General features: G+C 39.8%; 52 protein-coding genes and 1 tRNA gene (2 of these 53 cut by a window edge). 37 read left to right on the top strand and 16 right to left on the bottom strand.

Translation table 11 applies throughout. The features are described from left to right. From FZF08_RS12140 to proC, 9 genes are all read right to left on the bottom strand, one after another. On the bottom strand, window positions 1–2,372 hold the 5' portion of the coding sequence (locus tag FZF08_RS12140) for an adenosylcobalamin-dependent ribonucleoside-diphosphate reductase (protein ID WP_159469118.1). It extends 181 nt beyond the left edge of the window; 2,372 of the gene's 2,553 nt are visible here — the first part of the coding sequence; it begins with the start codon at window positions 2,370–2,372; its stop codon lies off the left edge, out of view. Window positions 2,373–2,720: 348 nt separating this feature from the next. Continuing rightward, window positions 2,721–2,873 (bottom strand): hypothetical protein, encoded by a 153-nt coding sequence (locus FZF08_RS31565; protein ID WP_200837072.1) that lies wholly within the window; start codon window positions 2,871–2,873, stop codon window positions 2,721–2,723. 73 nt (window positions 2,874–2,946) lie between these two features. After that, a complete protein-coding gene (locus tag FZF08_RS12145) occupies window positions 2,947–3,867 on the bottom strand; it encodes a YhcG family protein (protein WP_159469120.1) in 921 nt (306 codons plus the stop codon). Between the two features lie 25 nt (window positions 3,868–3,892). Next, window positions 3,893–4,579, bottom strand: coding sequence for a hypothetical protein (locus tag FZF08_RS12150; RefSeq protein ID WP_159469122.1), 687 nt, complete (start codon window positions 4,577–4,579; stop codon window positions 3,893–3,895). A gap of 2 nt (window positions 4,580–4,581) precedes the next feature. Then, window positions 4,582–5,247, bottom strand: coding sequence for a hypothetical protein (locus tag FZF08_RS12155; RefSeq protein WP_159469124.1), 666 nt, complete (start codon window positions 5,245–5,247; stop codon window positions 4,582–4,584). Next, window positions 5,247–6,749 (bottom strand): Eco57I restriction-modification methylase domain-containing protein, encoded by a 1,503-nt coding sequence (locus tag FZF08_RS12160; protein ID WP_159469126.1) that lies wholly within the window; start codon window positions 6,747–6,749, stop codon window positions 5,247–5,249. The genes FZF08_RS12155 and FZF08_RS12160 overlap by 1 nt, the downstream gene beginning before the upstream one ends. A gap of 418 nt (window positions 6,750–7,167) precedes the next feature. Continuing rightward, on the bottom strand, window positions 7,168–7,569 hold the full coding sequence (locus FZF08_RS12165) for a type II toxin-antitoxin system VapC family toxin (RefSeq protein WP_159469128.1): 402 nt from the start codon (window positions 7,567–7,569) through the stop codon (window positions 7,168–7,170). Continuing rightward, window positions 7,566–7,805, bottom strand: a complete 240-nt coding sequence (locus tag FZF08_RS12170; protein WP_159469130.1) for a hypothetical protein — start codon at window positions 7,803–7,805, stop codon at window positions 7,566–7,568. Before FZF08_RS12170 ends, FZF08_RS12165 begins: the two co-directional genes overlap by 4 nt. Before the next feature lie 56 nt (window positions 7,806–7,861). Then, window positions 7,862–8,665, bottom strand: a complete 804-nt coding sequence (gene proC, locus FZF08_RS12175) for a pyrroline-5-carboxylate reductase (RefSeq protein WP_159469132.1) — start codon at window positions 8,663–8,665, stop codon at window positions 7,862–7,864. A gap of 397 nt (window positions 8,666–9,062) precedes the next feature. On the opposite strand from proC, the gene FZF08_RS12180 reads away from it, so the two are divergent. From FZF08_RS12180 to FZF08_RS12200, 5 genes are all read left to right on the top strand, one after another. Further along, complete coding sequence (locus FZF08_RS12180) at window positions 9,063–12,494, top strand: DUF2126 domain-containing protein (protein ID WP_159469134.1); 3,432 nt, start codon at window positions 9,063–9,065, stop codon at window positions 12,492–12,494. 31 nt (window positions 12,495–12,525) lie between these two features. Further along, complete coding sequence (locus FZF08_RS12185; RefSeq protein ID WP_159469136.1) at window positions 12,526–15,081, top strand: circularly permuted type 2 ATP-grasp protein; 2,556 nt, start codon at window positions 12,526–12,528, stop codon at window positions 15,079–15,081. After that, complete coding sequence (locus FZF08_RS12190; protein ID WP_159469138.1) at window positions 15,071–15,946, top strand: transglutaminase family protein; 876 nt, start codon at window positions 15,071–15,073, stop codon at window positions 15,944–15,946. The genes FZF08_RS12185 and FZF08_RS12190 overlap by 11 nt, the downstream gene beginning before the upstream one ends. 223 nt (window positions 15,947–16,169) lie before the next feature. Further along, complete coding sequence (locus tag FZF08_RS12195) at window positions 16,170–17,150, top strand: pyruvate dehydrogenase complex E1 component subunit beta (RefSeq protein ID WP_159469140.1); 981 nt, start codon at window positions 16,170–16,172, stop codon at window positions 17,148–17,150. A 209-nt stretch (window positions 17,151–17,359) separates the two neighbouring features. Beyond that, a complete protein-coding gene (locus FZF08_RS12200) occupies window positions 17,360–17,743 on the top strand; it encodes a TraR/DksA C4-type zinc finger protein (protein WP_159469142.1) in 384 nt (127 codons plus the stop codon). Window positions 17,744–17,840: 97 nt separating this feature from the next. On the opposite strand, the gene FZF08_RS12205 is transcribed toward FZF08_RS12200, so the two are convergent. Next, window positions 17,841–19,061 carry an exonuclease subunit SbcD gene (locus FZF08_RS12205; RefSeq protein WP_159469144.1) on the bottom strand — a complete coding sequence of 407 codons (1,221 nt, stop codon included), beginning with the start codon at window positions 19,059–19,061 and terminating at the stop codon, window positions 17,841–17,843. Between the two features lie 278 nt (window positions 19,062–19,339). Here FZF08_RS12205 and FZF08_RS12210 point away from each other — a divergent pair, with 278 nt between their 5' ends. Beyond that, window positions 19,340–20,200, top strand: a complete 861-nt coding sequence (locus FZF08_RS12210) for a polysaccharide deacetylase family protein (RefSeq protein ID WP_229216508.1) — start codon at window positions 19,340–19,342, stop codon at window positions 20,198–20,200. Window positions 20,201–20,252: 52 nt separating this feature from the next. Here FZF08_RS12210 and FZF08_RS12215 read toward each other — a convergent pair whose 3' ends face one another. The 4 genes from FZF08_RS12215 to FZF08_RS12230 form a co-directional block, all read right to left on the bottom strand. Then, window positions 20,253–21,377 carry an acyltransferase gene (locus tag FZF08_RS12215; protein WP_159469146.1) on the bottom strand — a complete coding sequence of 375 codons (1,125 nt, stop codon included), beginning with the start codon at window positions 21,375–21,377 and terminating at the stop codon, window positions 20,253–20,255. Window positions 21,378–21,389: 12 nt separating this feature from the next. Further along, a complete protein-coding gene (locus FZF08_RS12220) occupies window positions 21,390–21,917 on the bottom strand; it encodes an HAD family hydrolase (protein ID WP_159469148.1) in 528 nt (175 codons plus the stop codon). 62 nt (window positions 21,918–21,979) lie between these two features. Then, entirely contained in the window at window positions 21,980–22,786 is an 807-nt protein-coding gene (locus FZF08_RS12225; protein ID WP_159469151.1) for a Rossmann-like and DUF2520 domain-containing protein, read from the bottom strand. A gap of 59 nt (window positions 22,787–22,845) precedes the next feature. Then, on the bottom strand, window positions 22,846–23,589 hold the full coding sequence (locus FZF08_RS12230; protein ID WP_159469153.1) for a DUF1080 domain-containing protein: 744 nt from the start codon (window positions 23,587–23,589) through the stop codon (window positions 22,846–22,848). A gap of 310 nt (window positions 23,590–23,899) precedes the next feature. Between FZF08_RS12230 and rplM the strand changes: the two genes are divergently transcribed. The 16 genes from rplM (at window position 23,900) to ftsZ (ending at window position 38,874) form a co-directional block, all read left to right on the top strand. Further along, on the top strand, window positions 23,900–24,343 hold the full coding sequence (gene rplM, locus FZF08_RS12235; protein WP_159469155.1) for a 50S ribosomal protein L13: 444 nt from the start codon (window positions 23,900–23,902) through the stop codon (window positions 24,341–24,343). A 38-nt stretch (window positions 24,344–24,381) separates the two neighbouring features. Continuing rightward, window positions 24,382–24,768 (top strand): 30S ribosomal protein S9, encoded by a 387-nt coding sequence (gene rpsI / locus FZF08_RS12240; protein ID WP_159469157.1) that lies wholly within the window; start codon window positions 24,382–24,384, stop codon window positions 24,766–24,768. 222 nt (window positions 24,769–24,990) lie between these two features. Continuing rightward, window positions 24,991–25,809, top strand: a complete 819-nt coding sequence (gene rpsB, locus FZF08_RS12245) for a 30S ribosomal protein S2 (RefSeq protein ID WP_137340973.1) — start codon at window positions 24,991–24,993, stop codon at window positions 25,807–25,809. Window positions 25,810–26,013: 204 nt separating this feature from the next. Beyond that, window positions 26,014–26,850, top strand: a complete 837-nt coding sequence (gene tsf / locus FZF08_RS12250; protein ID WP_159469159.1) for a translation elongation factor Ts — start codon at window positions 26,014–26,016, stop codon at window positions 26,848–26,850. A 133-nt stretch (window positions 26,851–26,983) separates the two neighbouring features. Then, on the top strand, window positions 26,984–27,622 hold the full coding sequence (locus FZF08_RS12255) for an RNA polymerase sigma factor (RefSeq protein ID WP_159469160.1): 639 nt from the start codon (window positions 26,984–26,986) through the stop codon (window positions 27,620–27,622). 6 nt (window positions 27,623–27,628) lie between these two features. After that, complete coding sequence (locus tag FZF08_RS12260; protein WP_159469161.1) at window positions 27,629–27,817, top strand: hypothetical protein; 189 nt, start codon at window positions 27,629–27,631, stop codon at window positions 27,815–27,817. Between the two features lie 49 nt (window positions 27,818–27,866). Continuing rightward, window positions 27,867–28,694 (top strand): mechanosensitive ion channel family protein, encoded by an 828-nt coding sequence (locus tag FZF08_RS12265; protein WP_159469162.1) that lies wholly within the window; start codon window positions 27,867–27,869, stop codon window positions 28,692–28,694. A 21-nt stretch (window positions 28,695–28,715) separates the two neighbouring features. Beyond that, window positions 28,716–29,678, top strand: coding sequence for a DUF3078 domain-containing protein (locus FZF08_RS12270; protein WP_159469163.1), 963 nt, complete (start codon window positions 28,716–28,718; stop codon window positions 29,676–29,678). Between the two features lie 36 nt (window positions 29,679–29,714). Further along, window positions 29,715–30,041: a large-conductance mechanosensitive channel protein MscL gene (gene mscL / locus FZF08_RS12275; protein WP_159469164.1), complete on the top strand. Its 327-nt coding sequence runs from the start codon at window positions 29,715–29,717 to the stop codon at window positions 30,039–30,041. A gap of 147 nt (window positions 30,042–30,188) precedes the next feature. Continuing rightward, a complete protein-coding gene (gene murD, locus FZF08_RS12280) occupies window positions 30,189–31,535 on the top strand; it encodes a UDP-N-acetylmuramoyl-L-alanine--D-glutamate ligase (RefSeq protein ID WP_159469165.1) in 1,347 nt (448 codons plus the stop codon). A 10-nt stretch (window positions 31,536–31,545) separates the two neighbouring features. Continuing rightward, window positions 31,546–32,700: an FtsW/RodA/SpoVE family cell cycle protein gene (locus FZF08_RS12285; protein WP_159469166.1), complete on the top strand. Its 1,155-nt coding sequence runs from the start codon at window positions 31,546–31,548 to the stop codon at window positions 32,698–32,700. 8 nt (window positions 32,701–32,708) lie between these two features. Continuing rightward, a complete protein-coding gene (gene murG / locus FZF08_RS12290; protein WP_159469167.1) occupies window positions 32,709–33,806 on the top strand; it encodes an undecaprenyldiphospho-muramoylpentapeptide beta-N-acetylglucosaminyltransferase in 1,098 nt (365 codons plus the stop codon). Between the two features lie 39 nt (window positions 33,807–33,845). After that, window positions 33,846–35,237, top strand: a complete 1,392-nt coding sequence (murC, locus tag FZF08_RS12295; protein WP_159469168.1) for a UDP-N-acetylmuramate--L-alanine ligase — start codon at window positions 33,846–33,848, stop codon at window positions 35,235–35,237. Between the two features lie 25 nt (window positions 35,238–35,262). Beyond that, window positions 35,263–36,039 carry a cell division protein FtsQ/DivIB gene (locus FZF08_RS12300; protein WP_159469169.1) on the top strand — a complete coding sequence of 259 codons (777 nt, stop codon included), beginning with the start codon at window positions 35,263–35,265 and terminating at the stop codon, window positions 36,037–36,039. Between the two features lie 15 nt (window positions 36,040–36,054). After that, the gene (gene ftsA, locus FZF08_RS12305) at window positions 36,055–37,404 is read left to right on the top strand and encodes a cell division protein FtsA (protein WP_159469170.1); all 1,350 of its coding nucleotides are present in this window, start codon (window positions 36,055–36,057) and stop codon (window positions 37,402–37,404) included. Window positions 37,405–37,449: 45 nt separating this feature from the next. Next, window positions 37,450–38,874, top strand: a complete 1,425-nt coding sequence (gene ftsZ / locus FZF08_RS12310; RefSeq protein ID WP_159469172.1) for a cell division protein FtsZ — start codon at window positions 37,450–37,452, stop codon at window positions 38,872–38,874. Between the two features lie 34 nt (window positions 38,875–38,908). Here the strand turns inward: ftsZ and FZF08_RS12315 are convergent, their stop codons facing one another. Further along, window positions 38,909–39,448 (bottom strand): NADPH-dependent FMN reductase, encoded by a 540-nt coding sequence (locus FZF08_RS12315; RefSeq protein ID WP_159469174.1) that lies wholly within the window; start codon window positions 39,446–39,448, stop codon window positions 38,909–38,911. 262 nt (window positions 39,449–39,710) lie between these two features. Here FZF08_RS12315 and accD point away from each other — a divergent pair, with 262 nt between their 5' ends. Continuing rightward, the gene (gene accD / locus FZF08_RS12320) at window positions 39,711–40,553 is read left to right on the top strand and encodes an acetyl-CoA carboxylase, carboxyltransferase subunit beta (RefSeq protein WP_159469176.1); all 843 of its coding nucleotides are present in this window, start codon (window positions 39,711–39,713) and stop codon (window positions 40,551–40,553) included. A 1-nt stretch (window position 40,554) separates the two neighbouring features. Continuing rightward, window positions 40,555–41,532 (top strand): radical SAM protein, encoded by a 978-nt coding sequence (locus FZF08_RS12325; protein WP_159469177.1) that lies wholly within the window; start codon window positions 40,555–40,557, stop codon window positions 41,530–41,532. Here FZF08_RS12325 and FZF08_RS12330 read toward each other — a convergent pair whose 3' ends face one another. Continuing rightward, a complete protein-coding gene (locus tag FZF08_RS12330; protein WP_159469179.1) occupies window positions 41,533–42,012 on the bottom strand; it encodes a nuclear transport factor 2 family protein in 480 nt (159 codons plus the stop codon). It lies immediately after the preceding gene. Window positions 42,013–42,073: 61 nt separating this feature from the next. On the opposite strand from FZF08_RS12330, the gene smpB reads away from it, so the two are divergent. The 13 genes from smpB to FZF08_RS12395 form a co-directional block, all read left to right on the top strand. Next, window positions 42,074–42,532, top strand: coding sequence for an SsrA-binding protein SmpB (gene smpB, locus FZF08_RS12335; RefSeq protein WP_159469181.1), 459 nt, complete (start codon window positions 42,074–42,076; stop codon window positions 42,530–42,532). A 168-nt stretch (window positions 42,533–42,700) separates the two neighbouring features. Beyond that, window positions 42,701–43,213: an HNH endonuclease gene (locus FZF08_RS12340; RefSeq protein WP_159469183.1), complete on the top strand. Its 513-nt coding sequence runs from the start codon at window positions 42,701–42,703 to the stop codon at window positions 43,211–43,213. A 184-nt stretch (window positions 43,214–43,397) separates the two neighbouring features. Further along, entirely contained in the window at window positions 43,398–45,260 is a 1,863-nt protein-coding gene (rpsA, locus tag FZF08_RS12345) for a 30S ribosomal protein S1 (RefSeq protein WP_159469185.1), read from the top strand. 67 nt (window positions 45,261–45,327) lie between these two features. Next, window positions 45,328–45,398: transfer RNA gene (locus FZF08_RS12350), tRNA-Cys, on the top strand. A gap of 242 nt (window positions 45,399–45,640) precedes the next feature. Further along, on the top strand, window positions 45,641–46,942 hold the full coding sequence (locus FZF08_RS12355; protein ID WP_159469187.1) for a c-type cytochrome: 1,302 nt from the start codon (window positions 45,641–45,643) through the stop codon (window positions 46,940–46,942). Between the two features lie 47 nt (window positions 46,943–46,989). Then, window positions 46,990–50,082, top strand: a complete 3,093-nt coding sequence (locus tag FZF08_RS12360) for a TAT-variant-translocated molybdopterin oxidoreductase (RefSeq protein ID WP_159469189.1) — start codon at window positions 46,990–46,992, stop codon at window positions 50,080–50,082. A gap of 57 nt (window positions 50,083–50,139) precedes the next feature. Then, the gene (gene nrfD / locus FZF08_RS12365) at window positions 50,140–51,573 is read left to right on the top strand and encodes an NrfD/PsrC family molybdoenzyme membrane anchor subunit (RefSeq protein ID WP_159469191.1); all 1,434 of its coding nucleotides are present in this window, start codon (window positions 50,140–50,142) and stop codon (window positions 51,571–51,573) included. A 46-nt stretch (window positions 51,574–51,619) separates the two neighbouring features. Beyond that, window positions 51,620–52,150 (top strand): DUF3341 domain-containing protein, encoded by a 531-nt coding sequence (locus tag FZF08_RS12370; protein WP_159469193.1) that lies wholly within the window; start codon window positions 51,620–51,622, stop codon window positions 52,148–52,150. A 13-nt stretch (window positions 52,151–52,163) separates the two neighbouring features. Next, a complete protein-coding gene (locus FZF08_RS12375) occupies window positions 52,164–52,772 on the top strand; it encodes a cytochrome c (protein WP_159469195.1) in 609 nt (202 codons plus the stop codon). A 35-nt stretch (window positions 52,773–52,807) separates the two neighbouring features. After that, on the top strand, window positions 52,808–54,154 hold the full coding sequence (locus tag FZF08_RS12380; RefSeq protein ID WP_159469197.1) for a quinol:cytochrome C oxidoreductase: 1,347 nt from the start codon (window positions 52,808–52,810) through the stop codon (window positions 54,152–54,154). A 21-nt stretch (window positions 54,155–54,175) separates the two neighbouring features. Continuing rightward, a complete protein-coding gene (locus tag FZF08_RS12385) occupies window positions 54,176–55,288 on the top strand; it encodes a cytochrome c oxidase subunit II (protein ID WP_159469199.1) in 1,113 nt (370 codons plus the stop codon). 29 nt (window positions 55,289–55,317) lie between these two features. Continuing rightward, window positions 55,318–57,198, top strand: coding sequence for a cbb3-type cytochrome c oxidase subunit I (locus FZF08_RS12390; RefSeq protein WP_159469201.1), 1,881 nt, complete (start codon window positions 55,318–55,320; stop codon window positions 57,196–57,198). Then, window positions 57,173–57,671, top strand: the 5' portion of a protein-coding gene (locus FZF08_RS12395; RefSeq protein ID WP_159469203.1) for a heme A synthase. The gene runs 530 nt beyond the window's last position; only the first 499 of its 1,029 coding nucleotides appear in the window; the start codon lies at window positions 57,173–57,175; its stop codon lies off the right edge, out of view. The genes FZF08_RS12390 and FZF08_RS12395 overlap by 26 nt, the downstream gene beginning before the upstream one ends.

The raw sequence follows: 57,671 nt of genomic DNA on the forward strand, positions 1-57,671 counted from the left end.
CTGCTGATCAGGTCAACTACTTTTTCAATCGGCATTCCGTGGCGTAGGGTGCTGGAAAGTAATTTTGCATAGTTCCAGTATTCCGGATTGAATTTGTGGGATAAGCCTTCAATCGTGGTTTTGTAGCCACGCATATTCTTATATTGAAAATCGTAACGTGAACTTCCGTCCGCTTCCCTGTTTTTGATGATCAAACCGTCATTCACCCATCTTGGGATCAGGATTCCGTCTTCATCATCAGCGAAACCAGTAAAAATTTCGTACGGTCGATCGTCGATCAAACCGATAAAGGCAATCCATTTATCTTTTTTATTTTGGAAACGAACAATTTCAGCTTGCAAAGTTTGTGGCCGTATTGTTGGGAAAGGCGTGTTGCTGTTCGTTTCAGTTTCTTCTTTCTTTTCTTCATTTGAAATCAAAACACCCGAACGTGATCCGTCTCTGTAAACAGTCACACCTTTACAACCGGCTTTCCACGCTTCCAGGTAACATTCTCCCACCAATTCTTCGGTCACATCATTCGGCATGTTAATGGTAACACTGATCGAGTGATCTACCCATTTCTGGATCGCTCCCTGCATTTTCACCTTTTTCAGGTAATCCACATCGTTGGAAGTCGCTTTGTAATACGGCGATTGTTTTACCAGATCATCCAGTTCTTTCTGGCCGTAATTTTTTGTCAGATCATGACCATTTACTTCCATCCATTGTTTGAAACGGTGGTGGAAAACAACATATTCTTCCCATGAATCGCCCACTTCATCCACAAAATCGACACGTGCATCCTGATCATTCGGATTCACTTTTCTTCTTCTTTTATAAACCGGCATGAATACCGGCTCGATACCCGAACTTGTCTGAGACATCAAGCTGGTTGTTCCGGTCGGTGCGATCGTTAACAGGGCAATGTTTCTGCGACCATGTTCCAGCATTTCGTAATAAAGCTGTCCGTCAGCTTCTTTTAAACGAAGCATGAACGGATTATTTTTTTCTCTGTCCGCGTCGAAAATCGTGAAAGCGCCACGTTCTTTGGCCGTGTTAACTGATGCACGATACGCTTCCAGTGCGATCGTTTTATGTATTTCAACAGAAAATTCAGAGCCTTCATCGCTTCCGTAACGTAAACCAAGCGCAGCAAGCATATCACCTTCGGCTGTGATACCGATTCCGGTTCTTCTGCCTTCTCTTGCTTTGGTCTGGATGTTCAGCCAAAGATTTCTCTCGGTGCGTTTGATTTCCTCATCTTCCGGATCTTCATCAATTTTTTGCAGAATTGCATCAATTTTTTCAAGTTCCAGATCGATGATATCATCCATCATGCGCTGGGCAGCATTGATGTGTTTTTTGAAAAGCTCCCAGTTAAAAGCCGCTTTTTTAGTAAAAGGATTTTCAACATAAGAGAACAAATTGATCGCCAGCAAACGACACGAATCATACGGGCACAAAGGAATTTCGCCGCATGGATTTGTCGAAACCGTTTGATATCCTAAATCAGCATAACAATCCGGCAAAGATTCTCTGATAATGGTATCCCAGAATAAAATCCCCGGCTCGGCCGATTGCCATGCGTTATGAACGATTTTTTTCCAAAGGGCTGTTGGATCGATTTCTTTCGTATAAACCGGATTTTTGCTGTCGATTGGATATTGCTGGGTATAAGGTTGCTGTGCTTCAACAGCGCGCATGAAAGCGTCATCGATACGGACAGAAACATTGGCACCTGTAACTTTTCCCTGTTCCAGTTTAGCATTTATAAAATCTCCTGAATCCGGATGTTTGATCGCCACCGAGAGCATCAAAGCGCCTCTTCTTCCATCCTGGGCAACTTCCCGGGTTGAATTTGAAAAACGCTCCATAAACGGAACAATGCCTGTTGAAGTTAGCGCAGAATTTTTAACCGGCGAACCTTTCGGGCGGATATGAGACAAATCATGACCAACTCCTCCACGCCTTTTCATCAATTGAACCTGCTCCTGGTCAATTTTCATGATCCCGCCATAAGAATCGGAATCACCGTTGTTGCCAATCACAAAACAATTGGAAAGCGACGCAATCTGGTATGGATTGCCAATCCCGGTCATCGGACTTCCTTGCGGGATAATATATTTGAAATCTTTGATCAGATCAAAAACCTCGTCTTCTGTCATTGGATTTGGATAGCGAACCTCAATGCGCGCAATTTCGCTTGCGATACGGCGGTGCATATCATTTGGTGTGGCTTCAAAAATAGCTCCGTAAGAATCTTTCAGTGCATATTTATTAACCCAAACGCGGGCAGCAAGATCGTCGCCTTTGAAATATTCGAGCGATTGCTGATACGCTTCATCTGACGTGTAAGTAGTCTTATTTTCAGATGGTTTTGCTATTTCCATGTTATATGTTTTTAGTCTTTTTGATGCTTAGTCTATTTATCAAAGTTAATTAATTGTTAAGTTCTCTAAACATTAAAATTTAAAAAGTTTTCAGAAAATAATTGTAAGATATTGTTTGTCAGTATAGTATGTTTTTAAGTGTGGTAAAATGTTTGCAAATATTTATTAAGTGTAATTATTTTCTAAAAAAGTTTGTTTGCGAATTCTTTTTCTATTGTATCTGTCTGGCAGAGCCTAGTTTAGAGAATTGAAAGGCAGAAATGAGATTGGTTTTGCTGAAAATAAAAAATCCCACACTGGTGGGTATGGGATTGAATTCTGTGTAGGAAATGAAATAAGTTTTTTGATTTATTCCGGTTTTATTCTGACAATTTTATTGTCACGCATTATAACGAGTTCGCTATTCTTCATTTTTTTAAACTCAATTAATTTCTCGTAAACTTTTTCAAGCCCCTTTAAAATTTTATTCTTTTCGTCAATTTGTATTTCTCTTGGCGTCATAATAGTTCTTTTAAATGGGTGAATTTTTTCTGGTTACAAGTCCGTCTAGCAATGCCTAATTAAGAGTATTTACCTATTTCTCGTCCGCTTCATTATTGAAGAGCTCGTGCAACTTTTGTTGTAATAGCTTCTTGTCAGGCAACTGTGTTTTATACTGTGAAACCATTGTTGGAGAGAGGCTTCTGCTAAGTGCATATTCGACGACCTCACTATCTTTGTCCTTGCACAACAAAACGCCGATACTGGGATTTTCCTTCGGTTTTTTCACGTCCCGGTCTAATGCTTCCAAGCGGTCCGCCGCGCGGTAGAAATTCAGTTGTCCTAAATGGTCGGGTTTAAATTTGTCGGTTTTGAGTTCAAAGGCAACCAGACATTGCAATCCACGATGATAGAAAAGCAAGTCAATGTAAAAATCGCTGTTGCCAACTTGTAATTTGTATTCTTCGCCCACAAACAAAAAGTCTTTTCCAAGTTCAAGTATGAAATTCTTCATTTGTCTTACAAGTCCACTTTGCAAATCATTTTCGCTATGTGGCTCAGGTAAATTTAAAAACTCAAATACATAGCTGTCTTTGAAAGTGTTTTTTAGATTATGACTACTTTTTTTCAGCACTGCTGAGAGTTTTGAGTTTCCTATTACTGTCCGCTCGAAAAGACTGGCGGAAATTTGTCGGTCAAGTTCTCGGAAACTAAAATTTTCTTGTTTAGCTATTTTTAAATAGAATTCTCGCTCTTCAAATGTGTTGCATCTAGAGAAGATAGCCAAATTATGTGACCAACTTATTTCTCTCAACAGTGTTGAGAGTTTTGGAAAGTCTCTGTATGTTTCAAAAAACTGCTTCATTCTCCAAATATTTTTATCAGAGAATCCTTTTATTTCGGGTTCATTTTGTTGAATATGTTTTGCTAATTCTGTTACCACCGAATCGCCCCATTCAGCCTGTTCAATTTTTTTACTTAGATATTCACCAATATTCCAATAAAGGTTAATCATTTCAGCATTTACGGCTCTGATTGCATTATTTTGTAGAATCCAAAACTTCTATATAATTTTTGTAATTTTCTATCTCTTTGAAAAAGTTTTCTGGCGAAAGTTTTTGTTCAATTAGATTTGCAAAGTCTTCTCCAAATGCATTATTAATGTTTGTTTTTTTTACAATGTTTGTTTTTTCGTCAATATCAACCAAAAATATGCACAAATCACTTGGTCTGTGTGCTTGAGGTGTGTCATAAATCAGATTTAAGTATTTTTGAATATCTTTTCTGCTTATGATTTCGATTTTACTAGATATGCTGGAGTCGTTTTTCTTATAATATGGCGTTTCATAACGCATAACAATTATATGGGCATAAGGAATCTTGTTCGCTTGTATATTGGCCGTTTCACCCATCATACTTTCAAAATAATTATTTGCGTTTTGCTTGTAATTACTCGTTATGAATTTTATACCTAAACAAAAAATAGTTTTACCGTCTTTGAATACTGCAATATCAACATCTTTGGGGTAATATTTTCCATCTATTTTAGCTTCTTTAGAGCCTTCACCTAAAAAAAAATATTCGTACTTATCATCCCATATTTTCTTTAAAATGTCAGTAATATATTTATGAATTGGATATAATTTTTGAGTACTTCGTGCACCATATTCTTTATATTTTAAGAAAGAACTGCTTATAGATTCTAGAAAATCATTTTCATGATACATAATTATTTATTAAATGGAGGTTGAATTGTTTTAATTAAGAATCCGTCAAGCTTCCTTATTGAATCATTTAAAATTGGAGTTGAAATATCTTTAAAATCAATTTCATATGTATCTCTTTGAAATGTAAAGTAACCTCCATCATCTTTTATTCTTTTAGTACCAGCTTCATATAAAATTCCAATTTTGCCATTTTGTATTTCACTTTTTGAAACATATCCAATAAAAGAAGCGATATATTTATTTTTAAAGTCTTTATGTAAACTTATACAGAAGTAATAATCGGTAACAACTGAGTCTTTATCCATTTGATATTTAGGTAAATTTAAAACATAATTTTCCCTGAAATTGTTATTTTTGCGACCCATTGATTTCACATCACAAGACATCTGCTTACCATTAATATTTAACAAAAAATCTTGTCCATTGTCTTGCCCATCAATAGCTCCAAAAGATCTCTTAGGTCTTTCTAAGTTATAAGAATCAGCAAATACAACTTCTCCTAGAGTGCCTGTAAATCTAAATTCCCTTTGTCTTTCTTTACCATTTGGATCACTACTAAAAATATCAGCAACCGGGTGATTTAAGATAGAGTATTCTACAAGTTGTGAAGCATATTCTTTTTGCTCCTCACTTACATAAAATTGAAAAAAAAATTCATTTATCATCATTAAAACAGTGTTTCGGGATTATGTGCTTTTATTTTAAATTCCTTTATTTGTTTTGAAGTTATAGATTTATATCCTCCTGAAAAATCCTTTCCTGTTAGTCTAATATATTTATAAAACTCATCAGATTTTAAGGTGTTTTCTATTAAAGCCCAGTCTGAAAATTCTTTATTTTTAATTATAAATAAACCGGAATAGATCATTATATCCTTGGGAACTTTATAAAAATCTATTCGTCCATTTACTAAGGTACTTAAAACGATCTTCTCTTTATGGATACTCTGTATACCTTGACTTCTCCCAAATTCATACCATAAAGCTCCCTTATCAAGATCCCTTTTTTCAAGTTCTTCCTTGTTTTTAAGTAAATAATTATAAGCATTTGGGTAGTTTTCTTTCAACTTTCCTTCGGGTATTGCCCTATATCGATTATTTTCTAATTCGTAAGGGAATAAAATTTGATCATTGTTGTTAATTTCTCCTTTAAATCTAGAACCCTTTACAACGGTTTTTAATATATTTTTTTCGACTAAATAGTCATTGAAGTATACTGCATCTTCATTGTAATACTTAGTTCTTGAAATAAAAATTTTGTCTCTTAGCGTCGCAAATCCATATTGAACGTCAAAAAAATCTTTAATTGAACAGTTTCTACCTTTCACTAAATCAGATAAAAAGTCTTGATCTTTCGTATTTGAAAAGGACCAATCGCCATTTTTTAAATTTTCAAAATATACACGATTTACACACTCAATTTTATCATTTATGAGTTCTTTATACTCAAAATAATTTTCATCGTAGTTTTTATCTATAATGGTGATGGCAGTATAGGTTGAAAAGGATTTAAAAACTTTATTAGCTTTGAAATCTATTAAAGTTTTTACTATTTTTTTATTCTTTAAATACTCCCTAAACAACTTATATGAAGAATTGTGTAGGTAACTATTTGGTGTAATGTATCCTAATAATCCAGTTCTCTTAAGCATTTTAAAGCCCATCTCAAAGAAGGATAAATAAATGTCTACTGTCCCTTCTGAAAACAAAAAATCTCTTTTTAAAATATCTCTCGTCTTGGTATCAAGATTGTGAATTCTTATGTATGGAGGGTTTCCCGCAATAAAATCAAAGAAGTTTAGATGTTCTTTAAAAAAATCTAATGTGTTTTGGTTATAAATTTTCCAATTAATTTTTTTGCTTATAGATAGTTTTTTTTCTACGAATCTATCTAAATTTTCTATCGATTTGTCAAATTCCAATTTGTCTAATTCTACTCCATAGATATATTTTTCTAATCGATCAATAATTTGGTTAGTTTCAAGTTTGTTGTTTAAACAAACGTTGATATATCTTTCAACGATTTCGATTAAAAAAACACCATCACCACTTGAAGGTTCCAAAATATATTTGTCTAAAATGCTGTCATCGTTGTAGCCGATCAAGTTTAATATTTCTTTCACTATCCAAGTTGGAGTAAAAACTTGTCCGAGTGTCTTATGTTTTACCATTTTTAAATACTAATTGTTTAGCGCAAGTATACGGTTTTATTTCATAGTCGGTTTAAATGTTTGAGTCATTTAAAATGCTCGCAAGCTTCTAAATGTGCGAATCATATACAATTTGTACTAGATTTATTTATTTTTTATCATTATTTAAGTGTTTTTAAGTGATGTCTCTGATGATGTGGTATTCTGTTTCCGCCTTGTGTCATGTTCCATAATTTTATGATTACTTTAATTGTAATCATAACATACAGTCAATTTTCTCACCCCCTCGACAACTCCCCAGACCTCTTCTCCGCCGCCAAAATCCCTCCAATCAACGCCCCATCCAAATTCCTCGCCTCAAATTTTTTCAAAGCCGCTTCAGCAGTTCCACCTTTGATGCAACCGCTTTAATCAGTATTTCCCCTTTTGCTCTGAGGTGTCAAACCACCGTCCAATCTTCTATAACAACTTCATCCAGGCGCTCAAAGTCGCTTACGTTTTTTGTAACCAGGGTAAGGTTATTGAAAATGGCTGTTGCTCCGATAAGCAGATCAAAATCATCTAAAATTTTGCCCTTGGTTTTAAGCCTGGATTTTTCTTTGGCGTAGATGTCAAGTGCGGGGAAAATGGGAAGAATGTCGAATTTTGCGATAAAGGCTTCTGTGTTCTTTCGGTTCTTTTCTTTCTGTAAGCTGTTTTCAACACCATATTTTAGTTCAGCAATCGTTACCTCAGATAGTAGGCAGTTTTCTTCGCCTACTGTTTTTATTTTTCGATGTAGGTCAAACTGTCCTTTGATGAAATAGATGCAAATATTGGTGTCGAGTAAGTACTTTTTCACAACTCTTCTCTTTTACGGGAGAAGTTTCTGGCTTCTTTCAGTTCCGCAACCATTTCATCTGCTGTCTGGTCAGATATCCAAGAGCCGTACAAGGCATCAAGTGTAATTTCTTTCTCTTTCTTTTTAGTCGTTTTCATAGACTTTGAAAGTCGGGCGATAAGCTCCAATTTATTATCAGGGCTTAGGTTTTTCAGCAACGTGTAGTAGCTGTCAATAATGTTTGTATTTGCATCCATAGTCCTCATCTTTAAATGCTTTATGATTACGAAGATAATAAGAAATTCTTTGACGTTCACCCCTTCGACAACTCCCCAGACCTCTTCTCAGCCGCCAAAATCCCCCCAATCAAAGCCCCATCCAAATTCCCCGCCTCAAATTCTTTCAAAGCCGCTTCCGTCGTTCCACCTTTCGACGCAACCGCTTTAATCAATTCGTCCAGCGATTTGTCGGCCGTGTTAATCAAATGGAAAGAACCCAGCATCGTTTGTTTTACCAAAAGCGCGGCCACAGATTCTTCAAAGCCCATTTTCTTTCCGGCTTCGATCATTGCTTTTACCACGTAAAAGAAATAAGCTGGCCCGCTGCCACTTAATGCGGTCACGGCGTTCAGCTGTTCTTCTTCTTCCAAAAACACAGAACGGCCTGTTGCGTTGATCAAATTTTCAATTTTGCGAAGTTGGGTAATATCTACTTCCGGGGAAGCAGTATACGCGGTAATACCCATACCCAGCATGGCAGGCGTATTCGGCATCGCACGGATTACGGCTTTGTGATCCAGTACGGTTTGAATATTAGCAATGGTCACACCGGCCATGATGGAAAGAACAACCTGTTTTGGCGTGATCACGGCGCGTAAAGATTCCTGAACCGAGGCGAAATCCTGTGGTTTTACAGATAAAATAATCAGATCATACGTTCCGATCTGAGGTCCGATTACGCCGGTAATAACGCCAGGCTGAAAGCTGCTGAGCTTTTCCATGCGGTCGTCACTTTTTTCAACCAGTAAAAAATCTTCTTTTTTTACCAGATCAAATTTCAGGAATGCGCGGGCGAAGGCAAGTCCCATGTTTCCGCAGCCAATGATTGCAATTTTCATTTTAAATAAATCTATTTGATACTAAATTCAGGGTAAAAGTTAATTTGGGAAATACCAGCCGAAAATCTATTCCCGGTTTAAGGATTGCCCACGGCGAATTACGAAACTTTTAGTTGAATATCATAAGGCTGTCGTCAGTCAGCTTTCGGCTGTGAAGCATTGAAAGAGCGACTTTTTGGCCGACTGCCGATTGCCGACAGCCGATTTCGTAGTTTATCTTCTTACCTTCGGGTTCGGATTGACAGAACAGTTACTTTTTTAAGATTGTTTCACAAGAAATTCTGTTGAAATAAATTCTTGTAGAAATATATTTTGAAAAATACGTATAATACATTTTTTTAGAGCGAGGAAGATTCATTGCCGCCAAATTATCATTGATTATTGTAATTCTCCAATTATGGCTATAAAAGTTGCTATTTCACATAAGACCAAGTACAAGTTTGATAGGAGTGTTTCATTGTCACCGCACATTTTCAGATTACGTCCTGCGCCGCATTCCCGTACGGCCATCGAAGGATATTCTTTTAAGGTCACGCCCGAAAATCATTTTATAAACTGGCAGCAGGATCCTTTTGGTAATTACCAGGCGAGGGTTGTGTTTCCTGGAAAAGCAACCGAATTAAGTATTGAAGTGGAAGTTATTGCCAAGCTTCAGGTAATTAATCCATTCGATTTCTTTGTGGAAGATTATGCTGAGACTTTTCCATTTCAGTACGAGCAGGGTTTGGGAAAAGAACTTGGGCCCTATCTGGAACCAAGAGAATCAGGTCCTAAACTGATGCAATGGATTGAGGAAAACAAGCCGGAAAAGGGTATTAAAATCGTTGACTTTCTTGTGCACGTAAACCAGCGTGTTTTTAATTCCATTGGTTATAATATTCGTATGGAAGCGGGTGTGCAGACTTGCGAAGATACGCTGACGACCAGAAGCGGCTCATGCCGGGATTCGGCCTGGATGCTTGTTCAGTTTTTAAGACATTTAGGGATTGCAGCAAGGTTTGTATCGGGTTATCTGGTTCAGCTTACTTCCGATATTAAATCATTGGACGGCCCATCCGGCCCGGAACAGGATTTTACAGATTTACATGCATGGGCTGAGGCTTATGTTCCCGGTGCCGGCTGGATTGGATTGGATGCTACTTCGGGTCTTTTGGCTGGTGAAGGACATATCCCACTTTGCTGTACGCCCGATTATGCCAGTGCCGCTCCCGTTTCAGGAGCAACGGATGTTTGCGAGGTAACTTTTGAATTTGACAACAGCGTTCACCGCATCCACGAGGATCCGCGGGTGACCAAACCATATACCGAAGAGCAATGGAATAAAATCATGCAGGTCGGCCACGACGTGGAGAAAGATTTGCAGGATGGTGATGTGCGGATGACGATGGGTGGCGAACCAACGTTTATTTCGATTGACGATTTTGAAGGTGCCGAATGGAATACCGCTGCAGACGGTCCGTTGAAAAGACAATTGGCTTATGATCTTGCGCTGCGATTGAAAAACCGGTTTGCGCATGGCGGTTTGCTTCACTTCGGACAAGGGAAATGGTATCCGGGCGAATTATTCCCGCGCTGGCAATATGCGCTTTATTGGAGAAATGACGGGTTACCGATGTGGAAAAATGATGCATTGGTAGCGAAAGAAGGTGAAACAAAATACACTTTCCGCGATGCCGAGATTTTCACCACAGAGCTGACAAAATATTTGGGAATCGATACCAATAATATTACACCGGCTTACGAAGATCCGGTTTATTGGGCGATGGAAGAAGGGAAATTGCCTGTCAATATTGATCCGTTGCAGGTAAATCTTAAAGATTCGATTGAAAGAAGAACACTTGCCCAATTATTACAAAAAGGCCTGAACAATCCGACCGGGTATGTTTTGCCTTTGAAATATAATGTAAAAGACGAAAACTGGTCGAGTTGTGCCTGGGAATTCCGTAGAAAAAACTGTTTTCTGATTCCCGGAAATTCGGCGATCGGATTCAGGCTGCCGCTTGATTCATTGCCGGAAATTGCAAAAGACAAAAGGGAGCAGCCGATTGAACGAAGTCCGTTTGAGGATTTGCCGCCATTGGGAGATTACAGACATGTTGTGGAAGCGAGATATGGTTCGGTTTCTCCAGCTTATGTTGCACCCGACAATAAAGTAATTGAGGATGACGACGAGGAAAAAGATAAAAAGGTAAAGAAAGAAAAGCCGTCGGAGCAAGCGTTACTTTTTGAAGTTCCGATGATTAAAACGGCTCTTTGTGTGGAGGAACGTGACGGGATTATTTACGTCTATCTTCCGCCAACGGATTATCTGGAACATTATCTGGATCTGATGGCATCCATCGAGGCAACTGCTGAAAAACTGCAAATGCCGATCCGGATTGAAGGATATCCTTCGCCTTCTGATCACCGTGTGCAGAAATTGATCGTTACACCGGATCCTGGTGTAATTGAAGTAAATATCCATCCGGCGAAAAACTGGACGGAGTTGGTGGATAATATCAGTGCGTTGTATGAGGAAGCATTTTTCTCCCGCTTAGGTACCGACAAATTCATGGTCGACGGCCGTCATACCGGAACGGGTGGAGGAAATCACGTGACGATTGGTGGTGCAAAACCTGCTGATAGCCCGATTCTTCGCCGTCCGGATTTGCTGAGAAGTTTGATTACTTACTGGCAGCACCATCCTGCGCTCAGTTATTTATTTGCTGGTCCGTTTATTGGCCCGACAAGTCAGGCGCCGCGTATTGATGAAGGTCGTGATGAAAAATTATATGAGGTAGAAATTGCCTTTGAACAAATTCCGGACGGAGAGGAAATTCCTTTCTGGATGGTCGACAGGATTTTCAGGAATTTGCTGGTAGATATTACCGGAAATACCCACCGCTCGGAGTTCTGTATGGATAAATTATATTCACCGGATTCTTCTACGGGCCGACTGGGTATTCTTGAATTCCGTGCTTTTGATATGCCGCCGCACAAACACATGAACCTGGTTCAGACCTTGCTTGTGCGCGCTTTAATTGCCAAATTCTGGAAAGAGCCTTACAAACATAAATTAATCCGTTGGGGTACCGAATTACACGACCGTTTCCTGCTGCCACATTTTGCTTACATGGATATGGTTGATGTCGTAAATGACCTGAAAGACGCTGGTTATGACTTTGATATTTCCTGGTTCGACCCATTCTTCGAATTCCGTTTTCCTTTTTACGGTGGAATTACGGTGGATAATATTCAGCTTGAAATCCGCCTCGGTATCGAACCATGGCATGTTTTGGGTGAAGAATTATCCAACACTGGAACTTCCCGTTTCGTGGATTCTTCGCTGGAAAGAGTTCAGGTAAAAGTAAGCGGATTTATTGAAGGACGTCATATTCTGGTTTGTAATAGTTGCCGTGTACCGCTTAGGAGTTCCGGGATTAAGGGAGAATTTGTGGCTGGTATTCGTTACAAAGCATGGAATCCGCCGTCTGCACTACACCCGACAATCGGAGCAGATGCGCCTTTGGTTTTTGATATTGTCGATACCTGGAATAACCGTATCCTGGGTGGCTGTACGTATTTCGTTTCGCATCCGGGCGGTCGCAGTTTTGACACGCATCCGGTGAATAGTTTTGAAGCAGAATCAAGGAAAATCAGTTTGTTCCAGGGTTTCGGACATACACCTTCTTTTGGTCAGGAAGTTCCTATTTTGGACAAATCATCACCAGCGGTTTCCCGTTTTGTTGCCGAAACGAAGAAAGATTTAAGAAGTGATACACCGATTGAATTAATCGACCCGGAATATCCAAATACACTGGATTTAAGAAAATACTGGAAAGCGAAGTAGTCGTTCCCTGTGATAAATTATTTGAATTATTATGCTTACTGAAGCTTCCGTGAATCTTTTACAAACCTATCGCAGCGGGTTAAATTCGTACGATGAAATTCTGGATGTAAAAGGTCGTGTGAAACCACACTGGCAAGCCCTTTTTGCCACGCTGGAAAAGCTTGGTATTGATGAGCTCAAAACAAGGAATCAGGAAATTATAGATAAACTCCGTGAAAACGGGGTTACCTATAATGTTTATGAAGGCGTCGATGGACTGAACCGTCCGTGGCAGCTGGATCCGATTCCTTTTTTGATTGAACAAAAAGAATGGAATACCATAGCAAAAGGGCTTCAGCAAAGAGCCTTATTGCTTGATTTGATACTTCGCGATATTTATGGTCCCAGAAATCTGGTCAGGGACGCGATTATTCCTGCGGAACTTGTTTTCGATAATGTAGGATTTTCCCGTCCCTGTGCCGATCTGATACTTCCGACTCCGAATCAGTTGGTATTATTCGCTGCCGATATGGCGCGTGGGCCGGATGGACAAATGTGGATTGTGGATAACCGTACGCAGGCTCCTTCCGGATCTGGTTATACTCTGGAGAACCGTGTGGTCATGAGTAAGCTGCTTCCCGAGCTTGCAGATGGGATGTACGTGAGCAAATTGTCTCCATTTTTTAACAATATCCAAAATACTGTTTTAAAATTATCAGGGAAAATAAATGAAGCGCCAAATATTGTTTATCTGACACCCGGTCCAAACAATGAATCTTATTTTGAGCACGCATATCTGGCGTCTTATCTGGGATACACTTTGGCGCAGGGAGATGATTTATTAGTTCGCGACGGATATGTCTGGTTGAAATCGATTGAAGGTTTACAGCGCGTCGATGTCATTATTCGTCGGATCGATGACGACTGGTGTGATCCTCTTGAACTGCGTGAAGATTCCCGTCTGGGCGTTCCGGGTCTGCTTCATGCGATTCGTAAAGGAAATGTAAAGGTGCTGAATCCGCCAGGTACCAGCGTTTTGGAAAACCATGCGTTTCTGGCTTTTATGCATAACATCTGTCGTTATTTTTTAAAAGAAGATTTGATTATGCCTTCCGTTGCCACCTGGTGGTGCGGACAACCCAAAGAGCTGAATTTTGTTTTAAATAATATTGACAAACTGATCATCAAAAAAGCAAACCGGAAATCTAAATTCCGTTCGGTTTATGGTCGTTTGCTGACTGCGAAAGATAAAGAAGATCTCAAAAAGGCACTGATACATCGGCCTCATGAATACATCGCGCAAGAAGAAGTTAGTTTGAGTACTACGCCTTCGCTGGTTGATGGCATGATCGAACCGCGTTATGCAGCAATTCGTGCGTTTCTGGTGTCTGATGAAAAGGGATATCACGTCATGCAGGGCGGACTTACGCGCAGTTCTCCTGTAAAAGACCGTTTTGTTATTTCCAATCAGTATGGCGGTTTATCAAAAGATACCTGGATTGTTTCTGATAAAACAGATCAGCCTCAGGAAAAAATAATGCTTCCGGTAACACCATCCTATAAAAAACAAGTTTCATTACCAAGCCGAAGTGCAGAAAATCTTTTCTGGGTGGGCCGTTATTGTGAGCGGACGATGGCGGTTACCAAGTTTATGAACATTGTGATCAATGTGCTGAACATTGACCGGAATTTTGGCGGTTCTTCCAAACAGGAACATATCAAAATATTACTTCAATCTCTGACGCATTTGTCCTCGACTTATCCGGGATTTTTAGGGGAAGAGAACCAGGAACTTTTACAAAAACCGTATATTGAAATTATCAGACTGGCTTCCGATGTTTACCGGCCGGGTACTATTGCTTCAAATGTTTCGTCGTTTTTACATGCCGTCGGAGCCGTAAGAAACCAGTGGGATATCGAAATCTGGCGGATTGTTGATCTGATTGAAAATAGTTTTCAGGAGATAAAGAACGCGTCAACCATGAACAGCAGCAATGTCCAGAAAACACTGGATAAGCTCTATAACTGTATGCTGACCTTTCTTGGTGTGATGTCCGAAACAATGCCGCGGGATAACAGTTATCTGCTCCTTGATACCGGAAAAATAATCGAACGGATTTTGTCCAGACTGAGTATTATCCAGTCAAATTTTGGTGTTAAAAACGAAGGCAATGTTGAAAATGAACTGATTGAAGCGACCTTGCTCAATCATCATCTGCTGGTCAATTATCGCCAGATCTATAAATCTCAATTAAGTGTTGAGGCGATGCTGGACATGGTTTTGCTGGAAAAGACTTTGCCCTACTCCATTGTTTATCTTCTTGATTCACTCAAAGTAAATCTGGGATCTTTGCCGGGAACGTCGGGTGAAAGGATGAACGAAGCGCAAAAATCTGTACTGAAAGCATCAACTTTAATAAAACTGGCGAGTATTCCCGAATTAAGTAAATATGATCCGTTTACGCTGGAACGCGAAGCGTTATTTGACCTGATGTCAGAGGTTTCCGGATTAATTTCGTCGGTATCTATGGCGCTGACAAATATGTATTTCAGCCATACCATTATGCAACATTCGTTTTTTAAACCGATAGAGAACGATGAAATATAAGCTAACTCATTTAACGGAGTATAATTACGTTGAGCCTGTGAGCACATATCACAGTCTGGTATGTCTCACACCACGGACTTTGCCGAAACAGCTTTGTCAGGATTTTACGATGGAAGTCACGCCAAGGCCTGCTGAAATTGTAGAACGTGTGGATTACTATGGCAATACAACGCATTACTTTTCGCTTCATTCGCCGCATAAAAAACTGACGGTGAAAACGACAAGTATTGTGGAATGTCTAACTGAAACGACCGGTGCACCGATCCGTTCGGATGTTACCTGTGCAGAAGCGCGGTCACGTTTTATGAATGACCGATCTTTGAAAGTTTCGCTGTTGGAATATCTGTTGCCAAGTCCGCTGATTAAATGGGATCCGACGATCATTCATTTTGCCGAAGATTGTTTTCAGGATGACCGTCCGCTTTATGAATGTGTGCATGCACTAAGCCGGAAAATATTCACGGAGTTTGATTTCGTTCCGGATTTTACAACGATTCATACACCCATCCGGGATGTACTTGCAGCGAAAAAAGGCGTTTGTCAGGACTTTTCACATCTGGCCATTGCTTGTATAAGGAGCTTTGGTTTTGCTGCTCGTTATGTGAGCGGATATCTGGAAACTTTGCCACCTCCGGGCAAACAAAAAATGCAGGGATCGGATGCTTCCCACGCCTGGATTTCAGTTTTTATTCCCGACTATGGCTGGTGCGATTTTGATCCGACAAATAATGTTGTTCCCGGTGAGCGTCATATTATTACGGCTTGGGGAAGAGATTACAGCGATGTCCCGCCGCTGAAAGGAATTATTTTCAGTTCGGGCAAACATACATTATCCGTTGAGGTGGATGTAATTCCAATGTATTAAGACTTTAAATTGTAATATATCTTTACTTTTCTGATAATGGTTGTTTAAACAATTTGAGAATTGACCTTGTTTCTCTAATTTTACCACATCATTTTCGAAACCAGTGTTGATAACCTTATTTTGATGAAAGCAGGCGTTATAAAATTTTACCCTCTTTGGACGAATTTGCCTGGTAACATCCCAGTGGGGAACCACGGAACATTAAATAATCATAAAATTACGGATGAAAGAAATAGCATTTAGAGATGCCATTCGCGACGCCATGTCGGAAGAGATGCGCCGGGATCAAAGTGTATTCCTGATGGGCGAGGAAGTTGCAGAATATAATGGCGCCTATAAAGCCAGTCAGGGAATGCTTGACGAATTTGGACCGGAACGTGTGATTGATACGCCGATCGCTGAATTAGGTTTTGCAGGAATTGGGGTTGGAGCAGCCGGAAACGGTCTTCGTCCTATCATTGAATTTATGACATTCAACTTTTCGTTGGTTGCTATTGACCAGATCATCAACAGCGCTGCGAAAATTCTTTCTATGTCTGCCGGACAATACGGTGCACCCATCGTTTTCCGTGGACCAACGGGAAATGCAGGTCAGTTGGGTGCTCAGCATTCACAAAACTTTGAAAACTGGTTTGCAAACACGCCAGGTTTGAAAGTTGTTATTCCTTCAAATCCTTATGATGCCAAAGGACTTTTGAAATCAGCAATCCGCGATAATAACCCGGTTATCTTCATGGAATCGGAAGTTATGTATGGTGATAAAATGATGGTTCCTGAGGAAGAATATCTTATTCCGATTGGAAAAGCAGATGTGAAACGTCAGGGAAAAGATGTTACCATTGTTTCTTTCGGTAAAATGATTCCACGTGTGGTTATGCCAGCGATCATTCAATTGGAAAAAGAAGGAATCGATGTAGAACTGATCGATTTGAGAACGGTTAAACCTATCGATTACGCAACTGTTGTTGAATCTGTAAAGAAAACCAATCGGTGTGTTGTGGTTGAAGAAGCATGGCCATTGGCATCTATCTCTACTGAAATTGCTTACCATATCCAGCGCAACGCGTTTGATTATATGGATGCACCGGTAATACGTGTTACAAACCGTGATGTGCCGCTTCCTTATGCGCCAACGCTGATCGAAGAAATTTTACCAAACGTAAAACGTGTTGTTGAAGCAGTAAAAACTGTTTTGTACAAATAAAAATAACATAAAAGTAACAAAGCCATTTCCGCCGCAGGTTGTGGCTTTGTTTTTTGAGTATCAGTGCTTTGCCTTGTTAGTGGAAATGCCCGGAGAGTAATTTCGGTGTGGCAGGGAGCTTTTCCCTGAATTTAGTGTTAAAAAGAAAGTTGATTACTATTATTTTTGTTTTTAAAGGACCTTAATACAGCTTCAAATCAATTAAGACTATGCAAGAAGAAAGGACGAGATATTCAGAGGAAGAATTAAAGGAATTTGAGGTATTGATCCGCGGCAAACTCGAAGGTACGCTTAGTGAACTGAACTATATTAAGGGAGGTTTGAGCAAAAAGAACGATAGCGGCACAGATAACACAGCCAGTACAGCCAAGTCAATTGAAGATGGTGCAGATGCAAGTGAACGTGAAAATTTGACACAATTGGCTTCCCGGTTACAGAAATACTCCATCCAGCTGGAAAATGCGTTGGTACGCATCAAAAACGGAACGTATGGCGTTTGTATCGACTCGGGGAAATTGATTCCTAAGGAAAGGTTACGTGTGGTGCCTCACACACAGCAGACGATTGAAGCAAAGTTAAAACGGGTAAACTAATTTCATCTGAAAAAACTTTACTCCGTTACTATACAAAAAATTTGACGCAAGCTTACATTTCAGTAGGCTTGCCTTTTTTATTAATATAGGTTTTGAATTATTCTTCCGTCCCCAAAACTTCCCTAAAAACATCAAGCAAACCTTCCGAAGGTTCCTGTCCTTTATTTTTACTTTTGAAATATTCCTGAAAAAGATTTTCCATACTTAAAGTAAGATCTATGGCTGAGGCGCTTCCCTCTTCTACGATTTTCTTAATTTGGGGAATAATCTGTACCAAACCGGAATGTGCTTCCATCAGTCGTTTTTTATCGGCAGCTTCCAGATAATTATCCGAAACGATTGTGAGCTCGACTAAGTCTTCGGAATGCTCCTGAAGCCAGATTATGGCGTCATCAATGGAATCAAATTTTCCGCGACGAAGTTTCTTGCCCTTTGTCAGTTCAATAGCGCGGTAATTATTTAATTTTCCTGCATCTGCGTCAAGGATAATGACATACTTTGTCTGATTTGCTTCCGAAAAACTATATGCTAACGGACTGCTTGAATATACCGAAGGAGCCGGAACCTTGTCAACACGATGGTAACGATGCAAATGACCAAGCGCGATATAATGGATTTGTTCAGGGAAATTTTCTGTGTAAATAGCCTGGGCTCCGCCGATATGTAAAATCGGACGTTCTTCATCGGGTTCTTCCTCTGGTGCCGGATCGCCTTTTTTCATCACATATAAATGCGTTACCAGCAAATTGAAACCTTCGTCATCCAGATATTTTTCAGCTAATTCCCGCCAGTGTTTTTGCAAATGCGTCCGCAGGTTTTCTTCGGAATCTTCCATGCCTAAAAACGTTTTCAAGCGCTGTTCGTTGGCATAAGGTGTGTGCAGAATACGAAGCGGAATATCTGACTTGGGAAGTTTAATTTCGATGAATCCTTTATCTGATTTGGTAATTTCAAGTCCTGCCTGGGTACAGAATAGTTTAATTTCAGCATTTGGAAATCCTATAAAAATAATTCCGCAGACCTTCGCTAAGGCATCCGGGACATCAATTCTTTCGGGGGAATCATGGTTTCCGGCAATGGCAATCACCGCGCGACTTCCGTTTGCTGATAATCGGTATAATGTGCTGTATAATAATTCTGTAGATTCCGATGAAGGGTTGAAATTGTCAAACAAATCGCCTGCGACAACAACCGCGTCAACTTCTTCCCGATCTGCTATCTCACAAATTTCATCTAATACAAGCCTTTGTTCTTCCAGTCTCGGGAAGTTGTCCAGCTTTTTTCCAATATGCCAGTCTGCGGTGTGGAGAATTTTCATTTGGGGTAATTATTTTAGCGAAAATAATACTTCATTTGATATTATGGCTGCATTTCAACTTGTAAGAATTTCTTACAAGTTGAAATGTGTTTTGTTAGATTACACATTTGTATATTTTTTTAAAGCCAACAATAAAACAATGTCGCAACTGTTCGGAATTTCTGGACAGTTCAGTTAGTCAGCTTAATTCTATAAGTCAAAGCTGAAATATCATATCTTTGGCCCTCTTAAATGGGACAAATAATAAATTTAACACAAACCGAAAATACCATCTGATTTTGATAAAGAAATTAAAGAACTGGGGGAGTAAACCTTGTCACTGGGTCAAAGGAGTTCCGACTTTTTATGTTCTTTTTCTTGTCACTTTTTCTCTGTTATCCTGCCAGACAAAACCAGCCGACTCAGAAAAAGCCGGTATCGCCATTTCTTTTGACGATCATTTTATTGACGATTGGTATGCATTAAGGCCACTCTTTCAAAAATACAACGCCCGCGTAACGTTTTTCCTCACCTGCCCAGTCTTACTGACGACCGAGGAAATTGTCAAAATAAAACAGTTGCAAAGAGACGGGCATGAAATTGGTTTTCATGGAACAATTCATGGAAATGCAACAGAACTGTTGAAATCTGACGGTGTGCAAAAGTACATCGAAACCGAACTGGAACCTGGATTGAAACATCTGGCACAAATTGGTATAAAACCCACTTCCTACGCGCATCCGGGTGGAAATCATACCGATCAGGCGGATTCTATTTTATTGGCGCATGGTTTTAAAATTTTAAGGGACGTAGCACAAGCCGAGCGGAAACTATTCGGAATACCGGTATATCATTTCGAGCCAAGAGTCATGAGCTGGATTTATTATCCCTTCAACAAAAGAAAAATCGTTGATGCGCTGATGATTGACGAAGGAACAAATATCAGTGAGAAGGAAATAAAAGAAGCACTGAAAAAAGCGAAAGATACAAACACGGCGATCATGCTTTTCGGTCATCAGCCTCTACATGAAAAACCAAAAAATGGCCAATACGGATTCAGTGTAACATTTTTAGAAACAATCCTGAAAGAAGCAAAAGTACAAAACCTGAAATTCTACACCATGTCCGAACTCCCGGACTCAAAAATAAAACTCCAATAACACGGCGGGAAAACCGCACGGCGGAAGGCTCCATAACTCTGCGTTTAAACAATTATCTTCCAAAATGCCGATCCTTAAACGCCAGTAAAGGTTTTTCGAAATAATTATAGGAAAGCGCCGTCACCGCAACGGACAATACAAAAGTCAAAACGTAAAGTATGACATGGTAGACAGTACCTGATATTTGTGGTGCAAACGTTCTTAAAGCATTGATTATAAAGACAATGACAAAAACGTGATAAATATAAAGCCCGTAGGAAATCTTACCCAGATAACTCATTACCTTATTTTCCAGACTGATAATCGTGTTTTTGTTACAGGAAACATTCAGCACAAAGAAGCTGAAAAACAGCGCGTATAATTCAAGAAATCCAGTGAAATGAATGCCGGAGAAAAACAGAATGGCTAGCAATGCGTAAACCACAATCTGTACGTCTTTCCTGAAAACGAAATCAAGAATTTTTGTTTTTTGTGAATATACCAAATAAGCGCAAAGACCTCCGAGCGCCATCGTTTGAATCCTGAACTGGCCGACGAAAGTAGTGATGGCGGATATTTTTTCCTCGTCCGTTTTATCCAAAAGATAAGCTCCGCCAAATAGCAAAACCGCAGTTACGAATAGGAAGAGAAAAAGAATACGTCCACTCTTTTTGGGATATTTGATAATCCATGGCCATAAATAGTAGAATTGTTCTTCCACGCCAATCGACCAGGTTTGTGCGCACCAGTAAGGAAGATCATACAATACGAAAGCATAATTTGGAAGAACCAAAAGCAGCAGTGCAAGCCGTGGAGCCACATTTGCAGCTAACTTTTCATTAGCACCCGGAAAATAAAGAAGATCAATATGTGGGAAGACAAAAAATGATAGTCCGATGATCAGGAAATAAATCGGCCAGATCCTGAAAACCCTGCGTAAATAAAATTTCTTGGCGTCAACATCGCCGAAACGGCCTTTTTCTTCGAGCAGCAAATAAGTTATTAAAAACCCACTTAACACGAAAAATAAACCCACCCCCAATCGTCCGGCATGTTTGATGATCGTTACATCATATAAATTATCAATACCAAAAGCATGTTTGGCTTGCTCCAAATGATGAAAAACCACCAAAAGTGCTGCTATGCAGCGGATACCATTTAAGTTGGGAAAGTAACGTTTGTTTTCCGAGTGTGCCACGTATAATAATTCTTACTTCGATTCAAACCACGACATCCATTTTCCTTGCGCACGCATGACCTGCTCAATCACATCGCGAACCGCTCCATAACCGCCTTTTGCAGGAGATACATAATCGGCAATCGCAAGAATTTCCTGATCAGAATCGGCTGGGCAAGCGCCCAAAACGGAGGTTTTCATCACTTCATAATCCGGCAAGTCGTCGCCCATGAAAACGATTTCGTTTTCTGTAAGACCGCGTTCCTGAAGATATTTTTTGAAGATTGGCAATTTTCCATCAGGAGTTGTGCCAATAAAAATGTCTTTTACACCAAGATATTCCAGCCTTTTACGAACACCAACCTGATTTTGAGCAGAAAGAATGGCAACATTATACCCAAGTTTAACAGCGCGGTTGATACCATAACCATCACGAACATTGAAAATCCGCGGCTGTTCCCCGCTTTCCAGTGCGATAACACTGCCGTCGGTCATGACACCGTCAACATCAAAAATAAAGGTTGTGATCTGTTTGAAACGTTCTTCTAAGGCTGAACTCATAAAATTTCAAGATTGGAATTGTGTGCAAAGATAGTCTAACTTTTTTCCCGGCGAAGCACCGGTTATTCATTTCCTATATGACGTGTCCGGATCCGTTCGGTCATTAAACGATAAATATCGGTCCACTCGGGATTTATTTCCTGTAAATATTCAAGATGCCTGCCGGTTGTTGCCCAGTCTCCCCGTTTTGCCGGCCCCGTTTGACCAAGTGCCGGATCTTCCGATTGCAGTGCTTTATTGATGGTTGTATTGATAAGCGGCTTTAACAAATCAAAGCTCATTTGCTCCCGAGCCAGGAGATCATGCGAAACACTTAACAAATGGTTGGTAAAATTACTTGCAAAAACAGCCGCAACATGCAGAATAAACCGCTCGTCGGAATCAACATGGCGGACATACTTACTAATGCTGTCTGCCAGATTTGTCAGTCGGGTTTCCACAATGTCGCTTGTTCCTTCCACGCAGATCGGTAGCGTTTTGTAATCCATCGGGACTTCTTTTGTAAAAGTCTGTAAAGGGTAAAAAACACCTGTCTGCACCGGAACATCACTGTAAATTTCCAACAGATTTTGAAGTTCGGCTAGTGATCTCGTGCCGGAAGTATGCACAACAATAACGCCTTCTGGCAAAACAATCCGTTCAATGATCGATTTCAGGGCATCGTCAGAAACGGTAATAAAAATAATCTGCGTATCGCTTTCTGAAAAATTCAGGTCCGGCTGAATTTCTGAATCATACAGCAAGGATACAAGCTGCCTGGCTTTCTGCGTATCGCGACTATAAACTTCACAAATAATGTGACCGGCATCTTCAAAAGCCTGAGAAAGATGCCATGCCACATTTCCGGCACCAATAAAGGAGATTTTCATTTTTTATTGAACATTGTAATATCCTGCGTAAGTTATTAAGCCATAGTCAACTTCACAAATCAGTTTACGACCGGTGCGGTTTGTTCCTGGGAAGTTATGCCGGAAGGGAGTTCCATGATACGCATATTACGAAAGTGAATTTCAGCGCCTTCCGCTTCCAGGCAGATATATCCCTTCTTCCGCTCGGAAGCACGAAGTCCGTTTACAAATTTTCCATTGACGGATAATTTAACCGTTCCGTCTACACAAACGACCACATATTTATTCCACTCCCCTTTTCCTTTACAACGTTTTTCAATGGATTTGCTGCGGATACCTCGTGGATTATCCGGAATGGCAGTCATACCCATTGTCGGAAATAATTCACCGTGAACGTAATCTTCCGTTGCATTATGTTGCCTTGCATAATCCAGTTCGAGCATTTGCACTTCAATGGCTTTGGTCAGTGGATCGTCTTGAAATTGTGTTCCTTCACTCCAAACAAAAATACCTGAATTTCCACCGGCTGTCATATGTTTCCATTCCACTTCCAAAATAAAGTTTTCATATTGTTTGTCAGACCGCATGACGCCGATCGGTAGTCCTGAACAGATCAAAGTTCCGTTTTTCACTTTCCATGTTTCTTTGGAAGTATTCACATCAACCCATCCTTCCAGATTTTTTCCATTGAAAAGCGGACGAAAAGCCAGTGCGTCAGAATCCTGGGAGTATCCTGAATGGATGGAAAACAGAACAAAAAAGAGAATTACGAGAATCTGATGGTATGAAAGTGCGTCTTTTGAATTATAATTTTCAATGTTCATGAGGTAAAAGTTTAGGATTTTTTGGCATCGGAATTAATCAGAAAATTATTTAGTCAAAGTATTTTGAGTTTGTGTAATACTTGCTTAGAAGCTGACAGTCACCAAAAAAATCAGTAAACAGCCAATAAAAAGCAATTTTCAATTCCAATCACCCATATCATAAGTATTGTAAAAAATACATCATCCGGGAAAAATTACAAACATACTTGTAATTCAATTTGTTAAACTCTATATTTGCACTCCCATTTTGCGATGGGACTGTTCTATAACAGTGTAATTTATTGAAAATCAATTAAAATTTTTGTTAATCGTGGATACGTTAAGCTACAAAACCATCTCGGCGAACAAAAACACAGTGAACAAGGAGTGGGTTGTTGTGGATGCCAAAGGTGCAATTCTTGGTCGTTTGGCCAGTGAAGTTGCTAAAATTATCAGAGGCAAGCACAAAGCAAGTTACACACCTCATGTGGACTGTGGTGATAATGTTATCATTATCAACGCCGATAAAGTAAAGTTGACAGGTAAAAAGTTGACAGACAAAATTTATGTTCGTCACACTGGATACCCAGGAGGTCAGCGTTTTCAAACTCCTCGCGAATTGCTTGAAAAACACCCGGAACGTGTGATCGAGAAAGCCGTGAGAGGTATGCTTCCAAAAAGTCGTTTGGGACGTCGTTTGTTTACTAATTTGTTCGTTTATGCCGCTGCGGAACATCCGCATAGTGCTCAACAACCTAAAGAAATACAGTTTTAAGCCTCTGAGGTCTAAAACTGATAACGCAAAAGCAATACATGGAAGTTATCAACACAATTGGTAGAAGAAAAACAGCTGTGGCGCGCATCTACCTTACGCCAGGTAAAGGAGAAATCAAAGTAAACGGCCGCGATTTTAAGGAGTACTTCCCTTTCGAAGTTCACCAGATCGTTTTGCAAATGCCTTTCGTTACTATTAGCGGTAGCGACGGTTACGATGTTAAAGTAAACGTAAGAGGTGGTGGAATATCAGGACAAGCTGAGGCTGTTCGTATGGCTATTTCACGTGCATTGGTTGAATACAACGGAGAATTCCGTCCAGCGTTGAAGAAAGAAGGATTTCTTACTCGTGACCCTCGTATGGTTGAACGTAAGAAATACGGTCGCGCTAAGGCTCGTAAGAGATTCCAGTTCTCGAAACGTTAATATTATTTCATTGTCAGGAATAGTCAAGTATGGTCAGGAAATAGTCAGATATCGTTTCGGCTGAGAAGCACAACAATAAATGATAACCCCCTGACCGCGCGGCGGACCGCAACAAATGACAAAACTTGACATTGAGAGAAGTCCAGACAGTTACTTATCGTGCCCGATGTACTGTGCTGCGTATGTAATATCTTTTTCAAAATATTAAATTCAAATTTGGCAATGGCACAAATAGAATATAAAGACCTATTGGATGCAGGTGTGCATTTTGGTCACCTTACCCGCAAGTGGGATCCCCGTATGGCTCCATATATCTTTATGGAAAAAAACGGTATTCACATCATTGACCTGAACAAAACACTTAGCTGTGTAGAATCAGCTGAAGCTGCTTTGAAACAGATCGTTCGTTCAGGACGTAAGATCATGTTTGTGGCTACTAAAAAACAAGCGCAGGAAATCGTAACGGAAGAGGCAAAACGCCTTAAAATGCCTTACGTAACTGATCGTTGGTTAGGTGGTATGCTTACAAACTTTGGCACAATTCGCAAGTCTTTGAAAAAAATGCAGACTCTTGAGAAGATGCTTAAAGACGAAACCACGGTTAGCAATATCGCGAAAAGAGAACGCCTGATGCTTACACGTGAAAAGGACAAATTGGAAAGAGTGTTAGGTGGTGTAGCTGACTTAACTCGCCTTCCTGCTGCACTTTTCATCGTTGATGTGAAACGTGAACACATTGCGGTTTCAGAAGCAAAAAGATTGAACATCCCTATTTTTGCGATCTGTGATACAAACTCAAACCCTGAATTGGTTGATTTCCCGATTCCAAGTAATGATGATGCTTACAAAGCGATCTCATTGATTACTTTGGCAATCGGTAAGGCAATTGAAGAAGGTCTGATGGAACGCAAGCAGGATAAAGACGATCAGCGTCTTGTAGAGGAAGAAGAAGCCAAACGTCAGGTTGACAAAGGTAATGAAGATGCAGCTGCTGCGGCACCCCGTGCTGAAGTTCCAGCAATTGAAAGTGACGAAGAATAGTCAGGGCGATATGAATCAGGTTATTTTTTAACCTTTTTCTTTCTGATAGATAAAGTAGCCCATAGCCATTTGCTATGGGCTATAGTTTTTTAAAATTCAAATTGAAAAATAGTCTACAACCGATTCGTTAACATTTGCATAATCTGTTAATCAGAGGAATTGGACTGTTTTGTAAAAAAGTTTTTAACCATTTAGAAATAAGTCATGGCAATTACCGCTCAAGATGTAAATAAACTACGCCAGATGACTGGCGCAGGTATGATGGATTGTAAAAAAGCACTTCAGGAAGCTGATGGCGATTTTGACAATGCCGTTGATATTCTACGTAAACAAGGACAAAAAGTTGCTGCAAAACGTGCTGATAACGAAGTTTCAGAAGGAACAGTATTGGTAGCGATCAGCGCAGATGGAACGAACGGTAAACTTGTTGCTTTCGCTTGCGAAACAGAACCAGTTTCAAACGTTGAAGATTTCAAAACGCTTGCGCAAAGCATTTTGGATAAAGCAGTAGCTGATAATATCCAGGACAAAGAAGCTTTACTTGCTGCGACTTTGGCTGATGGCCGTCCTGTAAGCGAAAATATTATTGACCTTGTTGGTAAATTGGGAGAGAAACTTGTAATCGCTGCTTACGAAAACGTAACGGCTGATCAGGTTGTTTCTTACATTCACTCAAATGGGAAACTTGGTGTATTGGTAGCGTTCGAAGGCGTTAACGGAACTGACGTTAACGAACTTGGTAAAGATGTTGCTATGCAGATTGCTGCGATGAAACCGGTTGCTCTTGACAAAGATGGCGTTGATTCAGCAACAGTTGAACGCGAAATAGAAGTTGGAAAAGAACAAGCTCGCGCAGAAGGCAAGCCAGAAGCGATGCTTGAAAAAATTGCTCAGGGTAAATTACAGAAGTTTTACAAAGACAATACTTTGTTAAATCAGGAATTTGTTAAAGATTCTTCACTAACAATCCGCCAATTGGTTGAAAAAACAGCTAAGGGTTTGACTGTAAAGTCATTCAAAAGAGTAGCAATTGGAGCATAATTTAAAAAAATAGTAAAAAAATAAAAACAACGCCTGACGTATACTTGTATACCAGGCGTTGTTTTTGTTATTTGCCGTCATATAAATATTTTTTGCACACTAAATAAGGCTTGCTCTGTTACTTTTTACATGTATGGCAGTCAAAACGTTTAAAGAAGAACGGAAAGAAAATAATTATACCGATGAAGAGTTGGTAAAGTTATTTGTGGATACGCAGCGTAACCACTATTTCGAAAAATTGTACTCTAGATATGCTGATAAGGTTTATCATAAGTGCTTGTCTTTTGTCAAAGATTCCGCGAAAGCAGAGGATCTTACACATGACATCTTTTTAAAATTAATTTTCAAGCTCGGGACCTTTAAAGAGGATGCCAAATTTTCGACATGGTTGTATTCTATAACATACAATCACTGTATGGATCAGCTGCGCTCCAATAAGAAAAGAGGCGAAGTATATCAGGACGAGCCTATGGAAGTTCCTGATGACATTGACCTTAATAATCTTTTTGATGGAGACGATATTGAAGCCAGAAATCTGAAAACTGCACTGGATCATCTGACGGTGGATGAAAAGGGTATTTTGTTTATGAAATACACCGATGATCTTAGCATCAGGGATATTGCAGATATATTCAAAATAACAGAAAGTGCAGTAAAAATGCGGCTTCTGAGATCACGCGAAAAGCTGCGTAAGAAATATCTGGAAACAATTATTTTCCTGGGTATATTCTTCGTGAAAATGATAGAATTAATCAGGTATTTTATAAACTAATGAAATATGTCCTCAGGAAATACGGTATTTAAGGATCTGGAATCTACTGAAGAAGTGCCGGCATACCTTAAAAGAGCTTTGGTTTCAGAAGTAAATACAATAAGGGATACAATGCATGTAGTAGAACACTTTACGGAGCATTTTATTAATACGCTTATCGTTAGCCTTTCCATTGAGGATACAGATTTAAAATAAAGTAATTACAAAGATTGTAAGTTAAGAACACACATTTTACTCTCCCAATATGAACAACCTTCCCAACATTTCAGAAATTTTAATTAACACTTTTAACACACTAATAAACCAGTTTGTAATTTTTGTTCCCCGGGTTATTGGTTGCTTCATTATCATAGCAATTGGCTATCTGGTAGCAAAAGGTATTACGATAGTCATCAGAAAAGTACTCAGCTCAATCGGATTCGATCGTATCGGGGACAAATTGAATGAAATTGGATTAATAAAACAGCTTAAAACGGAAATCAAGCTAAGTGATATTGTTGCAAAAGTGGTTTATTACTTTATTCTCTTAATTTTCCTTACTGCTGCTACTGAGACGTTAGGGGTTGATGCCATCACAAGTATGGTCCTATCGTTAGTTAATTTTATTCCAAAACTCATCGCAGCGGCTGTCATGCTGCAAATTGGAATTATGATTTCGGATGCCATAAAAGGCGCTGTTGTTGCTACCTGTAAATCTTTTAATATTCCATCCTCCAAGCTCATTGGAAATATTGCCTTCGTTTTCTTTCTGATTATCACATTTATAAGTGCATTAGGACAAATCGGAATAGAAACCACTCTTCTTGAATCGAGCTTTATTCTGATTATAGGCGGAGTAATTCTCTCTTTTTCATTGGGTTATGGGATCGCATCGAAGGATGTTCTATCAAATATCATTTCGTCATTTTACAGTCGTAAAAATTATAGAGAAGGCCAGGTTATTAAAATTGATGATGTTAAAGGAGTCATCACCAAGATCGATAATACTACGGTAACCATTGTGAACGATACCACCACTACAATACTGCCATTACAGTTTTTTCAGACCCGGCAGGTTGAAATTTTTAATTAAATCGTTAAATTTTGAATAAGCATGAGTTTGAAAATTACCATCCGCACACTAATTATTTGTTTATTATTTGCCGCATCCAGAACCGTTTTTGCACAGGATGATATCACTAAAAAGGTTGATCTAACCAATTCTCTGAGCGGTGCGAGGCTGAAAGTTAAGGGTGATACGACCTGGAAAAAGGTAGAATTTGGTGTCAATCTTACACAGGGATCTTTTAGTTCGAACTGGACTGGCGGGGGTGTTAGCTCAATTGCACTTGGTGCATTTTTTAATGCACTTAGTGAAAAAAAGACAGGGAAACATTCATGGAGAAATGACTTTCAATCCCAATATGGTATTGTCAAAAATAAATCTCAGGGCAGCAGAAAAAATCTTGATCGTATCTTTTTTGATACCAAATACAATTACGAATTAACCGATAAATGGAGTTTGTTTGCCAACTTCAACCTTCTGTCGCAATTCGCCAATGGGTATACCTATTCAACTTCAACTTCACCGGATTCCATAGCAGCGAAGAAAAAAGTTTCCGGACTATTTGCACCAGCCTATCTTACCGAAGCAATTGGTATTGAATATAGCCCCGCCCCTTATTTCTTTATTGATCTTGCACCGGGAGCGATTCGCCAGACTATTGTTTCTGACAAAAATTTATATCTGACAATTCCTGCAAATTATGGTGTTAAAATTGGGAAACGATTCCATAATGAAGTGGGTATTGTACAATTAGTGGCCAACTTTGATAAAGAAGTAGTCAAAGATATTAATCTAAAATTCAGATACCAGTTATTTACAGCTTACAATAAGAACCAGATCACTGACAAAAGAGAATTTAAAAATGATCATCGTCTGGATGCGATGGTAACCGCTAAAATCGCTAAGTACTTCAATGTCAATTTGGGAGCTATTCTGATCTATAATAAATCCCAGGTAGACGACATTCAATTTGCACAAGGTTTGAGTATTGGGTTTTTATATACATTTTAACTAGATTTAGCCCACATACATTTAACCTTAGACTATATGTTACAGGAATTTAAAACGTTTATCGCTCAAGGCAATGTGCTTGACCTGGCTGTCGGTGTTATTATCGGTGCTGCTTTTGGGAAAATCACAACCTCGTTGGTTGAGGATATTATCAATCCAATTTTAGGTATTGTTATTGGCGGTGTAGACTTCACACAGTTAAAATTTGTATTGAAAGAGGCTGTCGACAAAACGCCGGAAGTTGCCATTAAATATGGTAATTTTATTCAGACACTTATCCAGTTCCTGATTATCGCATGGGTAATTTTCATGATCGTAAAGGCTGCAAACAGGATTAAATTATCCGAATCTCAAAAGAAATAGTCATAAAATTTACAAGAATAACAAAATTGAAGGGGCATGTTTTCATGCCCCTTTTTTTTGCAACAGATATTTTGAAGAAAGCGAAAAAAAATCTTCCTTGAAAGAGATTAATCCGCGTACTTTACTTCTTAGTTAAAATTTGAAAATATGTTGCAGAAAAAACTCGTCGTATTAGGTGGTGGAGAAAGCGGAATAGGAGCGGCAATACTTGGTAAATTAAAAGGATTTGATGTTTTTTTGTCGGATCGGAGTCCAATCAGTGATAAATATCGTGAAGTGTTACTTCGCGAAAATATAAATTTTGAAGAAGGTTTTCATACAGAATCTTTAATTCTGGCTGCTGATGAAGTTGTGAAAAGTCCTGGAATTCCAGATAAGGCACCCATTATTAAAGAATTGGTGGCCAAAGGAATATCCATTATTTCTGAAATAGAATTTGCATCAAGATATACCAAAGCAAAGCTGATTGCGATTACGGGTAGTAATGGAAAAACGACAACATCGTTGCTGACTTATCATCTCTTGCGCGAGGCAAATTTGAATGTGGGCCTTGCCGGAAACATTGGCGAGAGCTTTGCCTGGCAGGTGGCTGAAAAGAACTTCGATTATTACGTATTGGAAATCAGTAGTTTCCAGCTTGATAATATTGTCGATTTTCACCCGAATATTTCTGTGATCTTAAATATCACGCCAGATCATCTTGATCGTTATAATTACGATTTTCAAAATTACGTTGATTCGAAATTTAATATTATACAGAATCAGACCGCAGATGATGATTTTATTTATTTCTCAGATAGTGAAGTCATCATTTCTGAACTTCTGAAAAGAGAGGTTTTGCCTAAGAAATGGGGGATTTCTTTAAAAGACACAATTACAGAAGGTGCGTATCTGAATAATCAGAAGCTAGTTTCCAAAAGAGAAGGTAGCTTGTACGAACAGGATTTTTCTGATCTTCCAATAAAAGGGCCTCATAATGCAGTCAATGCCTTAGCGTCAATTCTAATAGCGCAGTCGGTTGGATTAAGCCATGAAGTAATTAAAAGCGGTTTGCTGACCTTTGTCAATGCGCCGCATCGTTTGGAACAAGTTGCCGTTATTGACGGCATTACTTTTGTGAATGATTCAAAAGCTACCAATGTTGATTCGGTTTTTTATGCTTTGGGAAGTTATGAACAACCACTTGTGCTGATTGCCGGAGGAGTTGACAAAGGAAATGATTACAGCCAGATAGAAGAATTGGTAAGAAAGAAGGTAAAAGCACTGATTATTTTAACGCCTGATTTCAAGAAATTAAAAGAATATTTTGGCGAAATTGTACCTGAAATTTACGTAACGGAAGATATCCAGGACGCCGTAAATCAAGCTCAGAAGTGGAGCGTTGCCGGAGATATTGTATTACTTTCTCCTGCCTGCGCAAGCTTTGATTTATTTCAAAATTATGAAGACCGAGGCGATAAATTCAAACAGGCCGTTAAGAACTTAATAAGCTAGCATAAGCATCATGGATGGTTTTCAAAAATTAAGGGAGGAAACTCAGGCGTGGTTTTCCAGAAATCTTAAAGGAGATCCCTGGATCTGGGGCATTTGTATCGGGATGTTGCTTTCAAGTATCGTTGTTGTTTACAGTGCGAGTGTAAAAGATGCGTACAGCGTAAAACAAGGGAATACGGAATATTATCTTTTCAAACATTCTGTATTATGCTTTCTTTCTCTGCTGATCATGTTTTTTGTCCATCGAATCCCCTACATCAAGTTTGTGTATGTAACCCGTATGGCGGTTTGGAGTTCTATTTTGCTACTGATTTTTGCTATGTTTTTTGGGAGATCTGTAAACGAAGCCTCACGATGGATTGAGATACCTATTATTGGCCAGCGTTTCCAGCCATCAGAATGGGCGAAGGTTGCATTGATTGCGCATTTATCATTGATTCTTGCAAGGCATATCAAAGGCGGATGGAATACCAGAGAATTATTCATGGAGCCGCTTGCGCTGGTCGGTGTGGTTTGCGGATTGATCTTCACAAGTAATGTTTCAACGGCTTTCATGCTTGCCGGTATATGCTTTTTGTTGATGTTTGTAGGGAAAGTGCCCATTCATTATCTGCTCTTTACAGCGCTGGGACTGGTATTTTTTGCCGGTGTTGCGATTCTACTGAATTCGACACAAAGGTCAAATACTGCTCAAAACAGGATTAGTTCTTTTCTGGATAAAGATGTGGTTGTTTACCAATCGCAGCAATCTTATATGGCCATGGCCCGCGGCGGACTTTATGGAGAAGGTGTTGCGAAAAGCCGGCAACGAAGATTTCTTCCAGAGCCTCAAAAAGATTTTATTTTTGCAGTAGTAGTGGAGGAATACGGAACACTGGGTGGGACAACCCTTATGGTATTATATCTCATTTTATTATTCCGTGGACTTAAAGCAATTGAGGCCACCAAAAGGCCTTTTGGTGGATTATTATCTGCCGGATTAACCTTTGTAGTAGTAAGTCAGGCTTTTTCCGCGATGGCGGTGACGGTGGGATTAGTGCCGGTAACCGGCCAGACACTCCCATTTTTTAGTCAGGGCGGGACTTCTCTGCTATTTACCGGCGTTGCCATGGGCATGATCTTAAGCGTAAGCCGGGGAGAAAAAATGGATGAGCAAAAGATTTAACAATACTTATGTCAAAAAGAGTAATTATTAGCGGTGGCGGAACTGGCGGACATATTTATCCGGCCATTGCGATTGCCAACGCATTGAAAGAAATTGAACCGGGTATTGAAATTTTATTTGTTGGAGCGCTTGGCAAAATGGAAATGGAAAAAGTGCCTCGTGCCGGGTACAATATTATTGGATTGCCAATTGTAGGAATAAAAAGAGAAATTTCTGTGGATAATTTAGCTTTTCCAGTAAAGCTGACACGCAGTCTGTGGAAAGCAAGATCCGTTATCAAAGATTTTAAACCGGATGTTGCCGTAGGTGTTGGTGGCTTTGCGAGCGGGCCTTTGCTTATGATGGCATCTTTACTTGGAATACCGACATTAATACAGGAACAAAATTCCTATGCTGGAATAACCAATAAACTTTTAGCCAAAAGAGCGAGCAGGATCTGTGTGGCTTATCCGGGCATGGAAGCGTTTTTCCCAAAAGACAAGATAAAAGTCTACGGAAATCCTGTGAGGAGTGATATCGTAGATGTTACATCAAAAAGAAAAGAAGCGCTTGCCTATTTCGGCTTTCAGGAAGATCGAAAAACACTTTTTGTCATGGGCGGGAGTCTGGGTGCGAAATCGATAAATGAAAGTTTAAATACTGGTATTGCCGATTTGGTTAAAGCCGGTTATCAGGTTTTGTGGCAAACAGGAAAAGGATTTATCAGTACTGCGCAGGAAACCGTTTCTGCTTTAAAATCGGATGCAGCAAAGGCTTTTGAATTCATTTATGAAATGGATCTGGCTTATGCCGTGGCCGATGTTGTGGTCTCGCGTGCAGGAGCTTTATCCGTTTCAGAATTGTGTCTGGCTGTAAAACCGACGATTTTGATACCATTTCCTTTTGCGTCGGAAGATCATCAAACTAAAAATGCGATGAATCTGGTGGAGCAGGATGCAGCTGTTTTTATCAAAGATTCCAGTGCGGCTGAGGAATTAATTCCGAGTGCATTGACATTGCTAAACGATGTCAAAAGACAGGATGAGCTGAAAACAAATATTAAAAAACTGGCTAAGCCAACGGCTGCTTACGATATCGCAGCGGAAGTGCTGAAATTAATAAAGTAGTTTTCAAAATTATTAATACAAAACATTACTGAGGCTTTTATGAATGACTGGAAATACATCTATTTTGTAGGAATTGGCGGAATTGGTATGAGTGCTTTGGCTCGATGGTTCAAAGCGAATTCATTTCAGGTGGCGGGCTATGACAAAACCTTGACACCACTTGTACAAACGCTGATTTCAGAAGGTATTCCTGTTAATCTGGAAGATGAAATTGAAAATATTCCAGCTGAATTTATCGCAGATCCCTCGCAGACATTGATTGTTTACACGCCTGCCGTTCCGGTTCAGCATAAGCAGATGAATTATTTCAGGCAGGAAAATTTTATGATCCTGAAAAGATCTCAGGTTTTAGGAATGCTTACAAAAAATTTGAAAACCGTTGGAGTGGCTGGTACGCATGGAAAAACGACAACTTCTTCCATTGTTGCCCATATTTTACGTTATGCCGATGTAAATACGACTGCATTTCTGGGTGGGATCACCCAGAATTATGGCACCAATTTGTTGCTTAATGCCCCGACTGAAAATCTAAGTGAAGTAGTTTGCGTCGTGGAAGCCGATGAATTTGACCGTTCATTTTTAACACTTTTTCCGGAAATCGCAATCGTGACATCTACGGATGCTGACCATCTTGATATTTACGGGAAACATGAAAATGTTCTGGAATCTTTCAGAGAATACGTCGGGCAAATTGATGAGGATGGAGCCTTATTTATGAAAAAAGGTCTGGATCTGGCTTCTAGTACCAAAGCAAAAGTTTTCACTTATTCATTACAAGAAGGCGATTATCATGCAGATAATGTTCGTATTGAAAATGCACGTTTTGTTTTCGATATCGTTCATCCGGAAGGTGTGATTGAAAACGTTGCTATGAAAATCCCGGGTTATCATAATATTGAAAATTCACTCGCTGCAAGTGCCGTGGCTTTGTATCTGGGCGTTTCTTCTGAAAATATAAAAGGTGCACTGGAAAGTTACAAAGGTGTCAAAAGACGTTTTGAATATCAGGTAGAGTTGCCTTCCAAAGTTTATATTGATGATTACGCTCATCATCCGGCAGAAATCGAAGCATTTTTGTCATCCGTAAAAGCGCTATATCCGGGCAGACATGTGACCGGAATTTTTCAACCGCATTTATTCACAAGAACGCGTGATTTTGCTGATGGCTTTGCTGCAAGTCTTTCGAAGGTAGACAGACTGTTACTTCTGGATATTTATCCGGCAAGGGAATTACCTATTGAAGGTGTAAATTCGGATATGTTATTGGACAAAGTAACGATAACAGATAAAAATTTGGTAAGCAAAAAGGATGTTTTAGACCTTTTACCGAAATTAAATACTGATATTGTAGTTACAATTGGTGCTGGTGATATTGACACACTTGTAGAGCCAATTAAAATCCTCCTGCAAAATCCTTTTAGTAATAATTAGTCACCGCATTTTTAAAATTACTAAGATGTTACGTAAATTTGACTATTCTTGGCGTTGGCTTAAACATAGCTTGTGGCTTATTTTGCCTATTGCTGGAATCGGCATGGCAGAAAGTCGCCTTGGTAATCAGCGGTGTAACAACATTATCATCACAATTGATGGTGATTCGGGAATGCATTTTCTGGATAAAACAGATATTCAAATGCTGCTTACCGAGAATGGCGGAGACCCATTATTGGGAAGTAGATTGAGAGATGTTCATCTTTCGGACCTTGAAAACAGGGTGCGAAAGAATAAACTTGTAAAAAAATGTCAGGTTTTTCGTGACTTAAAGGGTAATGTCGTCGTAGAAGTTGAGCAGGAAAAACCTCTTGCAAGATGGATCAATACGTCGACAAGCGGAGAGTGGCGAAATACCTCAGGATACTATATTAATGACGAAGGCGTTTTTTTTCCTTTATCTGAAAGTTTTTCGGCAAGAACGCTGTTAGTGTCAGGTCCTTTTTTTACCAGTTCGAAAGAAATGAAGTCAAAAAAGGGTGTGATGGTAATGGATTTAATTCGTTTTTTGAATACCAATGAATTTTGGAAGGCGCAGGTCGCTGAAATGTATGTGGATAAAGACGGGGAAGTCCTGTTAACCACAGTTTTAGGTGATCAGCGTGTAGAGTTAGGTATGGCAGAAGATTTTGAATCGAAATTCAGTAAACTTCGTATCTTTTATGATAAGGTACTAAGTAAAGACTGGAGTAGATATTCAAAAATTAGTGTTAAGTTTCAAGATCAAATAGTTTGTGAATAATAATTCACCATCAGCATGGCACAGGATAATATTGTAGTAGGAGTAGATATTGGAAGCACGAAAATTACCGTAGTAGCAGCACAAGGCACATCTACGGGATCTCGTTTTGATAATATCGAGATTTTGGGATTTAGTGAGGTCCATGTGCCTGAAGGAGCCGTAATTAATGGTTCAGTTGAAAATATAATGCAGGTGGGAGATGCAATTCGTGAAGCATTAGGCGAAGCGGCTTCCCGTTCTGATTTGGATATAGGAGTTGTTAATGTAAGTTTCAGCGGATCACACGTCAGAGTTTCTCCACAGAGCGACGGTGTGATACGGCCTACTTCGTCTACTGGTGATGAAGTTACCCAAAAAGATGTAGATCAGCTGGTTGATGATATGTACAGGGCGAAAACGGAAGCAAATTATGACGTGCTTCATGTTTTACCTATGGAATTTGTAGTAGATAGTTCTATGGGCGTTCGTCAGCCTGTGGGAAGAACCGGAATTAAACTGGGCGGACATTTTCTTATTGTTTCAGCAAATAATCAATCCATTCAGCGTACAAAGAAAAGTTTGCTGGAGGCGGATTCTCATTTGAAGTTTGATAAAATGATATACGCCCCTCTTGCAACCAGCCTGGCTGTTTTGGATGAAGGTGAAATGAAAGCGGGTATCGCCATGGTCGATATTGGTGATCATACCACAGATCTTGTCATTTATTACGATGGTATCATTCGTCATATCGCATCTTTCCCGGTTGCCGGAAGGCATATCACTGCTGATTTGCGTACAGGTTGCGGAATTCAGTTAGGTAATGCTGAAAAATTGAAGAAAGAACATGGCTTAGCGATTTCTGCGGATGTTCCGTTGAATATTGAAATCCTGGTTAATTTCCTTGCCGGACGTGCGCCGAAACAGGTTTTGAAGAAAAACGTTGCTTTAATTATTGAAGAAAGACTTAAGGAAATTGCAGCGATGGTGTATGCTGAAATCCTTAAATCAGGTTATGAAGAAAACCTTATTGGCGGAATTGTTCTTACTGGCGGAACGGCCAATATTCCTGAAATTGAAATTTTATTTGAAAAAGTTACCAATATGCCTGTTCGGGTTGGATTGCCTGAACGTCTGGCGCATACTGCCAAAGCCGATGCTGTAAGCAATACTTCGTATTCCACTGCGATAGGATTAGCCTGGGCTGGTATTAAGTCAATTGATCCGCGTATAAAATCAATATGTAAACCTCCTGTAAATCTAAGTATCCCGTTAAGAGAAGTCACAACTCAGACTAAACCAAAGGAATTGAAAAAAGTACCAAAGGATGACGGTTCGTTTTGGGACCGCATCATTGGCCGCAAAGATGACAGTATTGGAGACTATTGAAAGTAAAGGAAGAAATTGCACTTATATCAACAACCACCCCGGACTATGAATAAAAATTTGTTGCACTCTTTAGACCAGGACTACATTGTGAACGAAATCGTCAAGGAAACCAACGGAGTCATGTCCGAACCAGCTATCATTAAGGTGATAGGTGTTGGTGGCGGAGGAAGTAATGCCGTCAACTACATGTTTGAGAAGAAAATCAAAGATGTAGAATTTGCCGTTTGTAATACAGACAGACAAGCATTGGCAAATAGTCCGGTACCTGTAAAAATCCAGCTTGGCGCTACCCTAACCCAGGGATTGGGAGCGGGAACTGATGCGACGAAAGGAAAAGAAGCAGCACTTGAAACGATAGAAGAAATAAAAGCTCTGCTTGGTGGTTCTACACAAATGGTCTTTATTACGGCTGGTATGGGTGGTGGAACCGGAACCGGAGCGGCGCCCGTTATTGCACAGCTTGCCAAGGAAATGGGTAAACTTACTGTGGCGGTTGTCACAGCACCTTATACCTGGGAAGGACTTGATAAAAAAGAACAGGCGCTTGAAGGTATTGAGCAGCTGAAAGAATTTAGTGATACTGTACTGGTTGTACTGAACGATAAACTGGAAGAGCTTTACGAAGACATGACATTAACTCAGGCTTTTGCTGAGGCTGATGGAATTCTTCTTAATGCTGTAAAAAGTATTTCCGAGATCATTACAACCAATGGGAATATAAATACGGATTTCAAGGACGTTGAAAAAGTTCTTAAAAACGCCGGACAATCTGTAATGGGTACAGCTGAGGCAACTGGTGTTGACCGTGCTCAGCTTGCTATTAAAGAAGCATTGGATTCTCCGCTTCTGAATGACCGCGATATTCGTGGTGCAAAACGTATCCTTGTAACACTTGCTACAAGCAAGAAACGTGAGGCTACGATGAAAGAACAGCGGGAAATCTGGCGGTATGTACTTTCGCAGGTTGGCGGTGAGGCCAGAATGTTTAAGCTTGGTACTATCACTGACGATTCTCTTGGAGATAAATTGCGTGTTACCATTGTCGCGGCAGGTTTCGATAGCATTGAATCACCGATTCCAGGCATTGAATTAAAAAATGGATTTACAGGAAAAACGCAGCCACAGGAAGTTGTTGCTGAACTTCCTTTCGTAGAAGAAGCTCCTGAAATGATTCTTACTCAGGAACTGGAAGAAAATACAGCTACCAGTTCGATTGATTTCATGGTAGATACTGAAATCATTGCAATGGACAACAGAGCTTATACGCATGTTTCATATGTAGAGCTGGAAGATAGTCATGAATGGTCTAATGAAGAAACTGCGAAATTGCAGGCTATGATCAAATCTTTTCAGGGAGGTTTGGTGAAATGGGGAGACCTTGAAGGGCCAGCCTATCGCCGCAGCCATATTGAATTGTGGAAAAGACCTTCGATTCCTGCAAATGAAATGGAACAGCATTGGTTGAAATAGAAAAAGAATGGGAGCCATCAGGCTCCCATTCTTTTTAAAAACGAATAATTTGTTCTGCCTGGATTTCCAGTAATTCTTTATACAGCGGATTTGTTATTTCATTGTCAACAAAATGTGATTGTATCTGGGCTAGTTTTACCCGTAATGCCAAAGTATTCATTCCTAGGTAACTGAAAATATCATTCATGTGACTTAACGCTACAATCGCTCCATGCATGTTGGAAGATAAACCAACAAGTGCCGCTTTTTTATTTGTAAAACTATTTGGATAAGGAAGTCCGTCGATAAAAGCTTTTAATACACCAGGATAAGAGCCGTTATATTCCGGTATAATAAAAATAAATTTCTCAGCTCCGTCAATATGACTTTTTAAACTATTGAATGCTTCATTTTTTCCACTATTTCCATAAAGTGCGGTCACAGTGAAGTCATGAGGTAAGTCCACCAGGTCAAGTATTGTACTTGAAGTATTGGACTGTATGAGAAGTTTTTGATAATATTCTGCAACACGACGAGACATAGAATTTGGCCGGTTGGTACCAACAATGATCACAATAGGGGATATGGCTGACATACTTAAAAATATACGAATTGAAATCGTTTGGTTAATTCGTTGTGAATCTAATAAATTAAATAATTTAACAAGTTAAAACTATTTTTTGTTCGTAACGAATTATGTGTAAACGGAGCGGAGAATAGTACTGGGGCCCAATACTCATTCGCTGCTTGACGATACCAAACATTTATTAGTATATTTGACCCTTGATTTCATCATGAATGTTAGATAAAAGGTTTGTTTACAAGCTATAATCAAAGATATTAACCCACTAAAAAATATGTCCTGGTTTATTCGGAAAGAAAAAGGCATCAATACACCCACGGAAATGAAACGCGAAGCTCCGGACGGTTTGTGGTATCAATGTCCTAATTGTAAGAAAATTACTGCTACAAGAGAGCATAAATTAAACGCTTACACTTGTCCGCATTGCAACTACCACGAAAAGGTGGGCTCTGATGCATACTTCGAATTGTTGTTCGACGAAAATAAATATACTGAACTGGACGCAGATCTTACTTCGGGCGATCCTCTGCATTTCGTAGATACCAAGGCATATCCGGATCGTATCAAGGCAACTCAGCTTAAAACGGGGTTGAAAGATGCGGTACGTACAGGTCACGGAAAAATGAATGATGTGAAAGTTGTCATTGCCTGTATGGATTTCAATTTCATCGGTGGTTCTATGGGTTCTGTGGTGGGAGAGAAAATTGCTCGTGCAATTAATTATTCTATCAAACACAAACAGCCTTTTTTGATGATTTCCAAATCGGGTGGAGCGCGTATGATGGAAGCGGGATTTTCATTGATGCAAATGGCAAAAACTTCTGCACGACTTGCGTTATTATCAGAAGCAAAAATTCCATACATATCATTATTAACAGATCCTACAACGGGTGGTGTTACGGCATCTTACGCAATGTTGGGAGATTTTAATATTTCTGAACCAGAAGCATTGATTGGTTTTGCCGGTCCACGCGTTATTCGTGAAACAATTGGTAAGGATCTTCCAAAGGGTTTCCAAAGTGCCGAATTTGTTTTGGAGCACGGTTTCCTTGATTTTATTGTTGATCGTAAAGATTTAAAAGACAAACTGAGCAGTCTGTTAACGATGCTGAAATAATATGCGTTTAATTTCCCATCCTGTCCTGTGCAACTACTACGTAACGTATCGCTGCAATGCGTCTTGTGGTTTCTGCGACATATGGGAGAAACCATCGCCTTATATTACGGTTGAAAATCTTCGGGAAAATATCCGGGATCTAAAACGGTTAGGCGTAAAGGTTATAGATTTTACAGGAGGTGAACCATTACTTCACCGCCAGCTAGATGTTTTACTTCGTGAAGCAAAAGAGCAGGGCATGATTACCACGGTTACGAGCAACGGATTGCTTTATCCTAAATATGCTGAAAGATTGCGTGGCTTAGTTGACATGCTTCATTTTTCGCTGGATTCCCCTGATCGTGATGAACATGATAAATCACGAAATGTAAAATGTTTCGACAAAGTAATGGAGTCGATTCAGATTGCACGGGAAATGGGAGAAAGGCCGGATATTATTTTCACTGTTTTTGAAGATAATGTTGATAAGATAAAACAGATGTGGGAAGAAATTTGCCTGCCTAATAATCTTATCCTGATTTTAAATCCTGTTTTTGAATATAATGGTGTGGGTGGAAATCTTTCCGAACAAACCTTGAAAGAGTTGCTTTGGTGGGGGAAGCAGAAAAATGTTTATCTCAATGAAGCCTTTATTCAATTAAGACTGGACGGAGGAAATCATGTGGATGATCCGATCTGCAAAGCTGCCAGTACGACGATTGTCATTTCTCCCGAAAACAAGCTTGTTCTCCCCTGCTATCACCTGGGACTGAAAGATTTTCCGATTGAAGGAAATCTTTATGACTTATATCATTCCGATGAAGTTCAGAAACTGGTCGCTCTGGAAGGTAAACTTCCGGCATGTGAAGGTTGTGCCATCAATTGTTATATGCAGCCATCTTTTGCAGTCGAGATGAACCGGTATTGGTGGAAGGCTTTGCCGAGTACCATCAAGTATAATCGTATTAAAGGAACCTGGAAGCAAATGTTGAAAATGTAGTTACAGACAATCTGTTTTTCTTCTCGTGTCAGTGATTGTATTAATTTTCCAACCGCTTTTTGTTTTGATCATCGTAAAAACATTCACTCCACAATGAGAAAATGTTTCGCCACGGTAAAATTTGTAAGGAGCCCAGACAATGGCCATTGGCCCATCCACTGAAATTTTTACATCATAAATTCTTTCATCCCATTTTTCGGTATGTGGTTTTCCAACGGCGGCTACAAAGTCATCCGTTTTACTAACGTGCGTCATTACTGAATCTTTTGCATTGGTTGAAACAGATATTAGCGTCGATTGAGGAATAAAAACATTTCTTACAGCCGAAGAATCTCCGGATCTCATGCCGTCAAATAATTTATCCACCGATGCTCTAATAGCTGCGTCCGGCGATTGAGCCATTGCTATTTGTTTCGAAAAAATAAAAATAATAACAAAAAGGGAAGATTTTAACCGATGCACCTGGCTCGTTATATTCATTAGTTGGTATAGTTTTAGCAAAAGCCTAATTTTGCAGACCTTTTTGTGTTAGGAATATAATATGTCAGAAAAATTAGTAAAAAAAGTCGATATCCGAAATAGACGCGCGTCATTCGAATATTTTTTTCTAGAAGAGTTTACAGCAGGCTTGTCTTTGACAGGAACTGAAATAAAATCAATACGCCAGGGCAAAGTAAACCTTACAGATGCTTACTGTCTTTTTATGGATGGTGAATTGTACGTTCGCAGTATGCACATTTCTGTTTATACCGAAGGGACACACTGGAATCATGATCCGTTGCGTGATCGCAAGCTTTTGCTTACGAAGCGTGAAATGAGGAAATTGAGTGAGAACTTAAAGGATCAGGGATTAACCATTGTTCCGGTCAAACTTTTTACAACCGACCGGGGTTTTGCCAAACTGCACATTGCCTTGGCAAAAGGTAAAAAGCTGTATGATAAAAGAGATAGTATCAAGGCAAAGGATTTGAAACGTGAAAGTGACCGTTCAGATTACTGATTTGGACAGGAGCCTGAGAGTTTGTTATTTAGTCACTTGGCCGGAAATTCTCCATATAATTAAATCTCAGGCGGTGTAGAGATGTATTTTTTAATAATAATTGAATTTTACGAAATGTTTTTTTAGGTAAATTTCCTATATTGTGGGAATTAATTGCCGTAAAGACTCATGGGTAAAGTTCTGGTTCTTAATCAAGATTACAGCGCACTTAGTGTTTGCACAGTGCCGAAGGCATTTCTCTTAGTTTATCTAAACAAAGCTGAATTGCTGGCGGAATCGCCGACTCATTTCCTCAGGACTGTACGGGACAATTACCCGATGCCCATTGTGATCCGTCTCAATAGTTACATTCACCTTCCTTACCGCGGCGTGGTTATGACCCGTCACAACATTTTTAAAAGGGATGGAAACCGATGTCAGTATTGCGGAACACATGATCATCTCACACTGGATCACGTCATGCCGAAATCCAGAGGCGGGAAAACAACCTGGGATAATTTGGCTACGGCCTGCAAGCGTTGTAATTCAAAAAAAGGCGATTATACGCCTGAAGAAGCAGGAATGCATTTACGACAGCGCCCATTCCGGCCATCCTTTCTAATGTTTATTCGTGATTTTTCGGGCGTCACAGATGCAGAATGGCTACCTTATCTCGGTGTTAAAGAAAGAGCAGTTAACTGATTGAAACTCCCCTACTTCGCCTGTTTTGGCATCATATAATTTTTTTCTAAATCAAATCCTAGAGAGCTGGGTTTTTATTTAGAAAATTCCTACCTTTGCGTCCTATTTTTAAAATTTCCAGTTAAACTAATTTTCGACTGCGTGGCTCGCCAGTTGATGTAATCCAGAGCTTTACTTCCTATTTATGTCTAAGGAAAAACAAACACAAGTATTGCCTGATTTCGATTGGGAAAAAGCAGAAGACAAAGGATTCGGTACAGGCTATTCAGCTGCTGACCGTACTCGTTTTGAAGAAATGTACGAAACTACCATTTCTCCTGTTCAGGAAAAAGAAGTGGTTAAAGGTGTGGTTGTAGGTATTACAGACCGCGAGGTGATTCTTAACATCGGTTTCAAATCTGATGGTATTGTTTCATCAAATGAATTCCGTGACTTGCCAGCTTTGAAAATTGGTGACGAAGTGGAAGTTTATGTAGAAAACCAGGAAGACGCACAAGGTCAGCTTGTTCTTTCACGTAAGAAAGCAAAAGTAATTACTGCATGGGATAACATCCAGAAATCGTTTGACGAGGATGTGGTAATCGATGCTAACGTAAAGAGAAGAACCAAAGGTGGTCTTATTGTAGATATATTTGGTATCGAAGCTTTCTTGCCAGGTTCACAAATCGACGTGAAACCAATTCGTGATTTCGACATTTTTGTTGGAAAGCGTATGGAAGTGAAAGTTGTTAAGATTAACTACGCAAATGATAACGTTGTAGTTTCTCATAAAATATTGATCGAAAAAGATCTTGAAGCACAACGTCAGCAAATTCTTAATAACCTGGAAAAAGGACAAGTTCTTGAAGGTGTTATTAAGAACATGACCAACTTCGGGGTGTTCATCGATCTTGGAGGTGTTGATGGTTTGTTGCACATCACGGATATTTCTTGGGGTCGTATCAACCACCCGTCAGATCTTTTGGCACTTGACCAGAAGCTTAACGTTGTGGTTCTTGATTTCGACGAAGAGAAAAAACGTATCTCTCTTGGCTTGAAACAACTTCAGTCTCACCCATGGGATTCGTTGTCAGAAGATATCCAGGTTGGATCTAAAGTAACAGGACGTATCGTTAACGTTGCTGATTACGGCGCTTTCCTTGAAATCAAACCAGGTGTTGAAGGTTTGATCCACGTATCTGAAATGTCATGGTCTCAGCACCTGCGCAATCCTCAGGAGTTTATGAACGTAAACGACGAGATCAACGCAGTTGTATTGACACTTGACCGTCAGGAACGTAAAATGTCTCTTGGTATCAAACAACTTACTGAAGATCCTTGGACTCAAGGTTCATTGAAAGATAAGTATGCAATTGGTACGCGTCATAAAGGTGTAGTACGTAACCTTACTAACTTCGGTTTGTTTATAGAGCTTGAAGAAGGTATCGACGGACTGGTTCACGTTTCTGACTTATCATGGACTAAGAAAATCAAACATCCTTCGGATTTCGTAAAAGTTAATGACGAACTTGAAGTTGTTGTTCTTGAGCTTGACGCTGACAATCGTCGTTTGGCACTCGGTCACAAACAACTTGAAGAAAATCCATGGGATACTTTTGAAACAATCTTTGCTGTTGGATCTGTTCACCGTTCTACAATCGTAGCAAAAGGTGACAAATTCGCAACATTGGAATTGCCATACGGTATCGAAGGAATCGCAGCTGTGAAAAACCTTACGAAAGAAGATGGTACTTTTGCCGAAGTTGGAGAAAGCTTAGACTTCACTGTTCTTGAGTTCTTGAAAGACGAAAAGAAAATCGTTCTTACTCACTCTAAAGTGAAACCTTCTGCTGCTCCTGCTGTTGAAGAGAAAAAAGAAGAAAAAGCTCCAAAGCCTGCGTCAAACCAGTCTAAGAATACAGCTTCTAACACAGATGGCGCTACCAAAGAAGGAGAGAAATCGACCTTTGGAGACCTAAGTGTACTTTCAGCTTTGAAGGAACAATTCGAAGAAACTGAAAGAAAAGGAAAAAAAGTAGCGAAAAAAGACGACGAAACTGAGGAGTAGTCAATTTTTTTAATACTTTTGCACCGGGTTAGCAGTAAGCAGGAATATTCTTCTGCTAACCCGAAATGGTTCCGTGGCCGAGCGGCTAGGCAGAGGTCTGCAAAACCTCGTACAGCGGTTCGAATCCGCTCGGAACCTCGTCATAAATATCTTGATAAAATACCATTTGATAAAGCGCGTTTTATGCATTTTATCAAATGGTATTTTTTTGTTAAAACATTGAAAGTCAATGGCTCCCAGCAATTTGCGTTATTTGGACACGAATATTCAAATTAGAAGAATTATAAATAAGTGAGTACTTTAAAATATCCCCCAAATACTTTTGTGGATAAAAAATCGTACACTAGATTTGTCTGTTGAAGTATTATGAATAGTTGATTATGAATATACCATTCCGAGAAGACTCTAAGTTTTGTTCCTTCTTTCCCAGCTCAAAATCGTTTCTGGCTATTATTGTAGCTATTTTCTTAAGTTCCTGCAGCTTAACTTGGGCTCAGGATAGTACGGCTGCTGCCGGTGCTACCCCTGCTGCCGCTGCTGGTGGTGGAGATGCTGCTAAAGGCGAAACGTTATTTAAAAACAACTGTGCTCAATGCCATGCACCTACTGACGAGAAAATTGTAGGTCCTGGTTTGAAAGGTGCAACTACTCGTAACAACATTCAGTGGATTACGAAATGGGTGCATAATTCACAAGCTGTTATCGCAGCAGGTGATCCTTACGCTGTAAAGCTATACAACGAATATAACAAAGCTCAGATGACAGCTTTCCCGAACTTATCGGAAGATGACATCAAAGGGATTTTTGCTTATGTTGATAAAGCGGCTGCCGCTCCGGCTCCTGCCGCCGCCGGTGCTGGTGGAGCGGCTCCTGCCGCGGGGGCTGCACAATCAGGTGGACCTTCTGATCTTTTCATGATTGTTCTTGTTGCTTTGGTAGTTGTAATGCTCTTAGTATTAGGAGTTTTGCTTGTCATTGTAACAATTCTTTCGAAAGCCGTTACTGGTGGAGATACTGAATCTGCTACCAAAGGAGACTTTATGGCACGCCTTGGTAATTCTCTTAAGGGAATTGCCGGTGACCCTGCGATCCGTTCTGCTACAATCTGGATTTTCATTCTTTTAGTGATGAAGGTTACAATAGACGGAGCGTATAGTGTTGGTGTTCAGCAGGGATATGCGCCTAAACAGCCGATATCCTTCTCTCACAAACTTCACGCAGGCGAATATAAAATTGACTGCAACTATTGCCACACCGGTGTAAACAGAGGTAAATCTGCACATATTCCTTCTGCGAATATTTGTATGAACTGTCACGGTGTGATCAAAAAAGAATCACCTGAAATTCAAAAAATATACACATCAATAGAAAACAATACGCCTATTGAATGGGTACGTGTACACAACCTTCCTGATCTTGCTTATTTCAATCACTCACAACATGTTAATGTTGCCGGATTGGAATGTGAAAATTGCCACGGAGATATCGCTAAAATGGAAGTTATCCAGCAGCGCTCTTCACTAACAATGGGTTGGTGTATCGATTGTCACCGTAAGACTGACGTAAATACTAAGGGAAATGAGTATTACGACAAACTGGTACAATTACACGCATCAGATAGTAAAGAAGCTTTAAAAGTAGCTGATATCGGTGGTCTTGAATGTTCTAAGTGCCATTACTAATCACTGCAAATAGATACTAGAATACAACTCATTGTATTAACAGTTTTATGGAAAATACTAATAAAAGATATTGGAGAGGGCTTGAAGAGCTGCGTAATGACGAAAAATTCATTAAAGAAGCAGGTTCAGAGTTCGCTGATGCACCAACAGAAAATCAATATGAAAGTCTGGTTGACGGAGCAGGTACACACCGTCGCGATTTCTTAAAAGTTTTAGGATTTGGTATGGCTGCTGTTTCTCTTGCAGCTTGCGAAACTCCTGTTAAAAAAGCAATTCCTTACGTTAACAAGCCTGAGGGTGAATTCCCTACGATTGCTAACTGGTACGCCTCTACGTATGCAGAAAATGGAGATTACGCAAGTATTCTCGTAAAAACACGTGAAGGCCGACCTATTAAGATTGAGCCGAATACACTTTCAGGTATCACAAAGGGTGTTAGTTCAAGAGCACATGCTTCCTTACTAGGACTTTATGATAATGAAAAATTAAGAGGTCCTAAAAAGGGTGAAGATTTAAAAGTAACCTGGGATGCTGTTGATAAAGATATAACAAGCCAGCTTTCTTCAATCGCTGCAAAAGGAGGAGCCATTCGTATTGTTTCTTCAACTTTACTAAGTCCTTCTACAAAATCAGTTATCGCTGATTTTACAACAAAATATCCAACAACGCGTCACATTATTTATGACGCAAACAGTTCTTCTGCCATTGTAAAAGGAAATGAGCTTTCTTTCGGAAAAGCGGTTCTTCCTTCTTATGCTTTCAATAAGGCAAAAGTTATCGTTGCTATTGATGCTGACTTTTTAGGTGCATGGATTTCACCGGACGATTTCTCTCGTCAATATGCGGAAACACGTCGTGTTAGCAGTGCGAAAGACGGTAAGAAAGATATGTCCCGTCATTATCAGTTTGAATCTGTTCTTTCGATGACGGGTTCAAATGCAGATTATCGTTCTGCTGTAAAACCATCTCAACTTGGTTTGGTTGTTACTTCACTTTACAATAAAGTTGCTGCAAAACTTGGTGGGAAAGCAATTTCTGCTCCTGCTTTGGATGTAACAAACCTTGACAAAGCTGCTGTGGATCTTGTAGCTGCAAAAGGAAGTGCTTTAGTAGTTTCTGGTATCAATGATCCTTCGGTTCAGGTTGTTGTTAATGCATTGAATAGCTTACTTGGAAGTTATGGCTCAACAATAGATTTAGATACGCCTGTTAATTTCCGTCAGGGAAATGACGTCGCGATGAACGAATTCGTTGATGAAGTTAAAGGTGGAAAAGTTGAAGCGGTAATTTTCTATGCTGCTAACCCGGTTTACGATCACCCACGTGGTGCTGAATTAGCTACTGCTATTCCAAAAGTAGCATTGAGTATTTCATTTAATGACCGTGCTGACGAAACTGCATCCTTAGTAAAATTCATTACGCCTTCACCTCATTATCTTGAGTCATGGAATGATGCGGAGCCGATGACAGGTTTTTATAGCTTGACACAGCCTACGATCAGTTTGATTTTCAGTACACGCCAGGCCCAGGCAAGCTTATTGAAATGGGCAGGTCAGCCATCAGACTATCATGAATATGTAAAAGCATATTGGAGAAAAAATATTTATACACAAGGCGGTACAGATAGTTTTGAAAAATTCTGGGTACAGTCTTTGCATGATGGTTTCTTCAAAACAAACCGTACAGCTTCTGCTGCGGGTGCAACTTTCGCAGGAAATGTTGACGAAGCTGCATCAGCAATCGGTAAAAAATATAAAGCATCTTCTACAGGAATTGAACTGGCGTTGTATGAAAACGTTGGCGTAGGTAATGGATCTGCTGCTAACAACCCATGGTTACAAGAATTACCAGATCCTGTTACAAAAGCAACCTGGGATAACCACGCAAGTGTTTCTCAAAAAACTGCAACTGAACTTGGTTTTGCACAAGGAGACGTAGTAAAGGTAGATTTGAAAGGTAAATCTGTTGAAGTTCCTGTTATTATTCAGCCAGGTCAGGCTAATGGAACTGTTGCGATCACAATCGGTTACGGTCGTGAGAAAGCAGGGAAATCAGCAAACGGAGTTGGTAAAAATGTTTATCCTCTGGCTACATTCTCTGCCGGATATTTATCTTTTGCACCGGGAGAAGTTACTGTTACCAAAACAGGTGCAACCCGCGAAATCGCCCAAACACAAACACACAATACTGTAATGGGCCGTAAATCGGTTCTTCAGGAAACGGTGTTAGCTCATTTCCAGAAGGATCCATTGGCTGGACGTTTCATTCCAAAAATTGAAACATCAGAAGGAGCAGTAGATGCTACTGATCTTTCTCTTTGGAATGGACATAAATATCCAAATCATTCATGGGGTCTGGTTATTGACCTTAATACATGTTTTGGTTGCGGATCTTGTGTAATTAGCTGTCAGTCAGAAAATAACATTCCGGTTGTAGGACGTCAGGAAGTTATCAACAGTCGTGAAATGCACTGGTTACGTATTGACCGTTATTATAGCAGTGATGCAGAAGTTGGCGATTACACAGCAATGGAAGTTGCTTCGGAAAATCCGGAAGTTACATTCCAGCCTATGTTATGCCAGCATTGTAATAATGCACCTTGCGAAACGGTTTGTCCGGTATTAGCGACAACCCACAGTTCTGAGGGCTTGAATCAAATGACTTACAACCGTTGTGTTGGTACTCGTTATTGCGCAAACAACTGCCCTTATAAAGTACGTCGTTTCAACTGGTTTAAATATTTTGACAACGATAACTTTGATTACCACTTCAATAACGATCTTGGTAAAATGGTTATCAATCCTGAGGTTACAGTACGTTCACGTGGTGTAATTGAGAAATGTTCAATGTGCGTTCATAAAATTCAGGAAGGTAAATTGACAGCGAAAAAAGAAAGAAGACGCGTAGTTGACGGAGAAATTAACGTTGCTTGTGCTTCATCTTGTCCAACTGACGCTATTACTTTTGGTGATATGAATGATCCTGAAAGCAGAATTTCTAAAATTCTTGAAGTAGAAAGAGAAGGCCGTGCTTTCCACATGCTGGAAGAAATTAACGTACGTCCACAAATTTCATATCTTACCAAGATCAGAAATAAGGATGTAGCAGCGAAGGCAGAAGCTAAAAAAGAACACGTCTAAGTCTGGTTAATAGTTTTGTATTTGTTTGAAGATTAAATCATTATAAATTACAGTAGTATGCATGTTACTTCACCCGTAAGAGAGCCCCTTATTCAAGGCGGGAAAACGTATGCAGACGTAACGGAAGATATTTGCCGACATGTCGAAGGAAAGCCTACGAAAGAATGGAAAATTGCTTTCGGGATTTCTCTGGTCGTTTTGGCATATGGATCTTGTTGTCTTGCATGGACCTGGTGGGAAGGTCTGGGTGTGTGGGGATTAAATAAAACCGTAGGTTGGGCATGGGATATCACCAATTTCGTTTGGTGGGTAGGTATCGGTCACGCGGGTACATTGATCTCTGCTGTTCTTTTGCTATTCCGTCAGAAATGGAGAACATCCATTAACAGAGCTGCGGAAGCGATGACAATTTTCGCTGTACTTTGTGCCGCATCGTTTATTTTGATGCACATGGGTCGTCCATGGATGGCATATTGGGCTTTACCATTACCTAACGCATTTGGTTCTCTTTGGGTAAACTTCAACTCTCCTTTGGTTTGGGACGTTTTCGCGATCAGTACTTATTTCTCTGTATCACTTGTTTTCTGGTACATTGGTCTAATTCCTGATTTAGCTACAATTCGTGACCGCGCAACCAGCAAAGTTTCCCGTTTCATGTATGGAACTTTTGCAATGGGATGGGACGGATCAGCAAAAACATGGTCGCGTTATGAATATATCAGCTTAATTCTTGCTGGTTTAGCTACTCCTCTTGTACTATCTGTACACACGATTGTAAGTATGGACTTTGCTACCTCGGTAATCCCGGGATGGCATACAACAATCTTTCCTCCTTACTTTGTTGCAGGTGCGATTTTCTCGGGATTTGCCATGGTGCAAAATCTTATGCTGATCACACGTGTGGTTTACAAATTGGAAGACTACATCACGCTGGAACATATCGAAACCATGAATAAGGTAATTACCTTGACTGGTTCTGTTGTAGGGGTTGCTTATATTACTGAATTCTTTATTGCCTGGTATTCAGGAGTTGAATACGAAAGCTATGCATTTATCAACCGTGCTACCGGACCTTACTGGTGGGCATACTGGGCGATGATGACATGTAATGTAATCTCTCCACAGTTGTTCTGGTCAAGAAAACTTCGCCGCAGTATTACATTTACGTTCTTTATATCTGTTATTGTAAACATCGGTATGTGGTTTGAACGTTTTGTAATTATTGTTACATCTCTTCACCGTGATTACCTTCCTTCGAGTTGGGCTATGTTCTCTCCTACCCGTTATGATATTGGAGATTATATTTTCTCTTTCGGATTGTTCTTTACTTTATTCCTGCTTTTCTCTAAATACTTACCTGTTATAAACATGGCGGAAGTAAAAGCGGTAATCAGGTCAACTTCTGCAAACTTGCCTAAGAAAATTGCCGGGGTTGCAAAAGTAAGACATCGTGAAGCTGCGGCTCCGTTATTTAACAAGGATATAGAATAGGTAAATCGCTTAAAGCGAAAGAATAATATTTAACATTAGTATAAATATGGCAGAATTATCTGGTAAATATTTAGTTGGAGTCTACGACGATGACGATACTGTATTACATGCAGTACCAAGACTCAGAAAGGCGGGAGTGAAAATACAGGAAGTATATTCTCCGTTTCCAATTCACGGAATGGATGACGCACTGGGTCACCCACGTACAAGAATCGGGATTGCGGCATTTATGTTTGGTGTGGTCGGATGTTGCGTTGCATTAACCCTTATGATTTGGACCATGGGTATTGACTGGCCAATGATTGTGGGTGGTAAGGATTCAATTTCTTTGCCTAACTATATCCCTATTACATTTGAGTTGACTGTACTTTTCACCGCATTTGGTATGGTTACTACCTTTTTCATATCAAACGGATTAAGCCCTGCGGCTCACAACCATGAAAGATTTGACGTTCGTGCTACGGACAACAAGTTTATTATGGCAATCAACGTAGGAAGAAATTCAATGAGTGAAGATGAAATATCCCGTGCGCTTAGAGATAGTGGTGCAGAAGAGGTTAACATCAAACAATTTTAATGTGCTTGGATCGATGAAATTGAAAAGTTTATATAGATATTCCCTGGCCCTGGCTGTTATTGTAATCGCTGCATTCAGTTGTACGCGTGACCCTAACAATCCTGGTAAGCAATTTGCACCAAATATGTATCTGCCAGTTGGATATGAACCATACAGACAGGAAAAGGCAAATCCAATTAACCCTATGGGTTTAACAATGCGTTTGCCTGTTGAAGGAACAGTAGCCCGTCGTAACTACAATACTTCTTTTGGTAACGGAGATTCGGCAAAAGTTGATCTTATGGTTTACAATATTCCAGCGGATAGTATTTCTATTGCTGAAAGAGTATTGAAAAATCCGGTACCTCTTAATGAAAAAAGCCTTGCAGAAGGTAAAGTTTTGTTTGAGAGATATTGTCAGCATTGCCACGGAGCAACTGGAGCAGGTGACGGAAAAGTGGGAGCTGTTTATAAAGGAGTTCCTAATTACGCAAGTGATGCTTACAAGAACCTGAACGAAGGACATATTTTCCATGTCATTACTTACGGTAAAGCGCGGATGTGGCCTCACGGTTCACAAATTAATCCTGAGGAGCGCTGGAAAATTGTACACTATGTACAAAAGCTGCAAAAGGGAGCATAATTTATTTTTGATAACTGAGAAATAATATTTGAATAATGGCATCAGCACATTCGATTCCTTCTATTGAAGAACGGTTTGAATTCACTTCGGGAGCTAAAAGAAACCTTATTATTGGAGGAGCTATTGGAGCTGCTTTGGTAGTGGTGGGTATTTATCTTGCAGCGCAACCAGGAGGACATCATGAAGCAGAAGCGGCACAAGGCGCTGTAAATGCTATAACCGGACATGCTGCGACAGCTAGTCATGAGGCAGCGGGTCATGCTGTTGAAGAACATCATGTTAGCTGGCTTACCCGTATTTGGGCGAACCTTTGGGTGAATGCAGTATATTTTACTGGTATATCAGTAATTGGTATGTTTTTTATCTCTTACAACTATCTTGCTCAGGCGGGGTGGTCAGCGGTATTTAAAAGAGTACCAGAAGCAATGCCGGCATTTTTACCAATTACAGGTGTTATCATGCTGCTGGTATTTATCTTTGGAGGTCATGATTTATTTCATTGGACGCATGCCGAGGTTTACGAGGTTGGAGGTCCTGAGTACGACGAAGTGCTTGCCGGAAAACATGGGTACTTAAATACTCCTTTTTTTGTAGGTAGAATGATATTTTATTTTGTGGCATGGTATTTCATGTGGCGTAAGATCCGGCAGTTTTCGTTAGAGGAGGATCAAATCGGAGGTACAGAACTATATGATAAATCAATACGCTTAGGCACAGCTTTTCTTGTAATATTTGGAGTAACATCTTCAACGTCGGCTTGGGACTTTGTTATGTCAATTGACCCACACTGGTTTAGTACGATGTTTGGATGGTATACATTGGCAAGCTGGCATGTTGCAGGCCTTGCTGTGATAACACTTGCTGTTGTTATGTTGAGAGAAAGAGGATACCTGAAAGCAGTTAATTCAAGTCATCTTCGTGATTTAGGTAAATTTGTATTCGCTTGGAGTATTTTCTGGGCATATGTTTGGTTCTGTCAGTTTTTATTGATTTACTATGCAAACCAGCCGGAAGAGATTATTTATTTCATCGAAAGATTCAGAGGACATGGAAGTATTTTCAAAGCTCCTTTTTTTATAACATTGTGTCTTAACTTTTTCTTACCCTTTCTTGTTTTGATGACAAGAGATTCTAAGTTTACGCATTCAATTCTTAAAGTGGCATGCTGGGGTGTAATCATCGGTCATTATATGGATTTTTACACGAACATTATGCCTGGTAGCGCCGGGGATACGGCGGGATTTGGACCGCTGGAATGGGGATTTTTCTTAGTCTTCATTTGTGGATTTGTTTGGTCAATGGCGACTCAGTTGGAAAAGGCAAATTTGATTCCAAAGCACCATCCAATGTTGGAAGAGTCATTGCATCACGATATCGCCTAATTTGCTTAACCTGTTATTATCATGTATTTTATCATTGCAATAGTTGTCTTAGTTTTTGTGGTTCTCACCGGTGTTGTGATTTCCAGGCTGCAAGGCGTTCTCTCAAGTGTTAAAAAGCCAGAATCTGCTGATGCCGTACCTGAAGGTAATAGCTGGAATGGAGCGATGTTTATCGTCATTCTAGTTGCCGCAGTTGTGGGGATTACCTGGTCTTATATGCATGCAAGAGAGCACTTTTTACCGATTGCGTCATCTGTGCATGGAAGAAGAACGGATGATCTGTTCTGGTTCTCAATGGGAATTCTTACAATCCCTTTTGCCTTTGTTAACTTTTTGATTTTCTTTTTCGCATGGAAATACCAGTATAAAAAAGGAAACAAAGCGTCTTTTTATCCTGACAACCACAAGTTAGAATTAATCTGGACGATCATTCCTGCAATAGTAATGGCTATGTTGGTTTTTACGGGATGGAAAGCATGGTCAGATATTACCTCGGACGCTCCTGCGGATGCAGAGGTCATTGAGATTACCGGGAAACAGTTCAACTGGATTGTTCGTTATGGTGGTGTTAATGATAACAAACTTGGTAACTACAATTACAAGTTAATCGATGCACAGAATGAAGTAGGTATTGATTTGTCTGATGAAAATTCATTTGATGACTTTTTGAATCCTACGGAAATGCACATTCCGGTAAACAGACCCGTTCTTTTAAAAATTCGTGCACGTGACGTTTTGCACAGTGTGTTTATTCCTCACATGCGTGTGAAAATGGATGCGGTTCCTGGTATGCCAACAAAATTCTGGTTTGTGCCGGACAAAACTACCGCTCAGATGCGCGCTGATTTGAACGATCCTAATTTTAAGTATGAGATAGCGTGTACTGAGGTTTGTGGACAAGGCCATTTTTCTATGAAAATAAACCTGGTTGTTGAAGACGAAGCTTCTTATAAAAAATGGTGTGCTGAACAAACTACGTTTCTTCAGACTTACCCGGAATATCTTGCGAAAGTACCTGATAACTTGAAAGCTAAGGCAATGAAAGGTTTGCCGGCTGAAACTACAACGCCAGCAGATACTGTCAAAACAGCTTCGGTTGGTGGTGGAATTGGAACAAGTGCAGCACTTCGCTAATTTTATTAATTTAAATACAAAACAGTCATATGTCAGCTATTGAAGGAATGGAAGTCGCTGTACACCACGAGGAACATGCGCACCATCACGAGGCACAAAGCTTTTGGCAGAAATACGTATTTTCTGAGGATCACAAAGTTATAGCAAAGCAATACCTGATTACAGGGATTCTTTGGGCGGTAATAGGTATTTCTATGTCCGTAATTTTCCGTATTCAGCTTGGGATGCCGGATTCTAATTTGTCATGGCTTAGACCATTATTTGGTAACTGGATTAGCGAAACAGGTAAACTGGATCCTAATTTCTATCTTGCTTTGGTTACAATGCACGGTACCATCATGGTATTCTTTGTACTTACAGCGGGGTTGAGTGGTACTTTCAGTAATTTCTTGATTCCTCTGCAAATTGGTGCAAGGGATATGGCATCCGGATTTATGAACATGTTATCATACTGGTTCTTCTTCCTTGCCAGTGTTATCATGTTTGCTTCATTATTCTTGCAAACAGGTCCTGCCGCTGGTGGATGGGTAATTTATCCTCCTCTAAGTGCATTGCCACAAGCGCATCAAGGCTCAGGAATGGGTATGACGCTTTGGTTGGTCAGTATGGCATTTTTTATTGTATCACAATTATTGGGAGGTATCAACTACATCACGACCGTTATTAACTTACGTACCCGTGGTATGTCATTTGACCGTCTTCCGTTAACGATCTGGTCTTTCCTTATTACAGCGATTTTGGGACTTATATCTTTCCCGGTATTATTCTCATCTGTACTATTATTGATTTTTGACCGTCACTTCGGAACGAGTTTCTATCTTTCTGAAATCTATATCAATGGTGAAGCGCTTCCAAACGTTGGTGGCAGCCCTATCCTTTTCCAGCATTTGTTCTGGTTTCTTGGTCACCCTGAGGTATATATTGTACTTCTTCCGGGACTTGGGATTACATCTGAGGTTATCGCTACAAATTCACGTAAACCAATCTTTGGATATCGTGCAATGATTGCCTCGATGTTAGGTATCGCATTCCTTGCCTTTATCGTTTGGGCTCACCATATGTTTGTAACAGGTATGAATCCATTCCTTGGATCTGTATTTATGTTCCTTACTCTGATCATCGCAGTTCCTTCGGCCGTAAAAGGATTTAATTACATTACTACTTTATGGAAAGGTAATATCGTATTTACTCCTGGTATGTTGTTCGCGATTGGTATGGTTTCATTATTCGTATCGGGTGGTTTGACTGGTATTATTCTTGGAAACAGTGCACTTGATATTCAGCTTCACGATACTTATTTCGTAGTAGCCCACTTTCACCTTGTAATGGGTGCGGCTTCTGCCTTCGGTTTATTTGCGGGAGTTTATCACTGGTTCCCTAAAATGTTTGGTAAAATGATGAACAGAACGTTAGGTCAGATTCACTTCTGGTTTACGTTCATCGGAATTTACCTGATTTTTATTCCTATGCACTATGTAGGTATTGCAGGTTTCCCTCGTCGTTATTATCAATTTACAAGTTATGATTTCACACACAAGTTTATGGATATGAATATGTTCATTACTGTGGCTGCGATTTTGTCATTCCTTGCACAGTTTTTGTTCTTGTTCAACTTCTTCTATAGTATTTTCAAAGGTAAAAGAGCTCCTCAAAATCCATGGAGATCTAATACACTTGAATGGACTACACCAATTGTACCTGGTCATGGTAACTGGGAAGGTGAAATACCGGCAGTTTACCGTTGGTCATATGATTATAGCAAACCAGGTGCAGCTGAGGATTTTATACCTCAAAATATTCCTTATTCTCAAACGTTGGAATCTAATTTCCCTCATGAGAATGAATTAATTGCCACCGAGAAAGAGATAGCGGCTCAGAATTTTAATGACCAGTTCAACCAAGCTCATTGATTTACGTGTTAACCGTCGTTTTCGGCGGTTAACACTGAATACAGTTATTGTGCTCTACTTCCTTATCATGGTAGGTGGGGTAGTGAGAAGTACCGGCGCTGGTATGGGATGTCCTGATTGGCCTAAATGTTTTGGTAGCTGGATTCCTCCAACGGAGGCCTCACAGCTACCATTAAATTATAAGGAGGTTTTTGGCGCTAAGTTAAAAGGCGAAGTGATATTTAATCCGGTAAAGACCTGGATTGAATATGTTAATCGCCTTATAGGAGCTTTTACAGGGATTATGATTTTCATAACACTGCTTGCTTCAACGCCTTATTTGAAATCAAACAGAAAGAGCTTTTTTGGATATAGCTTTTTAGCTTTTATTCTGGTAGGGTTTCAGGGATGGTTGGGATCAAAAGTTGTTTCCTCTGAACTGCATCCGGTAATGATCACGGTTCATATGCTTTTGGCCATTGTTATTGTTTTCA

The sequence above is a fragment of the Dyadobacter sp. 3J3 genome (assembly GCF_009801115.1).
Classification (GTDB): domain Bacteria; phylum Bacteroidota; class Bacteroidia; order Cytophagales; family Spirosomataceae; genus Dyadobacter.

Bases quoted from the DNA above. Each gene is read 5' to 3' on its own strand.
- FZF08_RS31565 (WP_200837072.1), bottom strand. From the start codon at position 2,873: ATGACGCCAAGAGAAATACAAATTGACGAAAAGAATAAAATTTTAAAG.
- FZF08_RS12145 (WP_159469120.1), bottom strand. From the start codon at position 3,867: ATGATTAACCTTTATTGGAATATTGGTGAATATCTAAGTAAAAAAATT.
- FZF08_RS12150 (WP_159469122.1), bottom strand. From the start codon at position 4,579: ATGTATCATGAAAATGATTTTCTAGAATCTATAAGCAGTTCTTTCTTA.
- FZF08_RS12155 (WP_159469124.1), bottom strand. From the start codon at position 5,247: ATGATGATAAATGAATTTTTTTTTCAATTTTATGTAAGTGAGGAGCAA.
- FZF08_RS12160 (WP_159469126.1), bottom strand. From the start codon at position 6,749: ATGGTAAAACATAAGACACTCGGACAAGTTTTTACTCCAACTTGGATA.
- FZF08_RS12170 (WP_159469130.1), bottom strand. From the start codon at position 7,805: ATGGATGCAAATACAAACATTATTGACAGCTACTACACGTTGCTGAAA.
- proC (WP_159469132.1), bottom strand. From the start codon at position 8,665: ATGAAAATTGCAATCATTGGCTGCGGAAACATGGGACTTGCCTTCGCC.
- FZF08_RS12180 (WP_159469134.1), top strand. From the start codon at position 9,063: ATGGCTATAAAAGTTGCTATTTCACATAAGACCAAGTACAAGTTTGAT.
- FZF08_RS12185 (WP_159469136.1), top strand. From the start codon at position 12,526: ATGCTTACTGAAGCTTCCGTGAATCTTTTACAAACCTATCGCAGCGGG.
- FZF08_RS12190 (WP_159469138.1), top strand. From the start codon at position 15,071: ATGAAATATAAGCTAACTCATTTAACGGAGTATAATTACGTTGAGCCT.
- FZF08_RS12195 (WP_159469140.1), top strand. From the start codon at position 16,170: ATGAAAGAAATAGCATTTAGAGATGCCATTCGCGACGCCATGTCGGAA.
- FZF08_RS12200 (WP_159469142.1), top strand. From the start codon at position 17,360: ATGCAAGAAGAAAGGACGAGATATTCAGAGGAAGAATTAAAGGAATTT.
- FZF08_RS12205 (WP_159469144.1), bottom strand. From the start codon at position 19,061: ATGAAAATTCTCCACACCGCAGACTGGCATATTGGAAAAAAGCTGGAC.
- FZF08_RS12220 (WP_159469148.1), bottom strand. From the start codon at position 21,917: ATGAGTTCAGCCTTAGAAGAACGTTTCAAACAGATCACAACCTTTATT.
- FZF08_RS12225 (WP_159469151.1), bottom strand. From the start codon at position 22,786: ATGAAAATCTCCTTTATTGGTGCCGGAAATGTGGCATGGCATCTTTCT.
- FZF08_RS12230 (WP_159469153.1), bottom strand. From the start codon at position 23,589: ATGAACATTGAAAATTATAATTCAAAAGACGCACTTTCATACCATCAG.
- rpsI (WP_159469157.1), top strand. From the start codon at position 24,382: ATGGAAGTTATCAACACAATTGGTAGAAGAAAAACAGCTGTGGCGCGC.
- rpsB (WP_137340973.1), top strand. From the start codon at position 24,991: ATGGCACAAATAGAATATAAAGACCTATTGGATGCAGGTGTGCATTTT.
- tsf (WP_159469159.1), top strand. From the start codon at position 26,014: ATGGCAATTACCGCTCAAGATGTAAATAAACTACGCCAGATGACTGGC.
- FZF08_RS12255 (WP_159469160.1), top strand. From the start codon at position 26,984: ATGGCAGTCAAAACGTTTAAAGAAGAACGGAAAGAAAATAATTATACC.
- FZF08_RS12260 (WP_159469161.1), top strand. From the start codon at position 27,629: ATGTCCTCAGGAAATACGGTATTTAAGGATCTGGAATCTACTGAAGAA.
- FZF08_RS12265 (WP_159469162.1), top strand. From the start codon at position 27,867: ATGAACAACCTTCCCAACATTTCAGAAATTTTAATTAACACTTTTAAC.
- FZF08_RS12270 (WP_159469163.1), top strand. From the start codon at position 28,716: ATGAGTTTGAAAATTACCATCCGCACACTAATTATTTGTTTATTATTT.
- mscL (WP_159469164.1), top strand. From the start codon at position 29,715: ATGTTACAGGAATTTAAAACGTTTATCGCTCAAGGCAATGTGCTTGAC.
- murD (WP_159469165.1), top strand. From the start codon at position 30,189: ATGTTGCAGAAAAAACTCGTCGTATTAGGTGGTGGAGAAAGCGGAATA.
- FZF08_RS12285 (WP_159469166.1), top strand. From the start codon at position 31,546: ATGGATGGTTTTCAAAAATTAAGGGAGGAAACTCAGGCGTGGTTTTCC.
- murG (WP_159469167.1), top strand. From the start codon at position 32,709: ATGTCAAAAAGAGTAATTATTAGCGGTGGCGGAACTGGCGGACATATT.
- murC (WP_159469168.1), top strand. From the start codon at position 33,846: ATGAATGACTGGAAATACATCTATTTTGTAGGAATTGGCGGAATTGGT.
- FZF08_RS12300 (WP_159469169.1), top strand. From the start codon at position 35,263: ATGTTACGTAAATTTGACTATTCTTGGCGTTGGCTTAAACATAGCTTG.
- ftsA (WP_159469170.1), top strand. From the start codon at position 36,055: ATGGCACAGGATAATATTGTAGTAGGAGTAGATATTGGAAGCACGAAA.
- ftsZ (WP_159469172.1), top strand. From the start codon at position 37,450: ATGAATAAAAATTTGTTGCACTCTTTAGACCAGGACTACATTGTGAAC.
- FZF08_RS12315 (WP_159469174.1), bottom strand. From the start codon at position 39,448: ATGTCAGCCATATCCCCTATTGTGATCATTGTTGGTACCAACCGGCCA.
- accD (WP_159469176.1), top strand. From the start codon at position 39,711: ATGTCCTGGTTTATTCGGAAAGAAAAAGGCATCAATACACCCACGGAA.
- FZF08_RS12325 (WP_159469177.1), top strand. From the start codon at position 40,555: ATGCGTTTAATTTCCCATCCTGTCCTGTGCAACTACTACGTAACGTAT.
- FZF08_RS12330 (WP_159469179.1), bottom strand. From the start codon at position 42,012: ATGAATATAACGAGCCAGGTGCATCGGTTAAAATCTTCCCTTTTTGTT.
- smpB (WP_159469181.1), top strand. From the start codon at position 42,074: ATGTCAGAAAAATTAGTAAAAAAAGTCGATATCCGAAATAGACGCGCG.
- FZF08_RS12340 (WP_159469183.1), top strand. From the start codon at position 42,701: ATGGGTAAAGTTCTGGTTCTTAATCAAGATTACAGCGCACTTAGTGTT.
- rpsA (WP_159469185.1), top strand. From the start codon at position 43,398: ATGTCTAAGGAAAAACAAACACAAGTATTGCCTGATTTCGATTGGGAA.
- FZF08_RS12355 (WP_159469187.1), top strand. From the start codon at position 45,641: ATGAATATACCATTCCGAGAAGACTCTAAGTTTTGTTCCTTCTTTCCC.
- FZF08_RS12360 (WP_159469189.1), top strand. From the start codon at position 46,990: ATGGAAAATACTAATAAAAGATATTGGAGAGGGCTTGAAGAGCTGCGT.
- nrfD (WP_159469191.1), top strand. From the start codon at position 50,140: ATGCATGTTACTTCACCCGTAAGAGAGCCCCTTATTCAAGGCGGGAAA.
- FZF08_RS12370 (WP_159469193.1), top strand. From the start codon at position 51,620: ATGGCAGAATTATCTGGTAAATATTTAGTTGGAGTCTACGACGATGAC.
- FZF08_RS12375 (WP_159469195.1), top strand. From the start codon at position 52,164: ATGAAATTGAAAAGTTTATATAGATATTCCCTGGCCCTGGCTGTTATT.
- FZF08_RS12380 (WP_159469197.1), top strand. From the start codon at position 52,808: ATGGCATCAGCACATTCGATTCCTTCTATTGAAGAACGGTTTGAATTC.
- FZF08_RS12385 (WP_159469199.1), top strand. From the start codon at position 54,176: ATGTATTTTATCATTGCAATAGTTGTCTTAGTTTTTGTGGTTCTCACC.
- FZF08_RS12390 (WP_159469201.1), top strand. From the start codon at position 55,318: ATGTCAGCTATTGAAGGAATGGAAGTCGCTGTACACCACGAGGAACAT.